Genomic DNA, 42,534 nt, shown 5'->3' on the forward strand with positions numbered 1-42,534 from the left:
CCCGTGCCGCAGCTGCCGACGGCGCTCGCGGCCGTGCAGGGCAGGGACGCCGTCGCGAGCCTCCTCGCCGGGCCGCTCGGCGGCGTGCTCTACGCCGTCGCGCACGCGGTCCCGCTCGCCGCGGCCGCGATCGGGCACCTGGCGACCGCCGTCTGCACGTGGCTCGTGCGCGAGCCGCTCAACGGCGACGTCGCCGCGGCGCGCGCGACCCGCCCCGCGGAGGCGCTGCGCGAAGGGCTCCGGTTCGTGTGGTCCGTGCCGCTGTTCCGCGCTCTCCTCGGCCTGTTCGTCGTCATCAACGTCGCGTTCGGCGGCCTCATGGTCGGCATCAACCTCGAGCTCGTGCGCACGGGCACGGCACCGCTCCTCATCGGCCTCGTCGACCTCGCGGTGGGCCTGGGCGTGCTCGCCGGCGCGGTCCTCGCGCCCCGGCTCGTCGCGCGGTTCCGGGCGGGCGTCCTCGTCGTCGGCGCGCTCGGCACGCTCGCGGCGGCCGCCGTGGCGATGGCGGCGCTGAACACGTACGTCGGGTACGTCCTCCTGCTCCCGCCGGCGCTCCTCCTGGTCCCCGCGGCGAACGCCTGCCTGTCCGGGTACGCGGCCGCGATCACGCCGCCACAGCTCCAGGGGAGGCTCTCGTCCGTCCTGGGGCTCACCGGCCTCGCCGCCGGGCCCTTCGTGCCGCTCGTCGGGAGCGGGCTCCTCGAACGGTTCGGGCTCGGGACGGCGCTCGTGGTGCTCGCGGGGCTCCTCGTCGTCACCGTCGCCGTCCTCAGCACCGTCCGGTCGCTCTGGCGCGTCGGCACCCCCGACACCTGGGCCGACGACGCGGCCGCCCTCGCCGCGTCGGGCGTCGTGCCGGACGAGCCCGGGCCGCCCGGGGCGGGCCGGTAGACTGGGCGACGGCCGCGACTGGCGAGGGTGGGAACGACCACCGGGGAGCGGCCGGATCAACCTGCTGGTGCGTCGACCGCCTGGGCGCCTGGGTTCAGCCACTCGGTACCGGTGCACCGCCGGACCGCGACCGCGACCCAGAGGAGCCCCTCGTCATGTCCCACCCGGCCCCGCACGTGCCCGCCGCCCCCGACGTCCAGCTCGCCGACGACTCCCAGCGCCCCGTGCGGCGCGCGCTCCTGAGCGTCTACGACAAGACCGGCCTCGTCGAGCTCGCCACGGCGCTCCACGCGGCGGGCGTCGAGCTCGTCTCCACCGGCTCCACCGCGTCGACGATCGCCGGCGCGGGCGTGCCCGTGACGAAGGTCGAGGACCTCACCGGGTTCCCCGAGTGCCTCGAGGGCCGGGTCAAGACGCTGCACCCGCGCGTGCACGCCGGCATCCTCGCGGACTCGCGCAAGGCCGACCACCTCGCGCAGCTCGACGAGCTCGGCATCGCGCCCTTCGAGCTCGTCGTGGTCAACCTCTACCCGTTCGCCGCCACCGTCGCGTCGGGCGCAGGCCAGGACGAGGTCGTCGAGCAGATCGACATCGGCGGGCCCTCGATGGTCCGCGCGGCCGCGAAGAACCACCCGAGCGTCGCCGTCGTCGTCGACCCGGCCCGGTACGACGACGTCGTCGCGGCCGTGCAGGCGGGCGGGTTCACCTACGCGCAGCGCAAGGCGCTCGCGGCCGCCGCGTTCGTGCACACCGCGACGTACGACGTCGCGGTCGCGTCGTGGATGGGCAACGTCGTGGCGCCCACGGACGCGGTCGAGACCGACGGCGAGACCGTGAGCACCGGGTTCCCGGCCTGGATCGGCGCCACGTGGGACCGCGCCGACGTGCTGCGCTACGGCGAGAACCCGCACCAGCGTGCCGCGCTCTACACCAACGGCCACGGCGCGAGCGGTCTCGCCCAGGCCACGCAGCTCCACGGCAAGGCCATGAGCTACAACAACTACGTCGACGCCGACGCCGCCTGGCGCGCCGCGCACGACCACGACGCGCCCGCCGTCGCGATCATCAAGCACGCCAACCCGTGCGGCATCGCCGTCGGCACCGACGTCGCCGAGGCGCACGCCCGCGCCCACGCGACCGACCCCGTCTCGGCCTACGGCGGCGTCATCGCGGCGAACCGCGTCGTCACCCAGGCGGCCGCGGAGCAGATCGCGCCCGTGTTCACCGAGGTCGTCGTCGCGCCCGGCTTCGAGCCCGAGGCGCTGGAGGTCCTCCAGGCCAAGAAGAACATCCGCCTCCTCGTCGTCGACACCCCGCCGACGACGTCCGTCGAGACCCGCCCGGTGAGCGGCGGGCTGCTCGTGCAGAGCACCGACCGGGTCGACGCCGTCGTGACGGACGCCGACGGGAACGTCACCGGCGGGGACGACCCGCAGCACTGGAACCTCGTCACCGGCGAGGCCGCCGACGACGCGACGATCGCCGACCTCGCGTTCGCGTGGCGCGCGATCCGGGCCGCGAAGTCCAACGCGATCCTCCTCGCGAACGACGGCGCCGCCGTCGGCGTCGGGATGGGTCAGGTCAACCGGGTCGACTCGTGCCGCCTCGCGGTCGAGCGCGCCAACACCCTCGCCGAGGGCGAGGAGCGGGCACGCGGCGCCGTCGCGGCGTCCGACGCGTTCTTCCCGTTCGCCGACGGCCTGCAGATCCTGCTCGACGCGGGCGTGCGCGCCGTCGTCGCGCCGGGAGGGTCGATCCGCGACGCCGAGGTGATCGAGGCGGCGCGGGCGGCGGGAGTGACGATGTACTTCACGGGGACGCGCCACTTCGCGCACTGACACGACCCTCGCTCGACGGCCCCGCCGGTTCCCGGACCCGCGGGGCCGTCGAGTACCGGGCGTCAGGCGAGCGCGTCGCGCAGGCGGCGGCTCGGGTCGAGCGCCACGTCGAGGTCGACGCGGAGGCGGCCGGTGCGGTTCATCGCCTTGCGCACGGGGCCGACGTCGCGCGGCGAGTCGACCAGGAGGACCGCCCGGACCTCGGCGACCCGACCGTCCGGGCCGTCGTCCGTCGTCGCGCCGACGTGCGACCCCGGGGCGAGGTAGAACGCGGCCCAGCCCTCGTGGCCGGTGGCCCCGCCCGACGGGTCGCCGCGGAAGAGCACGTCGTCGGCCTCGTCGGGCACGCCGAACAGGGCGAGGTCGTGGCCGAGCTGCTGGGAGAACACGTACGGGGCGTGCCCCGGGCCGGTGTCCTCGTCGCCGAGCATCGCGGCGACCGTCGCGTCGGGGTCGTGGAGCGCGGCCGACCAGTGGCCGCCGGGGACGGCACCGAGCGCGGGGTGCTCGCGGGTCGCGCAGTCGCCGACGGCCCAGAGCCCGTCCAGCCCGCGCACGGCGCCGGTCGCGTCGACGGGGACGCTGCCGCGCACGTCGCGCGGGACCGCGCCGTCGAGCCAGTCCGTCGCGGGGCGAGCGCCCACGGCAGCCAGCACGAGGTCGGCCGGAACCTCGCGCCCGTCGGCGAGCCGGACGCCGTCGGGACGGACCTCCGCGACCGCGGCGCCGGTCACGAGCTCCGCACCGACGGCGGCGTACCAGGCCACGAGGTGCGCGCCGACGCCCGGTCCGAGCTGGCGCCGGAGCGGGGTCGGGGCCGCCTCGAGGACCGTGACGCGCGCGCCCGCGCCGGTCGCGACCCCCGCCAGCTCGGCACCGATCCAGCCCGCGCCGACGATCACGAGGCGGAGCCCCGGCCGCAGCGCGCCGCGCAGGTCCTCGGCGTCCCGCGCGGTGTGCAGGACGCGGGCGTGCTCCCAGCCGACGGGCCGCACGGGGGTGGAACCGACCGCGAGCACGACGGCGTCGGCGGTCCGGCGCTCGCCCGACCGGGTCGCGACCTCCCACGTGCCGCCCTCGGGCGCAGAGCGTCGCCCCAGCCCTACCGCGGGGTCGGCGAGGCGGACCTCGTCGGCGAGGGCCTCGACGTCCACGCCGAGGTCCTCGGCCAGCCACGCCGGGCTCGTGCGACTCAGGAGCTCCTTCGACAGCGGCGGCCGGTCGTAGGGGGGCACACCCTCGGCACCGAGCAGCGTCACGCGCCCGGCGTACCCCCGACGACGGAGCGCGCCGACGGTCTGGGCGCCGGCGAGGCCGGCGCCCACGACGACGACCGACGAGGGGGGCTCCGGGACCGCCTCGGGGCGTTCCCCGCGGTGCGGAGACGGTGGCGGGAGGACCGGCGGCTCGGCGGACGACATGCACGTCACGCTAGGCCACGACGGTAGGCTTCCGGGCGTGGAAGGTGCAGCAGCGTGACCGACGTCACCGCGGACGGGGGGACGCGCCACCGGCCGCCGACGACGCTCGTGCCGGCGTGGCACCACGTCGAGGACGAGCCGGGCGACGGAGAGCCCCCGGCGGGTGCCCGGCCCGACGGCGAGGCCCGGCCGCCGGTCCCGGAGCCTCCCGCGAGCCTCGCTCCGTCCCGCCAGCCCGCGATGTGGCTGGTTCTCGCGGGCGTCGCGGTCTCGACGCTCGTCGCGGTGCTCGTCGGTGCGCGCGCCGGCTGCTTCACGCTCGCTGCGCTGCTCGCCGTGGCCGGGGTGTGCCGCGCGGCCGTCCCCGGTCCCGGCCCCGTCGGGATCACCGTGCGCTCGCGCGGCCTGGACGTCTTCTTCTTCCTCGCGCCCGCCGTCGTCATGGCGTTCCTCGCCCTCAGCCTCGACCAGGGCGAGATCTGACCCCTCGCCGCGAACGACGACGGGCCCGGACCGCGGTCGCGGTCCGGGCCCGTCGGCGTCGAGACGTCAGGCCTTGGGGGTCTCGCCCGTGCCGGGCGCCTCGCCCGCCGCGGGCTCGTCCGCCTCGACGACCTCGACGACCTCCTCGACCGCGACGACGTCGCCGTTCTCGTCCGTGACGACGACCTCCTCCTCGACGACGGCGGCGACGGCACCCGCACCGGCGGCGCCGGCGGCGCCGGCCGCCGCGCTGTACGCGGCGGTGGCCTCGTCGTCGGCGTCGGTCAGCGAGACGACGCGGTCCTCGCCGAGGAGGTCGTCCTGCTTCGGGGCGAACGCGAACGCGCGGTAGAAGAGGCCCGCGATCGCGGCGCCGAGGAGCGGGGCGACCCAGAAGACCCACTGCTGCTTCCACAGGTCTCCGTCGCCCGCGAAGATCGCCGACGCCATCGAGCGGGCCGGGTTGAGCGACGCGTTGGTGATCGGCGCGGCGACGAGGATGAGCGCGGTCAGCGTGAGGCCGATGACGACGGGCGCGTACTGGACGCTCGCGCGCTTGTCGGTGACGCCGAGGATCACGCCCACGAACACGGCGGTGACGATCGTCTCGACGAGCAGCGCCTGCACGAGGCCGAACTCCGTGCCGCCCTGCGACGCCGTCGCGAGCGAGGAGAAGCTGCCGTACCCGTTGGCGGTCGCGACGAACACGCCGCCGCGGCCGTCCTGCCCGAGGAGCTCGGGCAGCGACGACGGGACCGTCGCGAGCAGCACGAGCCCGGCGAGGATCGCGCCCACGAGCTGGGCGACCCAGTAGGGCAGCAGGTCGCGCCAGGCCGTACGGCCGCCGATCGCGGCGCCGAGCGTCACGGCGGGATTGAAGTGGCCGCCGGACACGTTGCCCACGGCCGCGGCGCCCGCGATCACCGCGATGCCGCCGGCGAGGCCGACGGCCAGGGCGTTCTGCTGGCTGACGAACGTGTAGAGCGCCACACCCACGATCGCGAGGACGAGGAAAAACGTGCCGAAGACCTCGGCGCCGAGACGCGCGAGGAGGCTCGGCTGGACGACGGCGACGGTCTCCGTCGGCGCGGGGCGCGGGTCGTCGACGAAGCCCTCCGGTGCGCCGGGAGCGGTGGTGTCCTGGGACATGATGATCCTGTCTGGTTCGGTGGGTACTTCGGGCAGTCCCGGCCCGGCCGCCACGGTGCGGCACCGGGAGGCGGTCGGGACGACGGCACGATGCCTGACCGAGTGCCCGGCCATTCCGGCATCTGGGGGCATCTTGCCACCACCACCCGGGAGATGCGTGGAAATCAGCGGTGCTCCACCTGAGAACGGACGTCCCGTCTCACGATGCGGTCGGTTCGCCGGGAACCGCGAAAGTATCTTGACGTCGAGAAGTCGAGTACCCTGGACCGCGGTCAGCAACGCCCCTGTGTGCGACGGACCGGGCCCCCACGGGCCGCACGGTCGCCGTCCGGCTCCCGGGGGCACCAGTCCCCGACAGTTGGAGCGATCTGCGCATGGGCAAGATCAAGGTCGTCAACCCGGTCGTCGAGCTCGACGGCGACGAGATGACGCGCATCATCTGGCAGTTCATCAAGGACCGCCTCATCCACCCGTACCTCGACGTGGACCTCAAGTACTACGACCTGTCGATCCAGAACCGCGACGCGACGGACGACCAGGTCACCGTCGACGCGGCGAACGCGATCAAGCAGTACAACGTGGGCGTCAAGTGCGCGACGATCACGCCCGACGAGGCGCGCGTCGAGGAGTTCGGCCTCAAGAAGATGTGGGTCTCGCCCAACGGCACGATCCGCAACATCCTCGGCGGCGTCGTCTTCCGCGAGCCGATCATCATCTCCAACATCCCGCGCCTCGTGCCGGGCTGGAACAAGCCGATCATCATCGGCCGTCACGCCCACGGCGACCAGTACAAGTCGACGAACTTCAAGGTCCCGGGCCCCGGCAAGATCACGATGACGTTCGAGCCGGCCGACGGCTCCGAGCCGCAGAAGTTCGAGGTCGTGACCATGCCCGAGGAGGGCGGCGTCGCGATGGGCATGTACAACTTCAACGAGTCGATCCGCGACTTCGCGCGCGCCTCGTTCGCGTACGGCCTCCAGCGCGAGTACCCCGTGTACCTCTCGACGAAGAACACGATCCTCAAGGCCTACGACGGCGCCTTCAAGGACATCTTCCAGGAGGTGTTCGACGCCGAGTTCGCCGAGGCGTTCGCCGCGAAGGGCCTCACCTACGAGCACCGCCTCATCGACGACATGGTCGCCTCGGCCATGAAGTGGGAGGGCGGGTACGTCTGGGCCTGCAAGAACTACGACGGCGACGTCCAGTCCGACACCGTCGCGCAGGGCTTCGGCTCGCTCGGCCTCATGACGTCGGTCCTCATGACCCCGGACGGCCAGACCGTCGAGGCCGAGGCCGCGCACGGCACGGTGACGCGCCACTACCGCCAGCACCAGCAGGGCAAGCCGACGTCGACCAACCCGATCGCGTCGATCTTCGCCTGGACGCGTGGCCTCATGCACCGCGGCAAGCTGGACGGCACGCCCGAGGTCACCGAGTTCGCGCAGACCCTCGAGGACGTCGTCATCAAGACCGTCGAGGCCGGCCAGATGACGAAGGACCTCGCGCTCCTCGTCGGCCCGGACCAGGAGTGGCTGACGACCGAGGACTTCCTCGCCGCGCTCGACGAGAACCTCAAGGCGCGCCTGGGCTGATCGCCCACCCGCACGCCCGACGGCGGCGCCCCTCTTCGCAGGGGCGTCGCCGTCGTCGTCTTCCGGACGCCGTCGGGCTTCCGAGCGGTTCGCGTTGTGGGAGAGTGAGCGCATGACTTCCCCCGTGAACGTGACGGTGACCGGCGCGGCCGGTCAGATCGGCTACGCACTGCTCTTCCGTATCGCGTCAGGCCAGATGCTCGGCACCGACACCCCCGTGCGCCTGCGCCTCCTGGAGATCCCGCAGGGCGTCAAGGCCGCGGAGGGCACCGCGATGGAGCTCGACGACTGCGCCTTCCCGCTGCTCGCGGGCATCGACATCTTCGACGACCCGACCGCCGCGTTCGAGGGGACGAACGTCGCGCTGCTCGTGGGCGCGCGCCCGCGCGGGCCGGGCATGGAGCGCGGCGACCTGCTCGAGGCCAACGGCGGCATCTTCAAGCCGCAGGGCCAGGCGATCAACGCGGGCGCGGCGGACGACGTCCGCGTCCTGGTCGTCGGCAACCCGGCGAACACGAACGCGCTCATCGCGGCGTCGAACGCGCCGGACGTGCCGAAGGACCGGTTCACCGCGATGACGCGCCTGGACCACAACCGCGCGCTGACGCAGGTGGCCAAGAAGGCGGGCGTGCCGGTGTCGGAGGTGCGCAAGGTGACGATCTGGGGCAACCACTCGGCGACGCAGTACCCGGACATCTTCCAGGCGGACGTCGCGGGGACCCCGGGCGCACGGCTCGCCGAGGACCGCGAGTGGCTCGAGGGCACGTTCATCCCCACGGTCGCGAAGCGCGGCGCGGCGATCATCGACGCGCGCGGCGCGTCGTCGGCGGCGTCGGCGGCCAACGCCGCGATCGACCACGTGCGCGACTGGGTCCACGGCACGCCGGAGGGCGACTGGACGAGCGCCGGCGTCGTGTCCGACGGGTCGTACGGCGTCCCGACGGGCCTCATCTCGTCGTTCCCGGTGGTCTCGCGCGGCGGGTCGTGGGAGATCGTGCAGGGCCTGGAGCTGTCGGAGCTCTCGCGCGGGCGCGTCGACGCGTCGGTCGCGGAGCTCCAGGAGGAGCGGCAGGCCGTGGAGCAGCTCGGGCTCGTCTGAGCCGGGCTCCGGTCCCGCGGTCCGGACCGCGGGACCGGGGACGGTCCGGGGGCCGGACGGGAGCGACGGTGCGGGGCGTTCGGGGGCGGGCGACCGGGCGGAAAATCGCTGCGTCCGCGGGGGTGGGGCGCCGTAGGGTCGACGGGCCATGATCGACGCCACCCTGCCGACCGAGCAGCCCCCGAACCCCCCGACCGCCCCCGAGACCACCACGCCGGCCGGTGCCTCACGCGCGCCCGTCGACCTGGCGCGCCGCCTGGACTGGCGACGGCTGCGCGGGCCGCTGGCCGTCGTCGCGCTCCTCGCGCTCACGCTCGGTGCGGTCGGTGCCGCGCTCGGGACCGTCATCGCGGGGTGGCTCGCCGACGACCCGACGACGGCGACGCTCCAGCTCCTCGCGGTGTGCGTGATCGGCGCGGCGCTGCTCGACACCGCCGGACAGGTCGTGTGGGCAGGGGTCGTCGACCGCGCCGAGGGCCGACTGCGCGGCGACCTGCTCACGGCGGCCCTGCACCAGCCGCTCGCCACGCTCACGGAGCAGGCCGTCGGCGAGGTGCTCGACCGCGTCGACGACGACACGCACGCGGTCGGCACGCTGGTGCGCCGCCAGCTCTGGGGCGCGGGCCGCACGGTCGTCGGCGTCCTGCCGATGTGGGTCGTCGCGGGCCTGACCTGGTGGCCGGCCTGGATCCTCTTCCCGGTGCTCGGAGCCGTCGCCGCGGTGATCGTCCGTCCCATGCTGGGCGAGATCGCGCGCCGCAAGGTGATCGAGGAGGCCGCGTGGACGGACCACGCCGCCGCGTTCGAGGAGTCGGTCGCGGCACGGGACGACCTGCGCACGAGCCTCGGGCAGTCGTTCGCGGTGCGGCGCCTCGCCGAGCGCTCGGCCCAGGTGCACCACAAGTTCCAGGCCGTGCTCGTCATCGAGTCACGCATGCTCCGCAGGGCGGGCCTCGTGCTGGCGTCGCTGCTCGCCGGCGTGGCCGTCGCGGGCGCCGCGCTCGCCGCGGACGGCGACCTGGGCGTCGACCGCCTGGTCACCCTGTTCCTCGTGACGGCGATGTTCGTCGGGCAGGTGGACAACCTGGTCCACCACCTGCCGGACATCCAGGAGGGCATCGGGGCGCTCACGCGCATCCGGCAGATGCTCGCCGTCGAGCCCGAGCCCACGGGCGGGAGGGCGCTGCCCGACGGGCCCGTAGGGATCGAGCTGCGCGACCTCCACTTCTCGTACGCCGAGGGCACGTTCGCGCTCGCCGGCGTGAGCCTGCGGGTGCCCGCGGGCGAGACGGTCGCGCTCGTGGGGCGGACGGGGTCGGGCAAGTCGACCCTCGCGTCGCTGCTGTCGCGCGCGGTCGAGCCGCCGCGCGGCGCGGTGCTCGTCGGCGGCGTGGACGTGCGCGACCTGGACCTTCAGGCGCTGCGCTCCGCGGTGGGGGTCGTGACGCAGCGGACCGAGATCCTCGCGGGCACGCTCGCCGAGAACGTCGCGCTCTTCGCGGACGTGCCGCGCGCCGACGTCGAGGCCGCCGTGCGCGAGCTCCGGCTCGACGACTGGGTCGCGGGACTCCCCGACGGCCTCGACACCCTGCTGGGCCCGGGCGGGACGTCGCTCTCGGCGGGGGAGGAGCAGCTCGTCGCGTTCGCGCGGCTGCTCGTCCGCGACGTGCAGGTCGTCGTGCTCGACGAAGCGACCGCGCGCATGGACCCGCTCACGGAGGCTCGCGTCGTCGCGGCCTCGGAGCGGCTGCTCGCCGGGCGCACGGGCGTGCTCGTCGCGCACCGCCTGACGACGATCGAGCGCGCCGGGCTGCTCGCCGTCCTCGACCACGGGCGGGTCGTGCAGCAGGGCGAGCGGGCGGCCCTCGCCCGCGTCGCGGGCCCGTACCGCGACCTCCTCGCGGCGAGCGTCGCCGAGGAGGCCGCGACGGGCGCCGTCGGCGCGCACCTCGGTGCGGGCGGGGCCCTGCTCGACGGCTCCGGCGACGGCGACGGCGCGGACGCCGACCGCGCGGGGGAGTCCGTCGGGGGTCGCCGACGGCGGGGCGCGCCGCCGGTCCTCGCGGACCCGGGCGACGGGCCCAGCCTCGCGCGCGGGGTGCTGCACGCGCTGTTCGTCCGCCCCGCGTGGGGCGTCGTGGGCGCCGTGCTGTTCCTGGCGACGAGCCTCGTGTCGGCGCAGGGTGCCGTCACGGGCTTCCTCTGGGGCCGCGCGGTGCAGGACCTGGACGAGGGCTTCCCGGCGCAGCTGCTCGTGCCGCTCGCGGTGCTCCTCGTCCTCGCGCCGCTGTGCCTCGCCTGGGCGCTGTACGTCTACCCGCGCTGGTGGATCGAGGTGCTGCTGCGCGTGCGCATGGCCGTCATGGCCGGCCAGACGCGCCAGCACCGGCTCACGGCGACGCCCCCGGGCGAGGTGGTCGCGCGCGCCATGGACGCCGACCGCTTCGTCCGGTACGCGGACCGCTGGGTCGACTTCGTCAACGGCCTCGTGATCGCCGGGGTCACGGCGCTGCTCAGCGGGTCGTGGCTCGCGGGCGCGGTGCTGCTCGCCGTGATGGTCGTGTCCGCGGCGGCGTCCGCCCTCGGGCGCCCGATCGCCGGCCGGTCGGCCACGCGGTCGTCGGCGGCGCGCGCCCGGTTCGGGCGGGCGCTCGTCTCGGCGCTCGACTCGGCACGCACGGTCAAGCTCGCCGCCCGGACGCCGCAGGTGCACGCGCACCTGCGCGACGTCGACGGGGGACGCGTGCGAGCCGCGATCTTCGAGCACCGGGTGCAGGCCGCGCTCGACGGCGTCCCGCTCGTCATGATCCAGCTCGGTGTCGTGGCGGCGTGGGCCGGGCTGCTCGTCGGCACGTGGGACCTCGCGACGGCGCTCCTGGTCGCCAACGCGGTGACCGGCTTCGGCTGGTTCGGCGTGGTCGCGGGGGCGGTCGTGACGGAGGCGCCCGGCACGCGCTCGTGGCAGCGCGCCACGAGCCGGTTCGCCGGGGGCACGGACCTCATGGACCTGCCGGCCGGCGTCGACCTCCTCACCGGCGAGGCACCCGTGCCCGACCCGGGTCCCCGCCAGCCGCTCGAGCGGCTCGAGCTGGCCGACGTCACCGCGCTGCACGACGACGGCACGATCGGCGTCCAGGGCGTCGACCTCGCGGTGCGCCGCGGCGAGCTCGTCCTCCTGCTCGGGCAGGTCGGGGCGGGCAAGTCGAGCCTGCTCTCGGCGCTGTCGGGCCTCATGGAGCACACGGGGCACATCCGGTGGAACGGGACCGACGTCGTCGACGCCCAGACGTTCCTGCGGCCGGGGCAGGTCGCCCACGTGGCGCAGGTCCCGCGCGTGCTCTCGGGGTCGTTCGCCGACAACGTGCGCCTCGGGCACGAGCGCGACGTGCACGGCCCGGTCGCGGCCGCGCGCCTGGAGCGCGACGTCGTCGAGGCCGGGGGCCACGAGGCCCTGGTGGGGCACCGCGGCGTCCGGCTCTCGGGCGGCCAGGTCCAGCGGCTCGCCCTCGCGCGGGCGCTCGCGACCGACGCCGAGCTCCTCCTGGCCGACGACGTCTCGAGCGCGCTCGACGCGGCGACCGAGATCGAGCTGTGGACCTCGCTGCGGGAGCGGGGCACCACGGTGATCGGCGCGACGTCGAAGCGCGCGGCGCTCGCGCGGGCGGACCGCGTCGTCGTGCTCGACGAGGGCCGCGTCGCCGAGGTCGGGCCGTGGCGCGACCTGGCACCGCGCTGGGGTCACCTGGCGGGCTGACCTCTCTGGCCCTCCCCGAACCCGGGGTCGCTCCTCACCGGACGTGTTCCGTGAGGAGCGACCCCGGGTTCGGCGTCTCAAGGGGCCGTACGGCGGAGGTACGCGAGCCCTGGTTGCCGAACCTTGCTGCAATTTTCTGCAAGCAGTACAGTTCGGCTCAGCCGTACGCTGAGGAAGCCGCGGTCGACGTCGCCCGCTGTCGGTCCCCGTCGTCCGCGTTCACCGGTTCGTGCCAGCTCATGCCTGCGGCCCCGCACCAGCCACCGGACGAGGGAGTCCTCATGACCTCCACGCCGCGACGTCGCCGCGTTCCGCGCACACCGTCGCCCCACCCATCCGACCCGTCGGCCCGTCGCTCGCGCGGGTCCCGCACGACGGCGTCGGTCACCGCCGTCGCGCTCGCCACCTCCAGCCTGGCGGGCGTCACGCTCGCCGCGCTCGCGGCCCCCGCCGCGGGGGCCGACGAGCGCACGCTCGCCCTCGTGGGCGACCTCCAGTCCGAGCTCGGCTGCGCAGCCGACTGGGACCCCGCGTGCGACGCGACCGAGCTCGCACCCACCGACGCCGCGGGCGTGTGGTCCGCCGACTTCGACCTGCCCGCCGGCACGTACCAGTACAAGGTCGCGTACGACGACGCCTGGGACGAGGCGTACGGCCGCGACGGCGGCCAGGACAACGCGCCGCTCGTGCTCGGCGGCGACGCGACGGTCCGCGTCACGTTCGACGAGTCGACGCACCGCATCGCCCTCACGCCGCTCGGGCTCGCGGGGGACTACGACGAGGCGCAGGACGCCGACCTCGTGGTGCCCCCCGTGCGCCAGCCCGGGTCGGACGAGCGCTTCTACTTCGTCATGACCGACCGGTTCGCGAACGGCGACCCGGCGAACGACACCGCCGGGCTCGGCGACGACCCGCTCGTCTCCGGGTACGACCCGACGAACAAGGGCTTCTACCAGGGCGGCGACATCGCGGGCCTGCGGCAGAACCTCGACTACATCGAGGACCTGGGCACCACGGCGATCTGGCTCACGCCGTCGTTCAAGAACCAGCCGGTCCAGGGCACGGGTGCCGACGCCTCCGCGGGCTACCACGGCTACTGGATCACCGACTTCACGCAGATCGACCCGCACCTCGGCACGAACGCCGAGCTCGAGGCGCTCATCGACGAGGCGCACGACCGCGGGATCAAGGTCTACTTCGACATCATCACGAACCACACGGCCGACGTGGTCGACTACGAGGAGAAGCAGTACTCGTACGTCGACCAGGCCACGTCGCCGTACCGCGACGCCGAGGGCACCGTGTTCGACCCGGCGGACCACGCGGGCACGGGCGACTTCCCGGCGCTGGACGCCGCGACGTCGTTCCCGTACACGCCGGTGGTCCCCGCGGGCAAGGAGGACCTCAAGGTCCCGGCCTGGCTCAACGACCCGACGCTGTACCACAACCGCGGTAACTCGACGTGGACCGGGGAGTCCGTGACGTACGGGGACTTCGACGGCCTCGACGACCTCATGACCGAGCACCCGACGGTCGTCGACGGGTTCGTCGACGTCTACCAGGACTGGATCGACCTCGGCATCGACGGCTTCCGCATCGACACCGTCAAGCACGTGAACTTCGAGTTCTGGGAGACGTGGACCACCGAGGTCCTCGACTACGCGCACGCGCAGGGCAAGGACGACTTCTTCATGTTCGGCGAGGTGTACGACGCCGACGCGGCGAAGCTCTCGCCCTACGTGCGCAAGACGGACATGAGCTCGACGCTCGACTTCACGTTCCAGTCCGCCGCGACGAGCTTCGCGAGCGGCAACAGCGCCAAGGGCCTCGCGTCGCTCTTCGCGAGCGACGACATGTACACGACGCCGACGACCAACGCGCAGGCGCTGCCGACGTTCCTCGGCAACCACGACATGGGCCGCGTCGGGTACATGCTCGCGAGCACCGACGACCCGCTCGCGCGCGACGAGCTCGCGCACGACCTCATGTACCTGACCCGCGGGCAGCCGGTCGTGTACTACGGCGACGAGCAGGGCTTCGCCGGGAAGGGCGGCGACAAGGACGCGCGCCAGACCCTGTTCGCGACCCAGGTCGACGAGTACGCCGACCAGCCGCTCGTCACGGGGGAGCAGGCGGGCAGCGTCGACCGCTTCGGCACCGACGCGCCGCTCTACGCGCACATCGCCGAGCTCGCCGCGCTGCGCGAGGCGCACCCGGCGCTCGCGGACGGCGCGCAGGTCGAGCGCTACGTCGAGAACGGCGCGGGTGTGTACGCCTTCAGCCGGGTGGACCGCACGGAGAAGGTCGAGCACCTCGTCGCGCTGAACAACGCGGCGGAGGACCGGACGGCGACGTTCACGACCCTCACGCCCGGCGCCTCGTACGAGGTGCTCTACGGCGAGCAGGCCGCCCCCGTCATCGCCGACGCGGACGGCGTCGTCACGCTGACCGTCCCGGCGACGGGCACGGTCGTGCTGCGGGCCGACCGCGAGGTCGGCGCGGACTCGTCGGGCGACATCGCCCTCACCGTGCCGCGCGCCGGGGGAGCGGTCACGGGCGTCGCGCCCGTGACGGCCACGGTCGACGCGGACGCGTGGGCCGAGACGTCGTTCGCGTGGCGCGAGGTCGGGAGCGCCGAGTGGCACCCGCTCGGCACCGCGGAGGACACGGCGCCGCGCGTCTTCCACGACGTCGCGGGCCTCGCGGACGGCACGCTCGTCGAGTACCGCGCGGTGACGACCGACGCCGACGGCGACCGCGCCGCCGCGTCCACGTTCGCGAGCGTCGGGGTCGACGTGAGCGGGGTCGTGGGCGAGGAGCCCGAGCCCGAGATCGACCTCGTGACCGTGCCCGGCAGCCACAACGCGGCCATGGGCTGCGCGGGAGACTGGGCCCCGGGCTGCGAGGCCGCGAAGCTCACGAAGCGCGCGGACGGTGTCTACGCGGGCACGTTCGACATCCCCGCCGGGACGTACGAGTACAAGGTCGCGATCAACGGGTCGTGGACGGTCAACTACGGCGTCGGCGGCGTACAGGACGGCGGCAACGCGACGTACACGACGACCGGTGGACCGGTGACGTTCTACTGGGACCCGGTGAGCAAGGACTTCTCGAGCACCGCGCAGGGCCCGATCGTCACCCTGCCGGGCTCCTTCCAGGACCAGGTCGGCTGCCCCGCCTCCTGGGCGCCCGACTGCCTCGCGTCCTGGCTCAAGGACCCCGACGGCGACGGTACCTACACCTGGTCGACCGACCGCCTCGCGGCCGGCGCGTACGAGGGCAAGGTCGCGCACGGCCTGAGCTGGGCCGAGAACTACGGGGTGGGCGGTGCGCCCGACGGGGCGAACTACCAGTTCTCCGTGGGCGACGGCGAGAACGTCACGTTCTCCTACGACCTCGCGACGCACGTCCTGACCATCGAGGTGGCGAACCCGCCGCTCCCCGGCACCGGCCAGCAGGCCGCGCACTGGGTCCGCGAGAACCTGGTCGCCTGGCCGGGCGACCTCGGCACGGGCGACGAGTGGACCCTGTGGGCTGCGCCGGACGGCGGGATCTCCGTCGCCCCGGGCAGCGCGGAGGGTGAGGTGCAGGCACCGGAGGGCACGGCGTCGTACACGCTCGAGGTGGACCCGGCGGGCCTGCCCGACGACGTAGCCGCCGAGTTCCCGGCGCTCGCCGGGCACACTGCGCTGCGCGTGCTCGACGACGGCGAGCCGCTCGACCGCGCCGCGGCCGAGGCCGCGCTCACCGGCCAGCTCCTCGTGACCCGGGCCGACGACGGCGTCCTCACGGCCGCGACCGGCGTCCAGGTGCCGGGCGTCGTCGACGACCTGTTCGCGCAGGACGCGGCGGGGCGCGAGCTCGGCGTCTCGTGGCACGCCAACGGCAAGTGGGCGTCGTTCGCGCTGTGGGCGCCGACGGCGAAGGCCGTCTCGGTGCTCGCCTGGCCCGCGGGGGCGTCGCTCGACGACGACCCGCGCCGGTTCGAGGCCGCGCGCCAGCCCGACGGCACGTGGACCCTCGACGGCAAGTCGGCCGACAAGAAGCTCGGCGGCGCGGACGTCGGGTGGAAGGGCGCGCGCTACCTCTACGAGGTGCGCGTCTACGTCCCGAGCACCGGGAAGGTCGAGACGAACGTCGTCACCGACCCCTACTCGGTGGGACTCACGCTCGACTCCACGCACTCGGTGGCCGTCGACCTGGAGGACCCCGCGTTCCGCCCGAGCGTCTGGGAGGGCACACCGGCGCCGGTCGTGGAGCGGGCGGTGGACCAGACGATCTACGAGCTCCACGTGCGCGACTTCTCGATCTCCGACGAGACCGTCCCGGCGGAGCGGCGCGGCACCTACCTCGCGTTCGCCGAGCAGGACTCGGCCGGGATGACGCACCTGCGCGAGCTCGCGGACGCGGGCCTCACCACGGTGCACCTCCTCCCGACGTTCGACATCGCGTCGATCCCCGAGGACCGTGCCGCCCAGAAGACGACGGGCGACCTCACCGGGTTCGCGCCCGACTCGCCCGAGCAGCAGGCCGCCGTCGCGGCGGTGCAGGCGCAGGACGGCTTCAACTGGGGCTACGACCCGTGGCACTTCAGCACGCCCGAGGGGTCGTACGCCCTCGACGCGGACGGCGGCGCGCGCGTGGCCGAGTTCCGCACCATGGTCGGCTCGCTCCACGGTGCCGGGCTGCAGGTCGTGCTCGACCAGGTGTTCAACCACACCGCGGCGAGCGGGCAGGACGCGAAGTCGGTCCTCGACAAGGTCGTGCCGGGCTACTACCACCGGCAGAACCCGACCACCGGCTCCGTCGAGACGAGCACGTGCTGCCAGAACGTCGCGACCGAGCACGCGATGGCGGGCAAGCTCATGGTCGACTCGGTCGTCACGTGGGCGAAGGACTACCGCGTCGACGGGTTCCGCTTCGACCTCATGGGCCACCACTCGAAGCAGAACATGCTCGACGTCCGGGCCGCGCTCGACGAGCTCACGCTCGCCGAGGACGGCATCGACGGGAAGTCCGTCTACCTGTACGGCGAGGGCTGGGACTTCGGCGAGGTCGCGGGCAACGCGCTGTTCGAGCAGGCCACCCAGGGCCAGCTCGGCGGCACGGGCATCGGGACGTTCTCCGACCGGCTGCGCGACGCCGTGCACGGCGGCTCGCCCGTCGACGGCGCCTCGACGTTCACGCAGGGCTTCGGCACGGGCCTCGCGACCGACCCGAACGGGCAGCCCGCCCGGGCGGGGGAGCCGGGGACCGTGAACGACGGGTCCGCGGACGAGCTCGCCGACCTCGGTCACCAGACAGACCTCGTGCGCCTCGGCCTCGCGGGCAACCTGCGCGACTACACGCTCGTCACGTCGACGGGCGAGGAGAAGCGCGGCGACGAGATCGACTACCGCGGGGCGCCGGCCGGCTACGCCGACTCGCCCGAGGAGGTCGTGACGTACGTCGACGCGCACGACAACGAGACGCTGTTCGACCTGCTCACGCTCAAGCTCCCGGCGGACACGCCCATGGACGAGCGCGTGCGGATGAACACGGTCTCGCTCGCGACCGCGGCGCTCTCCCAGACGCCGTCGTTCTGGCACGCGGGCACGGACCTGCTGCGGTCGAAGTCGCTCGACCGCAACAGCTACGACTCGGGCGACTGGTTCAACGCGATCGACTGGACCGGTCAGGACAACGGCTTCGGCAAGGGCCTGCCCATGGCGGCGGACAACGAGGACAAGTGGCCGCTCATGGCCCCGCTCCTCGCGGACCCGGCGCTCAAGCCGTCACCCGACGACATCGCGGCCGCCTCGGCGCAGTCGCAGGACCTCCTGCGGCTGCGGCACTCGACCGAGCTCTTCCGGCTCGGCGACGCGGACCTCATCCGGGAGAAGGTCACCTTCCCGGGCGCCGGGACGGACCAGGTCCCGGGGGTCGTCGCGATGTCGGTGGACGACACGGTGGGCACGGACGTCGACCCGGCCCTCGACGGCCTGCTCACGGTGTTCAACGCCTCGCCGGACGAGGTCACCGTCCCGCTGTCCGCGCTCGCGGGCCGCGAGTACGTGCTCTCGCCGGTCCAGGCCGAGGGGAGCGACGCCGTCGTGCAGGGCACCACGTGGGACGCGGCCTCCGGGACCGTCACGGTCCCGGCGCGCACCGTCGCGGTGCTCGTCGAGCCGCAGGCGGGCGGCGAGCTGCCCGTCTCCGTCGAGGTGCAGCCCCGCTGCCTCGCGGGCAAGGCCTACGTCGCCGTCCGCGCGACGAACGACGGCGCCGTCCCGGTCGACCTGACGCTCTCCACGCCGTTCGGCGAGAAGGGGTTCTCGAAGGTCGCGGCCGGGAAGAACGCCTACCAGTCGTTCGCGACGCGCCAGAAGGCGGTCGCGGCCGGCGAGGCCACGGTGACCGCGACCGCGGTGGTCGACGGCGAGGACGTCACCTCGACCTTCACCGTCGCCCACGAGGAGCTCACCTGTTCCTGACCCGACCGCCGAGGTAGAACCCTGGTCCGCCGAGGTAGAGCCCTGGTCTTCACCAGGGCTCTACCTCGGCAGACCCCGGCTCTACCTCGGCAGGACCCGGTTCTGCCTCGGCGGGCGAGGTGCTACGGTCGCTGGCCGTGACCACCTCGTCCTCGCCCGCTGTCGGCCCGACGGCGGGCCTCGCGTTCCGCACGGCGGTCGCCGCGGACCTGCCGCGGGTCGTCGCGCTCATCGCGGACGACGCCGTCGCCCGGTCCCGGACGGGGGAGGTCGGGCCCCCGCACGAGGCGGCGTTCGCCGCGATCGACGCCGACCCGCACAACGAGCTGGTCGTGGTCGAGCTCGACGGCGAGGTCGTCGGGACGATGCAGCTCACCGTGATCCCGGGGATCTCCCGGAACGGCGCGTCGCGGCTCCTCGTCGAGGCGGTGCGCGTGGACCGCCGCCTCCGCGGGCAGGGCGTCGGCCGCGCCATGATGGCGTGGGCGCACGCCTGGGGCGTCGCGCGAGGCTGCACGCTCGCCCAGCTCACATCGGACAAGCAGCGGGCCGACGCCCACCGGTTCTACCGGTCGCTCGGCTACGAGCAGTCGCACGAGGGCTTCAAGCGCCCGCTCCCACCCCGCTAGTCCCCGGGTCGGCGTCTCCGCGTCCGGTACCCCGGACTCCGGTCATCGCATGCTCTGCGGGGCGCACGCGGGCCGCTCCTTGGAGCGCTCTCACGCCTTCAGATCCTGATCGATTGGGAGCGTTCTCGCGTGTTGGCGCTCACATTGCGGGGCATATGTCTGCGCTGTCATGGGACCAAGGTCGCTGTTTGGTCACGGTTCTGTCGATCCTTGCGTTCAGGAGTTGACGCCAAGAACGCGACCGGCATAACGTCAGGCCCGCTCGGACGGCGCTGAGGGTGTCCGGGTCCGCGGCGCGTCGGTGCGCTGCGAGCTGTCCTCGGCAGGAGGAGGTCCGATGGCGGACGAGCGCGTGATCCTCGAGATGCGAGGTATCACCAAGGAGTTCCCGGGCGTGCGCGCCCTCGACGATGTGAACCTGCGGGTGCGCGCGGGAGAGATCCACGCGATCTGCGGCGAGAACGGCGCCGGCAAGTCGACGCTCATGAAGGTGCTCTCGGGCGTGTACCCGCACGGGACGTACTCGGGAGACATCTACTACGACGGCGCGGAGGTCCAGTTCAAGGACATCCGGTCGAGCGAGCACGCGGGGATCGTCATCATCCACCAGGAGCTCGCCCTCATCCCCGAGCTCTCGATCACCGAGAACATCTTCCTCGGGAACGAGGTCAAGGGTGCGTTCGGCATCGACTGGGGCGCGGCCCGCCGTCGGGCCGAGGAGCTCATGGCGCGCGTCGGTCTCCAGGAGTCGCCCGACGCGCAGATCAAGGGCATCGGCGTCGGCAAGCAGCAGCTCGTCGAGATCGCCCGCGCGCTCGCCAAGGACGTGCGCCTGCTCATCCTCGACGAGCCGACGTCCGCGCTCAACGAGGAGGACTCCGAGCACCTGCTCGACCTGCTGCGCGGCCTGCGGTCCAAGGGCCTGACGAGCATCATGATCTCCCACAAGCTCAACGAGATCGAGGAGATCGCCGACTCGATCACGATCATCCGCGACGGCCGCTCGATCGAGACGCTCGACGTGAAGAACGACGCCGTCGACGAGGACCGCATCATCCGCGGCATGGTCGGCCGCTCGCTCGAGTCGCGCTTCCCGGAGCACACGCCGTCCATCGGCGAGACCTTCTTCGAGGTCGAGGGCTGGACCGTCGAGCACCCCGAGGTGCCCGGCCGATACGTGTGCAAGGGCTCGACGTTCCACGTCCGCCGCGGCGAGATCGTCGGCTTCGCCGGGATCATGGGCGCCGGGCGCACCGAGCTCGCGCGGTCGCTCTTTGGGCGGTCGTACGGACGCTACAAGTCCGGCGTCGTGCGCATCGACGGCCGCGAGGTGTCCATGCCCACGGTGCTCTCGGCGATCGAGAACCGGATCGCCTACGTCCCCGAGGACCGCAAGGCGCTGGGGCTGAACCTGCTCGACACGATCCTCGGCACGATCCAGGCGGCGAACCTGCCCCGCATCGCCAAGGCCGGCGTCATCGACCAGGACGCGGCGTTCGTCGCGGCGGAGTCCTACCGCAAGGCGTTCTCCATCAAGGCGCCGAGCGTGCACGAGGGCGTCGCGAAGCTCTCGGGCGGCAACCAGCAGAAGGTCCTGCTCGCCAAGTGGATGTACACCGAGCCGGAGCTCCTCATCCTCGACGAGCCGACGCGCGGCATCGACGTCGGAGCCAAGTACGAGATCTACGGCCTCGTCCAGAAGCTCGCCGACGCCGGGCGCGGCGTGGTGGTCATCTCGTCCGAGCTGCCCGAGCTCCTCGGCCTGTGCGACCGCATCTACACCGTCTTCGAAGGGCGGATCACGGGCGAGGTCCCCGGGTCGGAGGCGACCCAGGAGGGGCTCATGCGCCTCATGACCGGGACGCCCGGCGACGCACCCTCCGACGCCGCCGCCTGAGCGCGTCCCCCCACCAGCCACCGCATCGCAACCGAGAAGGAACCACCGACGATGTCGTCCATCAAGCAGCTGCTGAGCGGGGGAGCGCGCCAGTTCGGCATGCTCTTCGCGCTCCTCGCCCTGGTCATCTACTTCCAGATCGCCACGGGCGGGCGGGTCCTCACGCCGAGCAACGCGCAGAACCTGCTCAACGGCAACTCCTACATCCTCATCCTCGCGATCGGCATGGTCCTCGTGATCATCGCGGGCCACATCGACCTGTCGGTCGGGTCGGTGGCCGCCGTGACCGGCATCATCGTGGCCATCGCCATCCGGGACTGGGGCATCCCGTGGTGGCTGGGCATCCTCCTCGGGCTGTGCGTGGGCGCGGTCATCGGCGCCTGGCAGGGGTGGTGGGTGGCCTACGTCGGCATCCCAGGCTTCATCACCACGCTCGCCGGCATGATGCTCTTCCGCGGCCTCAACCAGTTCATCGGCAAGTCGAACACGGTGCCCGTGCCGCAGGAGCTCCAGACCCTCGGTGGCGGCTACCTGCCCGAGTGGGGGCCGAACACGGGCCTCAACAACTCGACGCTCCTGCTCGGCGTCCTGGCGATCGCGGCCGTCGTCTGGTCGGAGTTCCGCCGCCGCGCGAGCGCCCGCAAGCTCGGCGCCGAGCCGGTCCCGACCTCGGTCGCCGTGACGCGCGTCGTCCTCTTCAGCGCCGTGATCGCCTACCTCACGTACCTCTACGGGTCAGGCCGTGTCGGCACGTCGTTCCCGGTGCCTGCGCTCGTCCTGGTGCTCCTCGTCGTCGTCTACCAGTTCGTCGCGTCGCGGACCATCACCGGTCGCCACGTGTACGCGGTGGGCGGCAACCGGGCCGCGGCGGCGCTGTCCGGCGTGAACATCAAGCGCACGAACTTCTTCGTGATGATGAACATGTCGATCCTCGCGTCCCTCGCCGGGATGATCTTCATCGGCCGCTCGACCGCGTCCGGCCCGTTCGACGGCAACATGTGGGAGCTCGACGCGATCGCGGCCGTCTTCATCGGCGGGGCCGCCGTCTCCGGCGGTGTCGGCACGGTCGTCGGGTCCGTCATCGGTGGCCTGGTCATGGCCGTCCTCAACAACGGTCTCCAGCTCATGGGCGTCGGCTCCGACATGACCCAGATCATCAAGGGCCTCGTGCTCCTCATCGCGGTCGCGTTCGACGTCTACAACAAGGTGCAGGGTCGGCCGTCGATCATCGCGCTGATCTTCCCGTCGCGGCGCGACAAGGGCACCGGAGCCGTCACGGGCGCCGACGACGCCCAGCCGGAGGTCCCGGTCGAGGCCGGGGCCACCGCCGCCAAGGGCTGACCTGACCTGCCCCTCACGTCCCACCCACCGCACGACCCCCTGACCGCATCCGACGACGGATGCCCGACAAGAAAGTGGTACCCATGAAGAAGCTCACCACGACGCTCCTGGCGCTCACCGCCGCGAGTGCGCTCGTGCTCAGCGGCTGCTCCTCCGACCGCGGGGGCGACGCCGGTGGCGACTCCACCGGCGGCGGCGAGTCCGCGGCCGCCGGCTTCGAGGAGGGCGCGACCATCGGTGTCGCCCTCCCGCAGAAGACCTCGGAGAACTGGGTGCTCGCCGAGCAGCTGTTCAACGACGGGCTCACCGAGGCCGGCTTCAAGCCGATCGTCCAGTTCGCCAACGGCGGCGTCTCGGAGCAGCAGAGCCAGATCGACGCCATGGTCGAGCAGGGCGCGAAGGTCATCATCGTCGGCGCCATCGACGGGTCGCAGCTCGGGACCCAGCTCAAGAACGCGAAGGACAACGGCGCGACCGTCATCGCCTACGACCGTCTCGTGAAGAACACGGACGCCGTCGACGAGTACATCGCGTTCGACAACTACCAGGTCGGCGTGCTCCAGGGCGAGGCGCTGCTGCAGGGCCTCGCCGAGCGCAAGGGCGAGGGCCCGTACAACATCGAGCTCATCGCCGGCTCGCCCGACGACGCGAACTCGACGCCGTTCTTCGAGGGCGCCATGAGCGTGCTCGACCCGAAGATCGAGGACGGCACGCTCGTCGTCCCGTCCGGCCAGACGTCGTTCGAGCAGGTCGCGACGCAGGGCTGGAAGGCCGAGAACGCGCAGAAGCGCATGGACACCGTGCTGTCGGGCAGCTACTCCGACAAGGAGCTCGACGGCGTCCTGTCGCCGAACGACACCCTCGCCCGCGCGGCGCTCACGTCGGCCAAGCAGGCCGGCAAGGAGACCCCGGTCATCACCGGCCAGGACTCCGAGGTCGAGTCGGTCAAGTCGATCGTCGCGGGCGAGCAGTACTCGACGATCTACAAGGACACGCGCAAGCTCGTCGAGGAGTCGATCAACGCGGTGAAGGCGCTCCAGGCGGGCGAGGAGCCGGAGATCAACGACACCGAGTCCTACGACAACGGCGTCAAGGTCGTCCCGGCCTTCCTGCTCGAGCCGATCATCGTCACGCAGGAGAACGCGGCCGAGGTCTACGCGGGTGACCCCACCCTCGAGGAGCTCACCAAGTGACCCGTTCGCTCTGAGCGACCGGGAGGCGGCGGCGTACCGGCACGCCGCCGCACGACGGCCCCCGTCACGTCCTCGGACGTGGCGGGGGCCGCCGTCGTGCAGGGGGAGTCGCCGGCGCCGGGAGCCCCGCGGGAGCCCGCGGCTCAGCGGAAGACGACGGTGCGGTGCCCGTCCAGGAGCACGCGGTGCTCCGCGTGCCAGCGCACGGCGCGCGCGAGCGTCTGGCGCTCGACGTCCTCGCCGATCGCGACGAGGTCCTCGACGCGGCGCGAGTGGTCGACGCGCTCCACGTCCTGCTCGATGATCGGGCCCTCGTCGAGGTCGCCCGTCACGTAGTGCGACGTGGCCCCGATGAGCTTGACGCCGCGGTCGTGCGCCTGGGCGTACGGGCGCGCGCCCTTGAAGCTCGGCAGGAACGAGTGGTGGATGTTGATGATGCGCCCCGGCATCTCGCGGCACAGCTCGTCCGAGAGGATCTGCATGTAGCGCGCGAGGACGACGAGCTCGACGTCGAGCTCGTCGACGAGCCCGCGCAGGCGCGCCTCGGCGTCGGCCTTGGTGTCCCGCGTGACGGGCACGTGGTGGAACGGCTTGCCGTAGAACGTCGCGATGTCCTCGAGGTCCCGGTGGTTGCCCACGACGCCGACGACCTCGATCGGCATGCCCTGCGAGCGCTCGCGGTACAGCAGGTCGACGAGGCAGTGCGGCGCCTTGGAGACCATGAGCAGCGTGCGGACCCGGCGCCCGACGACGTCGAGCTGCCACGTCATGGCGAACCGGGCCGCGACCTCCTCGACCGCCCGCTCCAGCTCGGCGCGCTCCGCGGCCGCGGTGACCTGCACGCGCATGAAGAACAGTCCCGAGAGCGGGTCGCCGAACTGCTGCGACTCCGTGATGTTGCCGCCGAGCCGCGCGAGGGCCCCGGCGACGGCGTGCACGATCCCCGGCCCGTCCGGGCACGAGAGCGTGAGGACCCAGTGCGTGGGGTCGCCGGTCGGGGGCTGCGCGGTGCGGAGCGCCGAGGTGTCGGGGACGTCGGCGCCACGGGGATCTGTCGTGGACACCCCTCAGAGGGTAGCCGCGTCCCGACGGTGCCGAGGCCGCCGTCCGGCAGGCTGACATCACCCGGACACGCGCGGTCGCGCCGCGCGATGTCTGACACGATGTCTTCATGAACGACGCGCAGATCACGACCCGCCTCGTCGACGACGCCGAGGCCGGTGAGCTCCTGACCCTGCGGCGGGCGGCGTTCGTCACCGAGGCGCAGCTCTACCAGGACCCCAACATCCCCCCGCTGACCCAGACCCTCCACGAGCTGCGCGAGGACCTCGCGCGCGAGGACGTCGTGACGATCGGCGCGTGGCTCGGGCCGCGTCTCGTCGGCTCGGTGCGGGTCGAGATCGAGGAGAGCAAGGCGACGCTCGGCCGCCTCGCCGTGGCGCCGGACATGCAGGGCCGCGGCATCGGGACGCAGATGCTCTTCGAGGTGCTGCCGTACCTCCCGGAGCAGACCACGGAGATCTGGGTCTTCACGGGCAAGGACTCCAAGCAGAACCTCGCGATGTACACCAAGCACGGCTACGAGGAGCAGTACGACAAGGCCGCCGGCGACCTCACCTACACCTACCTGCGCCGCATCCTCGGCGAGGCCGAGGCGCGCAACGAGACCGACGCCGTCGGGCAGGAGTAGCCGGGCGACCGGCCCCGGGCGACGGCCCGGGGCCCGCCGACGGGCCGTGCGCTAGGATCGACGCGTCGCGACTGGCGCCGCCCGGTGGATCTCCGCCCGGGCAGGGTGGATCACCACCGGGGAGCGACACGCTGTGCAGACGACGGGTCGTTCGCCTGGGCCCCGGGTCACCCCCTGGTGGGGCGTACCCGGCGAGCCGGGAACGTGACCACCGACGACACACTGCCAAGCACCCGCGGAGGAGACGCCATGAGCGCCCAGCCAGCCGACAACGTCCTCGACACCCCGCTCGCCGAGCTCGACCCCGAGATCGCGGCCGTCCTCGACGGGGAGCTCGCGCGCCAGCGCGACACCCTCGAGATGATCGCGTCCGAGAACTTCGTCCCGCGCGCCGTCCTGCAGGCGCAGGGCTCCGTGCTCACCAACAAGTACGCCGAGGGCTACCCGGGCCGCCGCTACTACGGCGGCTGCGAGCAGGTCGACGTCGCGGAGAACCTCGCGATCGCCCGCGCGAAGGACCTGTTCGGCGCCGAGCACGCCAACGTCCAGCCGCACTCGGGCGCCACGGCCAACGCCGCCGTGCTGCACGCGCTCATCACCAAGGGCGACAAGATCCTCGGCCTCGAGCTGGCGCACGGCGGCCACCTCACGCACGGCATGAAGATCAACTTCTCCGGCAAGCTCTACGACGTCGCGGCGTACGGCGTGGACCCGCAGTCGTACCGCATCGAGATGGACGAGGTGCGCAAGCAGGCCCTCGAGACGCGCCCCGACGTCATCATCGGCGGCTGGTCCGCCTACCCGCGCCACCTCGACTTCGCGGCGTTCCGCGAGATCGCGGACGAGGTCGGCGCGAAGCTCTGGGTGGACATGGCGCACTTCGCGGGCCTCGTGGCCGCGGGCCTGCACCCCTCCCCGGTGCCGTACGCGGACGTCGTGTCCTCCACGGTCCACAAGACGATCGGCGGCCCCCGCTCCGGCTTCATCCTGAGCAAGGAGGAGTACGCCAAGAAGATCGACTCCGCCGTGTTCCCGGGCCAGCAGGGCGGCCCGCTCATGCACGTCGTCGCCGCCAAGGCCGTGTCGTTCAAGATCGCGGGCTCCGACGACTTCCGCGACCGCCAGGAGCGCACGCTGCGCGGCGCGAGCATCATCGCCGACCGCCTCGCCCAGGCCGACGTGGCCGCGGCCGGCGTCTCCGTCCTCACGGGCGGCACCGACGTCCACCTCGTGCTCGTCGACCTGCGCCACTCGGCGCTCGACGGCCAGCAGGCCGAGGACCTCCTGCACGAGGTCGGCATCACCGTGAACCGCAACGCCGTGCCGTTCGACCCGCGCCCCCCGCGCGTCACGTCCGGCCTGCGCATCGGCACGCCCGCGCTCGCGACGCGGGGCTTCGGCGACGCCGAGTTCACCGAGGTGGCGGAGATCATCGCGACCGCGCTGCGCGAGGGCGCCGCGACCGACGCGGACGCCCTGCGCGCCCGCGTGCAGAAGCTCACGGCCGACTTCCCCTTGTACCCGGGCCTGCAGCAGTGAGCCCCCGGATGAGTGCGCAGCTCCTCGACGGCAAGGCGACCGCCGCCACCATCAAGGCCGAGCTCAAGGACCGCCTCGCGGTCCTCGCCGGGAAGGGCGTCGTGCCCGGCCTGGGCACGCTCCTGGTGGGCGACGACCCGGGCTCGCAGTGGTACGTCGCGGGCAAGCACCGCGACTGCGCCGAGGTCGGGCTGTCCTCGATCCGCGAGGACCTGCCCGGCGACGCGACGCAGGAGGAGATCGAGGCCGCGGTCCGCCGCCTCAACGAGGACCCCGCCTGCACGGGGTACATCGTGCAGCTCCCGCTCCCGAAGGGCATCGACACCAACCGCGTGCTCGAGCTCATCGACCCGGCCAAGGACGCGGACGGCCTGCACCCGACGAACCTCGGGCGCCTCGTCCTGCGCGTCAACGAGGAGGTCACCTCGCCGCTCCCGTGCACCCCACGCGGGATCATCGAGCTCATCGAGCGGCACGGCATCTCCCTCGCGGGCAAGGAGGTCGTGGTCGTGGGCCGAGGCGTGACCGTCGGCCGCTCGATCGGCCTGCTGCTCACGCGCCGCGCGGTCAACGCGACGGTGACGCTCACGCACACCGGGACGACGGACCTCGCGGATCTCGTGCGCCGCGCCGACGTCATCGTCGCGGCGGCGGGCGTCCAGGGCATCATCACGCGCGACATGGTCAAGCCGGGCGCCGTCGTGATCGACGTCGGTGTCTCGCGCGAGGTCGACCCCGAGACCGGCAAGAGCCGCGTCGTGGGGGACGCCGCGCCCGACGTCGCCGAGGTCGCGGGCTGGATCTCGCCGAACCCCGGCGGGGTCGGGCCCATGACGCGCGCGATGCTCCTCGCGAACGTCGTCGACGCGGCGGAGCGCGCCTCCGCCTGACCCCCGTCCCAGGGCGCGGTCGTGGATCACCACGGCCGCGCCCTGCGGCGTTCCCGGGGCGACGCGCAGGCGCTAGTCTGCGCGGGTGACGAGGGCGCGCATCGCGACGACGGCGGCGTACGCCGTGCAGGGCTTCGGGTTCGCCGTGGTGCTCACGAGCATCCCCGGGTACAAGGAACGGCTCGGCATGGGCGACGACGTCGTCACGCTCGTCGTGCTGGGCGTGTGCGTCTTCGCCGGGCTGGGCAGCGCGCTGTCCGGCGTCGTGGCGGCGCTCCGCGGCGCGCGCGCCGTGGTCGTCGGCGGCCTGCTGCTCGCGGCGCTCGCGGTCGCGGGCGTCGGGCTCGCGCCGTCGTGGCCGGTCTTCTTCGTGGCGATCGGGCTGTACGGGCTCGCGCTCGGCGCGGTCGACGCGGCGATGAACATGCTCGGGATCGACGTCGAGCGCGCGCACGGCCGCAGCCTGCTCGCGTCGTTCTACGCGGCCAACGCCGCCGGCGGCGTGCTCGGCGCCCTCGCCGTCTCGGGCAGCGCGCTCGTCGGGCTCGGCCAGCCGGTCGCGCTCCCGCTCGTGGCGCTGCTCGTGGCCGCGGGCGCCGTCTGGCTCGCGCTGCGTCTGCCCGACGGCGGAGCGACGGCCCACGGTGCCGTGACACCTGTCGGGGTGGCGGACGACGTCCGCGACGTCGCGCCGACCGGGAGCGTGGCGTGGGTCGCGGCGGGCACGATCGCGCTGCTCGGCGCGGGGATGCTCGCGTTCCCCGTCGCGGACTCCGCCGTGTCGAGCTGGAGCGCGACGTTCCTGCGCGACGTCCTTTCGGCGAGCGTGGCCGCCGCCCCGCTGGGATACGCGGCGTACCAGGCGGCGCTCATCGTGTCGCGGCTGGTGGGAGACGGTCTCGTCGAGCGTCTCGGCCGCGTGCGGGTCGTGCGGCTGGGCGGCACGCTCGGCGCCCTCGGGTTCGTCGCGGTGGCCGCGGCCCCCGCCTGGCCCGTCGCGGTGCTCGGGCTGGCGGCGACCGGGCTCGGGCTCGGCGTCGTCGCCCCGCTCGCGTTCTCCGCGATCGGGGACCGCGCCCGCGAGGCGGTGGCGGCGGGCACGGGGTCGGCAGAGCCGCCGGCCGGGTTCGTCGCGACGGTCACGGACCGCGCGGTCGCGCGCCTCAACGTCTTCACCTATGCGGGCGCGGTGCTCGGCGGCGTGCTCACCGGCATCTTCGCGACCGCCCATCACCTCCGGGTCGGGTTCGTCGTCCTCGCGGTGCTCGCCGCGGTGTCGGCGATGCTCGCCGGCGCGTTCCGGCTCGCCCGCGTCGCCCTCGTGGGCGTGAGCGAGGCCACGCCGCCCGCGTGACGCCGGGTACCCGGCCTGTCGGTGGCGTGTGATGGGATGGCCGGCGTGCCGCGACCGTCCTGGCGGCCGCGCGCGACCGTCATCGAGGGAGGACGAGCCCACTTGCTCACCATCGCCACCGCCAACGTCAACGGCATCCGTGCCGCCTACCGCCGGGGGATGGACGCCTGGATCGCGTCCCGCACGCCCGACGTCCTGCTGCTCCAGGAGGTCCGCGCCCCCGACTCGGTCGTGAACGACCTCCTCGACGGATGGCACGTCGCGCACCAGGCGTGCGACATCAAGGGCCGGGCCGGCGTCGCCGTCGCGTCCCGGCTGCCCGTGTCCGCCGTGCGCGTCGGACTGGGTGCCGGCGAGCCGGAGCCGCCCGTCGACACCGGCCGCTGGGTGGAGGCGGACCTCGAGCTGCCCGACGGCGGTCGCCTCACCGTGGTCTCCGCGTACATCCACTCCGGCACCGTGAGCCAGCCCGAGACGATGGTCGCGAAGTACGCCTACCTCGAGAAGGTCACCGCGCGGCTGCGCGAGCTCGCGGCCACGGGAGAGAAGGTCCTGCTCGCGGGCGACCTCAACATCGCGCACCACAACGTCGACATCAAGAACTGGCGCGGCAACCTCAAGAGCGCCGGCTTCCTCCCGGAGGAGCGCGCGTACGTCGACACCTGGCTCGACCAGGTCGGCCTCGTCGACCTCGGCCGCGTCCACGGCGGCGAGGGTCCCGGCCCGTTCACGTGGTGGTCGTGGCGCGGGCGAGCGTTCGACAACGACTCCGGCTGGCGCATCGACTACCAGCTCGCCACGCCGTCGCTCGCCGAACGTGTCGTCAAGGTCGAGGTCGACCGCGCGCCGACGCACGACGAGCGCTGGAGCGACCACGCCCCCCTCGTCGCCACGTACGACGTCTGAGACGTTCCGCCCTCGCCGAACACGACATGAGGGTCGTCATGTGCCGCACAGCGACCCTCATGTCGTGCTCGGCGGCGTGTGAGGTCGTGCTCGGGTCAGACGACGCGGTCGGCCGGTGCGGACGGGGTCGCGAGGAGGAAGCCCGGGGCGCCGAGGCCCTCGCGCTCGAACGCCGCGCGGACGGCGTCGGCGACGGCCTCCACCTGGTCGGCGCGGACGAGCGCGATCGCGGAGCCGCCGAACCCGCCCCCGGTCATGCGCGCACCGAGGGCGCCGGCGACGCGGGCGGCGTCCACGGCGACGTCGAGCTCGACGCTCGAGACCTCGTAGTCGTCGCGCAGCGAGGCGTGCGACGCGTTCATGAGCGGCCCGACCGCGTCGGGACGCCCGTCGCGCAGGAGAGCGACGAGGTCGCGCACGCGCCCGATCTCCGTCACGACGTGACGCACGCGGCGGCGTGCGACGTCGTCGGGCAGCTTCTCCAGGGCGACGGCGAGGGCCCCGGCGGGGTCGCCGGTCGCGGCGACGTCGTCCGCGAGCTCGCGCAGGGAACCCAGCCCGAGCGTGCGGGCGGCGTCCTCGCACGTCGCGCGTCGCGCCGCGTACTGGCCGTCGACGAGCCGGTGCTCGGCGCGCGTGTCGACGACGAGCAGGGCCAGCCCCGCGGCGTCCAGGTCGAACGGCACCTGCTCGGCGGACTCGACGGGGTCGAGGCCGGGCCGGCAGTCGAGGAGGAGCGCGTGCCCGGCGGTCGCGCGCAGGGAAGCGGACTGGTCCATGCCGCCCGTCGGTGCGCCCGCGATCTCGTTCTCGGCGCGGACGCTCGCGGTCGCGAGGGCCGCCCGCCCGGCGTCGGTCGCCCTGAGGCCCAGTCCGGCGACGTCGTCGAGCGCGACCGCGACCGCGCACTCGAGAGCGGCCGACGAGGAGAGCCCGGCCCCGAACGGGACGCTCGAGTCGACCGCCGCGTCGAAGCCCGTGATGGCGCCCGGGTCGGCGCCCTGCGCGACGAGGTGCTCGCGCAGGGCCCAGGCGACGCCGGCGACGTACGACCCCCAGCCCGTGACCGCGCCCGGCGCGACGTCCTCGAGCGTCGTCGTCCACGTCTCGCCCGGCGCCTGGGCCGACGCGAGCCGGACGACCGAGTCCGGGCGCGGGCGCAGCGCGACGTACGTGCGATGGGGGAGAGCGATCGGCAGGCACAGCCCCGCGTTGTAGTCGGTGTGCTCGCCGATGAGGTTGACGCGGCCCGGGGCGGCCCAGACCGGTACCTGCTCCTGGCCGGCTCGGGCCTCATGGGCGTCGGCGGGACCGTCAGCAGCCTCGTCGAACGACGCGGCGAAGACGGCGCGGGCGCGGGCCGCGCCGTCGTCGTCGGACCACGAGCGTACCCACCCGCGTGCGGCGCTCGACGGGGCGAGCTCCTGGAGGCGCGACGCGATCCGCTCGGGCGTCGTGTCGCTGATCCACGCGCCCATGCCCGACTCCGAGCCGGCGAGGTACTTGAGCTTGCCCGGTGCGCGCAGGACGGAGAAGACCTGGAGGTGGAGCCGGGCGAGGGTCACGTCGTCGGTGCCGCCGTCCGCGACGGAGCGGCCCTCGTGCGCCGGGGCCTGGTGCCACGCGGCGATGTACGGGAGCGGGATGGGGTCGCCGTCGGCCGTCTCGAAGAAGCGGTCGAGGCGGCGCAGGAGCTCGAGGTAGGCGGTGGCGAGGTCGTCGCGCTCGGCGTCGGTGAGCGCGGGGAGGTCGGGCACGTCGCGTCGCGGCGCGAGGTGGACCTCGACGGGCCAGCGGGCGGCGAACGGCACGTACGCGACCCAGTGCTCGGTCTCGAGCACGACGCGGCGCCCGTCCGCGAGCTCGGAGTCGAGGACGTCGCGCAGCAGGTTGCGGCCCGTGCGGCGGTGGTGCTCGCGCGCCTCGTCGAGCAGCGCGCGGGTGCGCGGCGTGACGTACGGGTAGCCGTAGATCTGCCCGTGCGGGTGGTGCAGCGTGACGCCGATCTCCTGCCCGCAGTTCTCGAAGCAGAAGACCTGCTCGACGCCGGGCTCTGCCCCGAGCGCGGCGGTGCGGTCGGCCCACGCGTCGATGATCGTGCGCACGCGCTGCGGCGAGAGCGCGCCGAACGACGTGCGGTGGTCGCTCGAGAAGCACACGACCTCGCACCGGCCCGCGGCCGGTGCGTGGAGCTGGAGCGGCGCGTCCTCGACGACGGCGTCGGCCACGCCGGGCACGCGCTGGAGCGACGGGAAGCGGTTCTCGAAGACGACGACGTCGTAGTCGGTGTCGGGGACCTCGCCGTCCGAGTAGGCGGCGCCGGGACGCGCGGGGCACAGCGGGCACGAGTCCGCGGCGGGGAGGAACGTGCGGTTCATCCGGTGCGCGGCGAGGGGGACCCAGTCGCCCGTGAGCGGGTCGCGGCGCATCTCCGGCCCGACGTACGGGTGCGGCGCCCCGTCGGGGCCGGGCACCGGGGCGAACCGGTCGGGCAGCGGACGCGGGTCGTCGAGCCGACGTGAGCGCTCACCCGAGACGTACGCGGGCGAGTCGTCGAAGTAGACGAGCTCGCGGCCGTCGGCGAGGCGGGTCGAGGTGCGGCGCAGGTGCGGGTTCATGCGTGCGGTGTTCCGATCGCGGTGCGGTGGGAGAGGCGGCGGCTGCGGTCCGCCGTCAGGCGACGACGAGCTGCTCGACGAGGTCCTGGACCCGGGCGCGCGCGTCCTCCGCGAGCCCGGCGTCGGTGACGAGGACGTCCACGTCCGCGAACGTCGCGAAGACGCGCAGCCCGGTCGTGTGCCACTTGGTGTGGTCGGCGAGGACGACGGTGCGGCCGGCCGACTCGATGAGCGCGCGGTTCGTCGCGGCCTCGTCCAGGTTCGGGGTCGTGAGCCCGATCTCCGGGTCCACGCCGTGCGCGCCGACGAACGCGAGGTCGACGCGCAGGCCCCCGAGCGCGGCCTCAGCGAGCGGGCCCACGAGCGCGTCGGACGGGGTGCGGCTGCCGCCCGTGAGGATCGTCTCCAGGCGCGGGTCGTTCGCCCGGTGCAGGATCTCGGCGACCGGGAGGGAGTTCGTGACGACCGTCAGGGGGCGCAGCGCGGGGTCCGCGGCGATGCGGGCGGCGAGCAGGTGGGTCGTCGTGCCGGCGCTCAGCGCGACCGAGGCGTTCGCGGTGATGAGGCGGGCGGCGGCCGTCGCGATGGCCTCCTTCTCCGCGGCCTCGCGCGAGCTCTTGGCCGCGAAGCCCGGCTCGTGCGCGGTGGTGTGCGGGGCGACGGCGCCCCCGTGGACCTTGCGGACCAGACCCTGGTCGGCGAGCTCGACGAGGTCGCGCCGGATCGTCATGTCCGACACCCCGAGCTCCCGGGTCAGGTCGCCGATGCGGACCGCGCCGTGGTCCCGGATCTCCGCGAGGATGCGCTCCTGGCGCTGTGAGGCGAGCATGCGAACAGTATTGTCCACATCGCCGAGAAATCCAACACGATCGAACATGACCGAACATCGCGGCCCGGTGACCGGCCCGACAGGGTGCCGGACCGGCCGTCCGGGTCAGTAGCGGATCGCGTCGATCACCTTCACCCGGACGGCGACGAGCGCCGGGAGGAGACCCGCGAGCGCTCCGATCCCGACGGCGGCCAGCATGCCCGTCACTGCGGCGGAGAACGGGAAGCCCGGGGCGTCCTGGACGGCCGAGCCCATGAGCGCGTCGAGCGGGACGTTGTGGAGGGCGACGACCGCGACGGTCACGCCCAGCACGCCCGCGACGGTCGTCGCGACGACGCTCTCCATCATCACGGAGAAGAAGACCCGTCCTGAGCTCGCGCCGAAGCTCCTGCGGATCCCGATCTCGCGGATGCGGTACCGCACGGTGACGAGCGCGATGTTGACGAGCCCGAGCCCGCCGAGCAGGAGCGCGATCACGCTGACGCCGAGCACGACCCAGCGGATCGCGCCGTCGACGACGGCGTAGCCCGCCGAGTCCGACCGGAAGACGTCGGCCTGCGTGCCGCTGAGCGCTCCGGCGACGTCGCGCTGGATCGCTTCGACGAGCCCGTCGGCGAGGTCGTCGGGAACCCACAGCTCGAGTCGTGGAGGGCCGGTCATCTCCAGCGACTCGGGCGTGACCCAGGCCGACTGGGCGTCCACGAGGACGTAGGCCTGCGGCTCGGCCTGCGGCCAGTCGTCCGGGAACGCCCCCACGACGGTCGCGACCACCGGGTTGTCGCCCCCGATCGTCACCGTCGGGTGATCGGCCACGGTCACGCCGCCGAGCGCGTCGAGGAACGCCTGGTTGACGACGAGAGCGGGGGCGAGGCGGTCGGCGTCGGCGTCCGTGAACCACCGGCCCGACGACACCTCGAAGCGGTGCATCGTGGCCCAGTCGGCCTCGACGCCGGTCGTGTAGACCTCGCGCGTCCCGTCGGGGAAGCGGACGGGCGCGGGCGCGTCGCGCAGCATCGACGAGTAGCCGATCGCGTAGCGCTCGACGACCTCGTCGAACACGCGCTCGTACTCCTCGGGCGCGGGCATGACGCTCCCGCCCTCGCCCGTCGGCCAGGCCGACACCTGGAGCGTCGCGGCGCGCCCGTTCCACCGGTCGTTCTGCTCGGCGGAGACCTGGCGCAGCATCTCGCCGGCCGCGGAGATCGCGGTGATCGCGCAGACCGCGACCGCGACACCGACGAGCGCGAGCAGGACGCGCACCTTGTGGACACGGAGCTCGTCCCACGCCTCGAGGACGGCGCCGACGATCCCGGTCACGCGGCGTCCCCCGTCCGCGGGGACGCGCCGTGCGAGGCGACCAGCGGGCGGGCGACGTGCTCCGCCTGGTCGTCGCCGGCCTCGAGCGCGTGCGGCGCGCTGTCGTCGTGCGCGGCCGGACCGTAGGGCCCGACGTCACCGGTGCCTGGGCTCGCGCCGTCCCCGCCGGCCGTCTCGAGCGCGGCGAGCGACCCCGCGCTGCGCGCCGTGATGGCGATCGGGGCGAGCACGCCGTCGGCCAGACGGAACTGCCGGGCCGCGCGCGAGGCGACGGCGAGGTCGTGCGTGATGGCGATGAGCGCCGACCCGTTCTCGCGCGCGATGGTGTCGAGCAGGTCCATGACCTCGCTGCCGGTGTCGACGTCGAGCGCGCCCGTCGGCTCGTCCGCGAGGATCACGCGCGGCACGCGCACGAGCGCGCGGGCGATGGCGACGCGCTGCTGCTCCCCGCCCGAGAGCTTCTCCGGGCGCGTGTCGAGGCGGTCGCCGAGGCCGACCCGTTCGAGCATCTCCGCGGCGAGCGTCCGGCGCTGCCAGAACTGCCGCCCGCGCGCGTACAGCAGCGGCGCGACGACGTTCTCGAGCGCCGTGCGGCCCTGGAGCAGGTTGAACTGCTGGAACACGAACCCGAAGTCCGTGCCGCGGCGCCGCGCCCGGGCGCGGCCGGAGAGCCGGCCGATGGGGACGCCGTCGAGCAGGTACTCCCCGCCCGTCGGGGTGTCGAGGAGCCCGAGGATGTTGAGGAGGGTGGACTTGCCGGTGCCGGACCGCCCGACGATCGAGACGTGCTCTCCGGCGGCGACCGTGAGGTCGATGCCGCGCAGGATCTCGAGCTCCCGATCGTCCGGGAGGAGCACCGAGCGAGCGACCCCGTTGAGCTCCAGGAGGCTCATCAGTAGCCGGCCTCTCCGCTGTCGTCGGTGCCCACCATGCCGTCCAGGACGGGCACGACGTCCTGGCCCGGCACGAACTCGAGGACCTCGTCGCCCTCGGCCAGCCCCTCGGTGACCTGCACGACGCTGCCGTCGGTGAGGCCGAGCGTGACGGCGCGCTCCTCGGGCTCGCCGTCCGCGCCGACGACCCACACCTTGCCCTGCTCGACCCGGCCCAGGACTGCGGTCACGGGGACGACGAGGGCTCCCTCGACCGAGCCGGCGGTGATCTCGAGCTCGGCCGCGAGGCCGGCGAAGACGGTGACGTCGCCCGGCACCGCGCACGTCACGCTCGCCGAGGTCGCGCCCGCGGCGGGGTCGGTCGCACCCTCCTCGGGCGCCCCGGCGGGCGCTGCAGCCGTGCCCATGCGCAGGTTCGTGCAGGTGAACGGCGCGGGCCCCCCGGTGACGGTGACGGTCGCCTCGGTCGGGATCTGGAGCAGGCGGAACTGCTGCTCGGCGACCATGCTGCCCGTGACGGAGAGCGTCCCGGGGGAGATCGACGCGAAGTCCTCCCCGACCGCGACCTCCTGGTCCTTGAGAGCCGTGAACGTGGCGACCGTGCCGGCGGTGGTGGCCTTCACCGTCTCCCTCGTCACCTTCGGCCGGCGCTCGGTGACCGTGACCTCGCCGGTCTCCGGGTCGGTCTCGGTCAGGGGCTCGCGGGGTTCCTCGAGGGTGACCTCGAGAAGGGGCGCTCCCGCCTTGACGACGTCGCCCGGCTTGGCGTGCACCGCCGTGACGACGCCACGCTGCGTGACCTTCTGCGACGCCGCCGGGTCGGCGACGACCTGCCCGGTCAGGGTCACGGTGTTCGTGACGTCGCCCGTGGTCACGGCCACGCGGGGCTCGACGAGCTCGGCGGAGGGGACCGCCGGGTCGGCGGGCGGCTCGGGGGCGGAGCGGAAGGCGATCACGGCGAGCGCGGTGGCGATGACCCCCCAGACGACGATGCGGAGGGCGGGGAAGACGATCCGGCGGGTGATACCCACGTGCGGGCTCCTGGGGCGACGATGGCGGACGGCGAGCGGGCGCTGCGCGGCGGGCGGGTGGACGCCCGGCCCGAGGCTAGGGGGTGGGGTGTGCGGGCGTCGTCATCCCTGGGGAGGAGTTCTGTCGTGATCTCTCCACCGTGGGGTCACCGTCTGGTAACGAGCGGAGAGGCCCTGGCGTGAGGGCCGGGCGCGCACGAGGTGCACGAAGGCAGGGCGGAGCAGCGACGACGCCACGGCTGGATCCCCCTCACCGGCCCGACGGCCGTCCCCCTGACGAGATGCGGGCGAGACTATACCGTGGCACGAGGAAAAGACAGGGGCGCCCTCATGGGCCGCGGGAGCCCGAAGTGCCCCGGCGGCGACGGCCCTCAGACCCGGTCCGACCGGCCTCGGTCAGACCACCGTGACGCCGAGCGAGCGCCCCGCGAGACCCCGTGGCCGGCGCGCGAGGCCGAGCGCGACGTCGTGCAGCGCGACCGCCGCGGGCGAGCCGGGGTCGGCGATGACCACCGGGGTGCCGCCGTCGCCGGCCTCGCGCAGCGACACGTCGAGCGGGACCTGGCCGAGGAGGGGGACGGTGGTGCCCGTGGCGCGCGACAGGTTCGCGGCGACGCGCTCGCCGCCGCCGGACCCGAACACCTCCAGCCGCGACCCGTCCGGCTGCTCGAGCCACGACATGTTCTCGACGACGCCGACCACGCCCTGCTGCGTCTGCGTGGCGACCGAGCCCGCGCGCTCCGCGACCTCGGCGGCCGCGACCTGCGGTGTCGTGACCACGACGATCTCGCTGCCCGGCAGGAGCTGCGCCACGGAGATCGCGATGTCGCCCGTCCCCGGCGGGAGGTCGAGGAGCAGCACGTCGAGGTCGCCCCAGAAGACGTCCGCGAGGAACTGCTGGAGGGCGCGGTGCAGCATCGGTCCGCGCCACACGACCGGCTGGCCGGGCGGGACGAACATGCCGATCGAGACGACCTTCACGCCGTGCGCGATCGGCGGCAGCAGCATGTTGTCCACGCGCGTGGGCTGCCGGTCGACGCCGAGCATGCGGGGGATCGAGAAGCCGTAGATGTCCGCGTCGACGACGCCGACCTCGAGACCCTCCGCGGCGAGCGCGACCGCGAGGTTCGCCGTGACGGACGACTTGCCCACCCCGCCCTTGCCCGACGCGATCGCGTAGACCTTCGTCAGCGACTCCGGCTTCGCGAACGGGATCTCGGGCTCGCCCACGCCGCCGCGCAGCATCGTGCGCAGCTCCGCGCGCTGCTCCGCGCTCATGACGCCCAGCTCGACGCGCACCTCCGCCACGCCGTCGACCGCGCGGACGGCGGCGTCGACGTCCCGCGACAGGGTGTCGCGCATGGGGCACGTCGCGACCGTGAGGTCGACGCCCACCGTCACGACCGCACCCGGCGCACCGGTCGCGACCGCGACCGACCGGATCATGCCGAGGTCCGTGACGGGGCGGCGGATCTCCGGGTCGAGGACCGCGGTGAGGGCCCGCCGGACGGCGTGCTCGAGCTGGTCTGCGGCGGGGTCGGGCATGGACCCATCGTAGGCGTGCACGCGGCAACGTCCGCCGGGCCCTAGGTCCCGGGACGGACGTGAGCCGCATCGCACGCCGTGGTGCGCCGAACGGGTCTACCGTGCACGGATGGACGCCCTGGCCTCCCTCGCACGGGACAGCGAGCTGTTCGGCGACGCCGTGCGGAGCGCGCCCCCGGACGCACGGGTGCCGTCGTGCCCCGACTGGACGGGCGCGGACCTGCTGTACCACCTCGCGGAGGTGCAGGACTTCTGGGCGCGCGTCGTCGGGCCGGCGCCCGGGCGAGGCCTCGACGGCGACGACGTCGAACCGCTCGCCCGCCCGTCGTCGGACGCCGAGCTGCCCGCGCTGCTCCAGCGCTCCACGAGCCGCCTCGTCGCCGCGCTCACGGGCCGGGACCCCGCGGAGCCCTGCTGGTCGTGGCACGAGGAGGGGCGCCACGTGGGCTGGGTCCTGCGCCGCCAGGCGCACGAGGCGCTGATCCACCGCGCGGACGCGGAGCTCACGGCCGGGCGGGACGTGACGCCCGCCGACCCGGACGTCGCGGCGGACGGCGTCGACGAGGTGCTGTCGGTCATGGTCGACGGCGTGCCCGGCTGGGGCGTCTTCACGCCCGACGGCGCGACGGTGTCGGTCGTCGTGGACGGGTTCGGGGAGAGGCCCCGGAGCTGGGAGCTCGCGTTCGGGCGGTTCACCGGGACGGGCCCGGAGTCGGGCACCGCGTACGACCTCGACGTCGCACAGCTCGTCGACCTGCCGGGTTCGACCACGACGCAGGTCGCCGGCCCCGCGTGGGCGCTCGACCTGTGGCTGTGGGGCCGTGGGACGGCCGACGGCTTGATCGTCGAGGGCGACCTGGCGCTCGCCGAGCGTCTGCGCCGCGTGGCGGCGGAGGGCACGCAGTAGCGGGTCGAGCCCGGCGTCAGCGGTCGGCGGCCTCGTCCTCGGCAGGGCGGGCCGACTTCTCCTCCAGCTCCTCCAGCAGGTTGCGGATCTCCGAGCGGACGAAGTCGCGCGTGGCCACCTCGCTCAGCGCGATGCGCAGGGCGGCCATCTCGCGCGCGAGGTACTCGGTGTCGGCGAGGTTGCGCTCCGCGCGCTGCCGGTCCTGCTCGGCGGTGACGCGGTCGCGGTCGTCCTGGCGGTTCTGGGCGAGCAGGATGAGGGGTGCCGCGTACGACGCCTGGAGCGAGAGCATGAGCGTGAGCGCGGTGAACCCGAACTCCGCGGAGTCGAACCGCAGGCCCTCCGGCCCCCACGAGTTCCAGATGATCCACACCGCGCAGAACACCGTGAGGTAGACGAGGAACCGCGGCGTGCCGAGGAACCGGGCGATGCCCTCGGTCGCGCGGCCGACCGCGTCCTGGTCGACCTTGACCCGTGGGATGAGCGAGCGTCGCGCGCTCTTCGGCGTGTCGAGGCGGTCAGCCACGGGTCACCCCCGTCGCGCCGCCGCGGGCCGCGGGACGCGGCAGCGACCCGGGAGCCAGCGCGGCGCGCGCCTGCTCGGTGTCCACGTCGTCGTCCGTCTCGCGCCAGTCGTCCGGGAGCATGTGGTCGAGCACGTCGTCGACGCTGATCGCGCCGAGGAGGCGCTTCTCGGCGTCGAGCACGGGGACGCACAGGAGGTCGTAGGTCGCGAGGATGCGCGTGACGCGGCCCAGCGGGGCGTCGGGCGCGACGCCCTCGACGTCGGAGTCGAGCACCGAGCCGACGGCGGCGTGCGGGGGCTCGCGCAGCAGCCGCTGGAAGTGCGCGACGCCGAGGAACCGGCCCGTCGGCGTCTCGAGCGGGGGGCGCGCGACGAACACCATCGACGCGAGCGCGGGGGCGAGGTCCTTGCGTCGGATCTGCGCGAGCGCCGTGGCGATCGTCGTCTCGGGGCCGAGCACGACCGGCTCGGAGGTCATGAGACCGCCCGCCGTGTCCTCGGCGTAGGCGAGCAGGCGGCGCACGTCGCGCGCCTCCTCCGGCTCCATGAGCTCGAGGAGCTGGGCCGCCTGCGCCTCCGGGAGCTCGTGCAGCAGGTCCGCCGCGTCGTCGGGCTGCATCGCCTCGAGGACGTCCGCGGCGCGGTCGGTGTCGAGGCCGGAGAGGATCGCGACCTGGTCGTCCTCCGGCAGCTCCTCGAGGACGTCGGCGAGGCGCTCGTTGTCGAGCGCGCCCGCGACCTCGAGCCGGCGCGTGTCGCCCAGGTCGTGGATGACGTCGGCGAGGTCGGCGGGCTTGAGGTCGTCGTAGGCGGCGAGCAGCATCGCGGCGCCCTGCGCCTCGGTGCCGCCCGCGAGGCCGGTGACCGCACCGACGTCCACGACGATCGCGTCACCGCGCCGGCGCAGCCCGAGCGTGCCCTTGTGCTGCGCCCGGCGCCGCACGTACAGCTTGGTGACGAGCCAGTCCCCGGTGCGCTGGCGCTCGATCGCGAGGTCCTCGATCGTCGCCGAGCCCGACCCGTCGACGAGCTCGACCGTGCGCTCCAGCAGCTCGCTCACCGCGAGCGTCTCCATCGCGCGCTGCTCGAACCGCCGCATGTTCACCAGGCCCGTGGAGATGACCTGCCCGGCGTCGATGCTCGTGACGCGCGTCAGGGGGAGGAAGACCCGCCGTCGCCCCGGCACCTCGACGACGAGCCCCACGGCGCGGGGCGCGCCCTTGGGCCGGATGAGCACGACGACGTCCCGCACCCGTCCGACCTGGTCGCCGATGGGGTCGAACACGCTGGTCCCGGCCAGACGCGCGACGAAGACGGTGGTGGCTGCGCTCACGCGGCCAGCCTACGCACGCGCCCCGGTCGCCGCGCGTTCCTCCGGTGGGTGGCGCCGCGGGGCGGCCCGGAGCCGCGGACGCGCGGGGGCGCGGGCCTCGCGCCGGCAGCACGAGTAGGACAGACTGGGCGAATGAGCATGTCGCGCCCGGGTGCCGTCCCCCGTGTCCCCACCCCGCCCCGCGGTGAGGAGATCGCGTCGTACGCGACCTACCTCGAGGCGCAGAAGGCGGTCGACTTCCTCTCCGACAACAAGTTCGCGGTCGAGCTCGTGACGATCGTCGGTACCGACCTCAAGATGGTCGAGCGCGTGACGGGCCGGCTCACCTACGGGCGCGTCGCGATCGCGGGCGCGGCGTCCGGCGCGTGGTTCGGCCTCTTCGTCGGTCTGCTGCTGTTCCTCTTCTCCGGTGACGGCGCGTTCGTGCTCACAGCCATCGGGATCGGCGCCGGGTTCGGGCTGCTCTTCTCAGTGCTGTCGTACGCGCTCACGCAGGGCAAGCGCGACTTCACGTCGCAGAGCCAGATCGTCGCGTCGTCGTACGGGATCCTCTGCGCGCCCGAGCGCGCGGGCGACGCGCGCCAGCTCCTGGCGCGGATGCCGGAGGGCGCGGGCGGGGTCCGCGCGCCGGCCGCCCCGCGAACCCGACGTGGGGCACGCCCGGGGCGACCCCGCCTCCCGCGCCGACCGCGCCGGCGCCCGAGCCGCCGGCGGGCGCCGCTCCCACGCCCACGCCCCCGGTCGCGCCGCCGGCCCGGACCCCCGACCCCCGCTGGACCACGCCGACGGGGGAGCCGCGCTACGGCGCCATGCGCCCGACGTCGGACCAGCCCGCCGACGCGCAGCCCGACGCCCAGCCCGACCCCCTGCCCGGGCCCGGGGCGCAGCAGCCCGACCAGCCCGAGCGGCCCGCCTGACCGACGCGGCTCAGCCGCGCAGGCGCGCCATCCAGGCCTCGACGTCCTCGGGGCGACGGGGGAGCGAGGCCGAGAGGTTCTCGTTGCCCTCGGCCGTCACGAGCACGTCGTCCTCGATGCGGACGCCGATGCCCCGGTACTCCTCCGGGACGGCGAGGTCGTCCGCCTTGAAGTACAGGCCCGGCTCGATCGTGAAGACCATGCCGGGCTCCAGGACCCCGTCGAGGTAGAGCTCGCGGCGCGCCTGGGCGCAGTCGTGCACGTCGAGGCCGAGGTGGTGGCTCGTGCCGTGCACCATCCAGCGGCGGTGCTGCTGCCCCTCGGGCGAGAGCGACTCGGCGGCGCTCACCGGGAGCAGGCCCCACTCCTCGAGGCGCGCGGCGATGACCTCCATCGCGGCGGCGTGCACGTCGCGGAACCGTGCGCCCGGCACGGCGACGGCGAACGCGGCGTCCGCGGCGTCGAGCACGGCCTGG

General features: G+C 73.8%; 29 protein-coding genes, 2 pseudogenes and 2 riboswitches. Of the genes and pseudogenes, 18 read left to right on the forward strand and 13 right to left on the reverse strand.

Annotated features, from left to right (window positions below):
- Both FB00_RS22430 and purH read left to right on the forward strand, forming a co-directional pair.
- On the forward strand, positions 1-894 hold an 894-nt coding region (locus FB00_RS22430), incomplete at its 5' end, for a hypothetical protein (protein ID WP_047234062.1).
- Positions 895-898: 4 nt separating this feature from the next.
- A riboswitch (ZMP/ZTP riboswitch) is annotated at positions 899-987 on the forward strand.
- A 62-nt stretch (positions 988-1,049) separates the two neighbouring features.
- Positions 1,050-2,732 (forward strand): bifunctional phosphoribosylaminoimidazolecarboxamide formyltransferase/IMP cyclohydrolase, encoded by a 1,683-nt coding sequence (gene purH / locus FB00_RS16775; protein ID WP_047234063.1) that lies wholly within the window; start codon positions 1,050-1,052, stop codon positions 2,730-2,732.
- Between the two features lie 62 nt (positions 2,733-2,794).
- Here the strand turns inward: purH and FB00_RS16780 are convergent, their stop codons facing one another.
- The gene (locus FB00_RS16780) at positions 2,795-4,153 is read right to left on the reverse strand and encodes an NAD(P)/FAD-dependent oxidoreductase (protein ID WP_082141432.1); all 1,359 of its coding nucleotides are present in this window, start codon (positions 4,151-4,153) and stop codon (positions 2,795-2,797) included.
- A gap of 54 nt (positions 4,154-4,207) precedes the next feature.
- Here FB00_RS16780 and FB00_RS16785 point away from each other — a divergent pair, with 54 nt between their 5' ends.
- The gene (locus tag FB00_RS16785) at positions 4,208-4,636 is read left to right on the forward strand and encodes a DUF3017 domain-containing protein (RefSeq protein ID WP_052877740.1); all 429 of its coding nucleotides are present in this window, start codon (positions 4,208-4,210) and stop codon (positions 4,634-4,636) included.
- Between the two features lie 66 nt (positions 4,637-4,702).
- Here the strand turns inward: FB00_RS16785 and FB00_RS16790 are convergent, their stop codons facing one another.
- Positions 4,703-5,785, reverse strand: a complete 1,083-nt coding sequence (locus tag FB00_RS16790) for an MIP/aquaporin family protein (RefSeq protein ID WP_052877741.1) — start codon at positions 5,783-5,785, stop codon at positions 4,703-4,705.
- Positions 5,786-6,159: 374 nt separating this feature from the next.
- Between FB00_RS16790 and FB00_RS16795 the strand changes: the two genes are divergently transcribed.
- The 8 genes from FB00_RS16795 (at position 6,160) to FB00_RS16830 (ending at position 23,763) form a co-directional block, all read left to right on the forward strand.
- The gene (locus FB00_RS16795; RefSeq protein WP_047234064.1) at positions 6,160-7,377 is read left to right on the forward strand and encodes an NADP-dependent isocitrate dehydrogenase; all 1,218 of its coding nucleotides are present in this window, start codon (positions 6,160-6,162) and stop codon (positions 7,375-7,377) included.
- A 112-nt stretch (positions 7,378-7,489) separates the two neighbouring features.
- Positions 7,490-8,476: a malate dehydrogenase gene (locus FB00_RS16800; protein WP_047234065.1), complete on the forward strand. Its 987-nt coding sequence runs from the start codon at positions 7,490-7,492 to the stop codon at positions 8,474-8,476.
- 148 nt (positions 8,477-8,624) lie between these two features.
- Entirely contained in the window at positions 8,625-12,230 is a 3,606-nt protein-coding gene (locus FB00_RS16805; RefSeq protein WP_047234066.1) for an ATP-binding cassette domain-containing protein, read from the forward strand.
- 281 nt (positions 12,231-12,511) lie between these two features.
- On the forward strand, positions 12,512-18,703 hold the full coding sequence (gene pulA / locus FB00_RS16810) for a pullulanase-type alpha-1,6-glucosidase (RefSeq protein ID WP_082141434.1): 6,192 nt from the start codon (positions 12,512-12,514) through the stop codon (positions 18,701-18,703).
- Positions 18,704-18,840: 137 nt separating this feature from the next.
- Positions 18,841-19,332, forward strand: coding sequence for a GNAT family N-acetyltransferase (locus FB00_RS16815; RefSeq protein WP_047234067.1), 492 nt, complete (start codon positions 18,841-18,843; stop codon positions 19,330-19,332).
- A gap of 337 nt (positions 19,333-19,669) precedes the next feature.
- Positions 19,670-21,229: a multiple monosaccharide ABC transporter ATP-binding protein gene (gene mmsA / locus FB00_RS16820; protein WP_047234068.1), complete on the forward strand. Its 1,560-nt coding sequence runs from the start codon at positions 19,670-19,672 to the stop codon at positions 21,227-21,229.
- 51 nt (positions 21,230-21,280) lie between these two features.
- Positions 21,281-22,570 (forward strand): multiple monosaccharide ABC transporter permease, encoded by a 1,290-nt coding sequence (mmsB, locus tag FB00_RS16825; RefSeq protein WP_047234069.1) that lies wholly within the window; start codon positions 21,281-21,283, stop codon positions 22,568-22,570.
- Positions 22,571-22,653: 83 nt separating this feature from the next.
- Positions 22,654-23,763, forward strand: coding sequence for a sugar-binding protein (locus FB00_RS16830; RefSeq protein ID WP_047234070.1), 1,110 nt, complete (start codon positions 22,654-22,656; stop codon positions 23,761-23,763).
- Between the two features lie 143 nt (positions 23,764-23,906).
- Here FB00_RS16830 and purU read toward each other — a convergent pair whose 3' ends face one another.
- Positions 23,907-24,827: a formyltetrahydrofolate deformylase gene (purU, locus tag FB00_RS16835; RefSeq protein WP_047234071.1), complete on the reverse strand. Its 921-nt coding sequence runs from the start codon at positions 24,825-24,827 to the stop codon at positions 23,907-23,909.
- Between the two features lie 107 nt (positions 24,828-24,934).
- Here purU and FB00_RS16840 point away from each other — a divergent pair, with 107 nt between their 5' ends.
- From FB00_RS16840 to FB00_RS16860, 5 genes are all read left to right on the forward strand, one after another.
- Positions 24,935-25,453 carry a GNAT family N-acetyltransferase gene (locus FB00_RS16840; RefSeq protein ID WP_047234072.1) on the forward strand — a complete coding sequence of 173 codons (519 nt, stop codon included), beginning with the start codon at positions 24,935-24,937 and terminating at the stop codon, positions 25,451-25,453.
- Positions 25,454-25,510: 57 nt separating this feature from the next.
- A riboswitch (ZMP/ZTP riboswitch) is annotated at positions 25,511-25,621 on the forward strand.
- Positions 25,622-25,702: 81 nt separating this feature from the next.
- The gene (gene glyA, locus FB00_RS16845; RefSeq protein WP_047234073.1) at positions 25,703-26,992 is read left to right on the forward strand and encodes a serine hydroxymethyltransferase; all 1,290 of its coding nucleotides are present in this window, start codon (positions 25,703-25,705) and stop codon (positions 26,990-26,992) included.
- Positions 26,993-27,000: 8 nt separating this feature from the next.
- Positions 27,001-27,882 carry a bifunctional methylenetetrahydrofolate dehydrogenase/methenyltetrahydrofolate cyclohydrolase gene (locus FB00_RS16850; RefSeq protein ID WP_047234088.1) on the forward strand — a complete coding sequence of 294 codons (882 nt, stop codon included), beginning with the start codon at positions 27,001-27,003 and terminating at the stop codon, positions 27,880-27,882.
- An 85-nt stretch (positions 27,883-27,967) separates the two neighbouring features.
- Positions 27,968-29,236 carry an MFS transporter gene (locus FB00_RS16855; RefSeq protein ID WP_047234074.1) on the forward strand — a complete coding sequence of 423 codons (1,269 nt, stop codon included), beginning with the start codon at positions 27,968-27,970 and terminating at the stop codon, positions 29,234-29,236.
- 102 nt (positions 29,237-29,338) lie between these two features.
- Positions 29,339-30,142 (forward strand): exodeoxyribonuclease III, encoded by an 804-nt coding sequence (locus FB00_RS16860; RefSeq protein ID WP_047234075.1) that lies wholly within the window; start codon positions 29,339-29,341, stop codon positions 30,140-30,142.
- A gap of 95 nt (positions 30,143-30,237) precedes the next feature.
- Here FB00_RS16860 and galK read toward each other — a convergent pair whose 3' ends face one another.
- The 7 genes and pseudogenes from galK to FB00_RS16895 form a co-directional block, all read right to left on the reverse strand.
- Positions 30,238-31,584, reverse strand: coding sequence for a galactokinase (galK, locus tag FB00_RS22885; RefSeq protein WP_047234089.1), 1,347 nt, complete (start codon positions 31,582-31,584; stop codon positions 30,238-30,240).
- Positions 31,558-32,760: pseudogene (galT, locus tag FB00_RS22890) on the reverse strand (galactose-1-phosphate uridylyltransferase); the annotation flags it as partial. The gene galK and the pseudogene galT, both read right to left, overlap by 27 nt.
- 55 nt (positions 32,761-32,815) lie before the next feature.
- Positions 32,816-33,589 carry a DeoR/GlpR family DNA-binding transcription regulator gene (locus tag FB00_RS16875; RefSeq protein WP_047234076.1) on the reverse strand — a complete coding sequence of 258 codons (774 nt, stop codon included), beginning with the start codon at positions 33,587-33,589 and terminating at the stop codon, positions 32,816-32,818.
- A gap of 105 nt (positions 33,590-33,694) precedes the next feature.
- Positions 33,695-34,906, reverse strand: coding sequence for an ABC transporter permease (locus FB00_RS16880; protein WP_047234077.1), 1,212 nt, complete (start codon positions 34,904-34,906; stop codon positions 33,695-33,697).
- Positions 34,903-35,799 carry an ABC transporter ATP-binding protein gene (locus FB00_RS16885; protein ID WP_082141437.1) on the reverse strand — a complete coding sequence of 299 codons (897 nt, stop codon included), beginning with the start codon at positions 35,797-35,799 and terminating at the stop codon, positions 34,903-34,905. Before FB00_RS16885 ends, FB00_RS16880 begins: the two co-directional genes overlap by 4 nt.
- Positions 35,799-36,830: an efflux RND transporter periplasmic adaptor subunit gene (locus FB00_RS16890; RefSeq protein ID WP_047234078.1), complete on the reverse strand. Its 1,032-nt coding sequence runs from the start codon at positions 36,828-36,830 to the stop codon at positions 35,799-35,801. Before FB00_RS16890 ends, FB00_RS16885 begins: the two co-directional genes overlap by 1 nt.
- A gap of 396 nt (positions 36,831-37,226) precedes the next feature.
- Complete coding sequence (locus FB00_RS16895) at positions 37,227-38,375, reverse strand: Mrp/NBP35 family ATP-binding protein (RefSeq protein ID WP_047234079.1); 1,149 nt, start codon at positions 38,373-38,375, stop codon at positions 37,227-37,229.
- A 109-nt stretch (positions 38,376-38,484) separates the two neighbouring features.
- Here FB00_RS16895 and FB00_RS16900 point away from each other — a divergent pair, with 109 nt between their 5' ends.
- Positions 38,485-39,282 carry a maleylpyruvate isomerase N-terminal domain-containing protein gene (locus FB00_RS16900; protein ID WP_047234080.1) on the forward strand — a complete coding sequence of 266 codons (798 nt, stop codon included), beginning with the start codon at positions 38,485-38,487 and terminating at the stop codon, positions 39,280-39,282.
- A 16-nt stretch (positions 39,283-39,298) separates the two neighbouring features.
- Here FB00_RS16900 and FB00_RS16905 read toward each other — a convergent pair whose 3' ends face one another.
- Entirely contained in the window at positions 39,299-39,808 is a 510-nt protein-coding gene (locus FB00_RS16905; protein WP_047234081.1) for a DUF1003 domain-containing protein, read from the reverse strand.
- On the reverse strand, positions 39,801-41,141 hold the full coding sequence (locus FB00_RS16910; RefSeq protein ID WP_047234082.1) for a magnesium transporter MgtE N-terminal domain-containing protein: 1,341 nt from the start codon (positions 41,139-41,141) through the stop codon (positions 39,801-39,803). Before FB00_RS16910 ends, FB00_RS16905 begins: the two co-directional genes overlap by 8 nt.
- Before the next feature lie 138 nt (positions 41,142-41,279).
- On the opposite strand from FB00_RS16910, the pseudogene FB00_RS23140 reads away from it, so the two are divergent.
- A pseudogene (locus tag FB00_RS23140) lies at positions 41,280-41,474 on the forward strand (general stress protein); the annotation flags it as partial.
- Between the two features lie 594 nt (positions 41,475-42,068).
- On the opposite strand, the gene FB00_RS16915 reads toward FB00_RS23140, so the two are convergent.
- Positions 42,069-42,534, reverse strand: a 466-nt coding sequence (locus tag FB00_RS16915) for a M24 family metallopeptidase (RefSeq protein ID WP_156186437.1), incomplete at its 5' end; no start/stop codon positions are given.

It is taken from the genome of Cellulosimicrobium funkei (genome assembly GCF_001019615.1).
Taxonomy (GTDB): Bacteria; Actinomycetota; Actinomycetes; order Actinomycetales; family Cellulomonadaceae; genus Cellulosimicrobium; species Cellulosimicrobium cellulans_E.

What these genes read in the sequence shown, in the direction of transcription:
- purH (WP_047234063.1), top strand. Translation starts at nt 1,050, where the DNA reads ATGTCCCACCCGGCCCCGCACGTGCCCGCCGCCCCCGACGTCCAGCTC.
- FB00_RS16780 (WP_082141432.1), bottom strand. Translation starts at nt 4,153, where the DNA reads ATGTCGTCCGCCGAGCCGCCGGTCCTCCCGCCACCGTCTCCGCACCGC.
- FB00_RS16790 (WP_052877741.1), bottom strand. Translation starts at nt 5,785, where the DNA reads ATGTCCCAGGACACCACCGCTCCCGGCGCACCGGAGGGCTTCGTCGAC.
- FB00_RS16795 (WP_047234064.1), top strand. Translation starts at nt 6,160, where the DNA reads ATGGGCAAGATCAAGGTCGTCAACCCGGTCGTCGAGCTCGACGGCGAC.
- FB00_RS16800 (WP_047234065.1), top strand. Translation starts at nt 7,490, where the DNA reads ATGACTTCCCCCGTGAACGTGACGGTGACCGGCGCGGCCGGTCAGATC.
- FB00_RS16805 (WP_047234066.1), top strand. Translation starts at nt 8,625, where the DNA reads ATGATCGACGCCACCCTGCCGACCGAGCAGCCCCCGAACCCCCCGACC.
- pulA (WP_082141434.1), top strand. Translation starts at nt 12,512, where the DNA reads ATGACCTCCACGCCGCGACGTCGCCGCGTTCCGCGCACACCGTCGCCC.
- mmsA (WP_047234068.1), top strand. Translation starts at nt 19,670, where the DNA reads ATGGCGGACGAGCGCGTGATCCTCGAGATGCGAGGTATCACCAAGGAG.
- mmsB (WP_047234069.1), top strand. Translation starts at nt 21,281, where the DNA reads ATGTCGTCCATCAAGCAGCTGCTGAGCGGGGGAGCGCGCCAGTTCGGC.
- FB00_RS16830 (WP_047234070.1), top strand. Translation starts at nt 22,654, where the DNA reads ATGAAGAAGCTCACCACGACGCTCCTGGCGCTCACCGCCGCGAGTGCG.
- FB00_RS16840 (WP_047234072.1), top strand. Translation starts at nt 24,935, where the DNA reads ATGAACGACGCGCAGATCACGACCCGCCTCGTCGACGACGCCGAGGCC.
- glyA (WP_047234073.1), top strand. Translation starts at nt 25,703, where the DNA reads ATGAGCGCCCAGCCAGCCGACAACGTCCTCGACACCCCGCTCGCCGAG.
- FB00_RS16850 (WP_047234088.1), top strand. Translation starts at nt 27,001, where the DNA reads ATGAGTGCGCAGCTCCTCGACGGCAAGGCGACCGCCGCCACCATCAAG.
- FB00_RS16875 (WP_047234076.1), bottom strand. Translation starts at nt 33,589, where the DNA reads ATGCTCGCCTCACAGCGCCAGGAGCGCATCCTCGCGGAGATCCGGGAC.
- FB00_RS16885 (WP_082141437.1), bottom strand. Translation starts at nt 35,799, where the DNA reads ATGAGCCTCCTGGAGCTCAACGGGGTCGCTCGCTCGGTGCTCCTCCCG.
- FB00_RS16895 (WP_047234079.1), bottom strand. Translation starts at nt 38,375, where the DNA reads ATGCCCGACCCCGCCGCAGACCAGCTCGAGCACGCCGTCCGGCGGGCC.
- FB00_RS16900 (WP_047234080.1), top strand. Translation starts at nt 38,485, where the DNA reads ATGGACGCCCTGGCCTCCCTCGCACGGGACAGCGAGCTGTTCGGCGAC.